43 protein-coding genes are annotated in these 41,997 nt (G+C 39.8%); 25 read left to right on the top strand and 18 right to left on the bottom strand.

Annotated elements, in window-relative coordinates; genetic code table 11:
- Positions 1-133: 133 nt before the first annotated feature.
- The 7 genes from HUN22_RS01990 to rdgB all read left to right on the top strand — a co-directional run bounded on the left by HUN22_RS01990 (position 134) and on the right by rdgB (position 8,592).
- Complete coding sequence (locus tag HUN22_RS01990) at positions 134-2,422, top strand: TonB-dependent receptor (protein WP_174726296.1); 2,289 nt, start codon at positions 134-136, stop codon at positions 2,420-2,422.
- 106 nt (positions 2,423-2,528) lie between these two features.
- Positions 2,529-3,212: a Fe2+-dependent dioxygenase gene (locus HUN22_RS01985; RefSeq protein WP_368074571.1), complete on the top strand. Its 684-nt coding sequence runs from the start codon at positions 2,529-2,531 to the stop codon at positions 3,210-3,212.
- A gap of 458 nt (positions 3,213-3,670) precedes the next feature.
- Positions 3,671-5,368 (top strand): 2-isopropylmalate synthase, encoded by a 1,698-nt coding sequence (gene leuA / locus HUN22_RS01980; protein ID WP_174726294.1) that lies wholly within the window; start codon positions 3,671-3,673, stop codon positions 5,366-5,368.
- A gap of 82 nt (positions 5,369-5,450) precedes the next feature.
- Positions 5,451-6,611, top strand: a complete 1,161-nt coding sequence (gene metX, locus HUN22_RS01975) for a homoserine O-succinyltransferase MetX (RefSeq protein WP_002114709.1) — start codon at positions 5,451-5,453, stop codon at positions 6,609-6,611.
- Entirely contained in the window at positions 6,611-7,204 is a 594-nt protein-coding gene (gene metW, locus HUN22_RS01970; protein WP_001217230.1) for a methionine biosynthesis protein MetW, read from the top strand. Before metX ends, metW begins: the two co-directional genes overlap by 1 nt.
- Positions 7,201-7,788: a tetratricopeptide repeat protein gene (locus HUN22_RS01965; protein WP_017385717.1), complete on the top strand. Its 588-nt coding sequence runs from the start codon at positions 7,201-7,203 to the stop codon at positions 7,786-7,788. Before metW ends, HUN22_RS01965 begins: the two co-directional genes overlap by 4 nt.
- 177 nt (positions 7,789-7,965) lie before the next feature.
- Positions 7,966-8,592: an RdgB/HAM1 family non-canonical purine NTP pyrophosphatase gene (gene rdgB / locus HUN22_RS01960; protein WP_174726293.1), complete on the top strand. Its 627-nt coding sequence runs from the start codon at positions 7,966-7,968 to the stop codon at positions 8,590-8,592.
- A gap of 215 nt (positions 8,593-8,807) precedes the next feature.
- Here rdgB and HUN22_RS01955 read toward each other — a convergent pair whose 3' ends face one another.
- The gene (locus tag HUN22_RS01955; RefSeq protein WP_174726292.1) at positions 8,808-9,683 is read right to left on the bottom strand and encodes an AEC family transporter; all 876 of its coding nucleotides are present in this window, start codon (positions 9,681-9,683) and stop codon (positions 8,808-8,810) included.
- Positions 9,684-9,935: 252 nt separating this feature from the next.
- On the opposite strand from HUN22_RS01955, the gene HUN22_RS01950 reads away from it, so the two are divergent.
- From HUN22_RS01950 to HUN22_RS01930, 5 genes are all read left to right on the top strand, one after another.
- A complete protein-coding gene (locus HUN22_RS01950; RefSeq protein ID WP_174726291.1) occupies positions 9,936-10,154 on the top strand; it encodes a Sec-independent protein translocase subunit TatA in 219 nt (72 codons plus the stop codon).
- A 12-nt stretch (positions 10,155-10,166) separates the two neighbouring features.
- Positions 10,167-10,604, top strand: a complete 438-nt coding sequence (gene tatB, locus HUN22_RS01945) for a Sec-independent protein translocase protein TatB (protein ID WP_174726290.1) — start codon at positions 10,167-10,169, stop codon at positions 10,602-10,604.
- Positions 10,601-11,371, top strand: a complete 771-nt coding sequence (tatC, locus tag HUN22_RS01940) for a twin-arginine translocase subunit TatC (RefSeq protein WP_174726289.1) — start codon at positions 10,601-10,603, stop codon at positions 11,369-11,371. The genes tatB and tatC overlap by 4 nt, the downstream gene beginning before the upstream one ends.
- A gap of 175 nt (positions 11,372-11,546) precedes the next feature.
- Positions 11,547-13,496 carry a PhoX family protein gene (locus HUN22_RS01935; RefSeq protein WP_174726288.1) on the top strand — a complete coding sequence of 650 codons (1,950 nt, stop codon included), beginning with the start codon at positions 11,547-11,549 and terminating at the stop codon, positions 13,494-13,496.
- A gap of 203 nt (positions 13,497-13,699) precedes the next feature.
- Positions 13,700-15,892, top strand: coding sequence for a PhoX family protein (locus HUN22_RS01930; RefSeq protein WP_174726287.1), 2,193 nt, complete (start codon positions 13,700-13,702; stop codon positions 15,890-15,892).
- A gap of 49 nt (positions 15,893-15,941) precedes the next feature.
- Here the strand turns inward: HUN22_RS01930 and HUN22_RS01925 are convergent, their stop codons facing one another.
- Positions 15,942-16,721 carry an NRDE family protein gene (locus HUN22_RS01925; RefSeq protein WP_174726286.1) on the bottom strand — a complete coding sequence of 260 codons (780 nt, stop codon included), beginning with the start codon at positions 16,719-16,721 and terminating at the stop codon, positions 15,942-15,944.
- Between the two features lie 93 nt (positions 16,722-16,814).
- Here HUN22_RS01925 and lgt point away from each other — a divergent pair, with 93 nt between their 5' ends.
- The 7 genes from lgt (at position 16,815) to msrA (ending at position 21,707) form a co-directional block, all read left to right on the top strand.
- Complete coding sequence (lgt, locus tag HUN22_RS01920; RefSeq protein ID WP_005066098.1) at positions 16,815-17,633, top strand: prolipoprotein diacylglyceryl transferase; 819 nt, start codon at positions 16,815-16,817, stop codon at positions 17,631-17,633.
- 79 nt (positions 17,634-17,712) lie between these two features.
- Entirely contained in the window at positions 17,713-18,072 is a 360-nt protein-coding gene (locus HUN22_RS01915) for a hypothetical protein (RefSeq protein WP_174726285.1), read from the top strand.
- Between the two features lie 11 nt (positions 18,073-18,083).
- Positions 18,084-18,449, top strand: coding sequence for a hypothetical protein (locus HUN22_RS01910; RefSeq protein ID WP_174726284.1), 366 nt, complete (start codon positions 18,084-18,086; stop codon positions 18,447-18,449).
- 165 nt (positions 18,450-18,614) lie between these two features.
- On the top strand, positions 18,615-19,457 hold the full coding sequence (gene thyA, locus HUN22_RS01905; protein ID WP_032005162.1) for a thymidylate synthase: 843 nt from the start codon (positions 18,615-18,617) through the stop codon (positions 19,455-19,457).
- A 45-nt stretch (positions 19,458-19,502) separates the two neighbouring features.
- Complete coding sequence (locus HUN22_RS01900) at positions 19,503-20,012, top strand: dihydrofolate reductase (protein WP_174726283.1); 510 nt, start codon at positions 19,503-19,505, stop codon at positions 20,010-20,012.
- A 14-nt stretch (positions 20,013-20,026) separates the two neighbouring features.
- The gene (locus HUN22_RS01895; protein ID WP_174726282.1) at positions 20,027-21,082 is read left to right on the top strand and encodes a DUF4105 domain-containing protein; all 1,056 of its coding nucleotides are present in this window, start codon (positions 20,027-20,029) and stop codon (positions 21,080-21,082) included.
- Between the two features lie 100 nt (positions 21,083-21,182).
- Positions 21,183-21,707 (top strand): peptide-methionine (S)-S-oxide reductase MsrA, encoded by a 525-nt coding sequence (msrA, locus tag HUN22_RS01890; RefSeq protein ID WP_174726281.1) that lies wholly within the window; start codon positions 21,183-21,185, stop codon positions 21,705-21,707.
- 57 nt (positions 21,708-21,764) lie between these two features.
- Here msrA and HUN22_RS01885 read toward each other — a convergent pair whose 3' ends face one another.
- The 5 genes from HUN22_RS01885 to HUN22_RS01865 form a co-directional block, all read right to left on the bottom strand.
- On the bottom strand, positions 21,765-22,169 hold the full coding sequence (locus tag HUN22_RS01885; RefSeq protein WP_000885432.1) for an ExbD/TolR family protein: 405 nt from the start codon (positions 22,167-22,169) through the stop codon (positions 21,765-21,767).
- On the bottom strand, positions 22,169-22,789 hold the full coding sequence (locus HUN22_RS01880; RefSeq protein ID WP_001011664.1) for a MotA/TolQ/ExbB proton channel family protein: 621 nt from the start codon (positions 22,787-22,789) through the stop codon (positions 22,169-22,171). Before HUN22_RS01880 ends, HUN22_RS01885 begins: the two co-directional genes overlap by 1 nt.
- Positions 22,790-22,832: 43 nt before the next feature.
- Positions 22,833-23,588: an energy transducer TonB gene (locus HUN22_RS01875; RefSeq protein ID WP_174726280.1), complete on the bottom strand. Its 756-nt coding sequence runs from the start codon at positions 23,586-23,588 to the stop codon at positions 22,833-22,835.
- 379 nt (positions 23,589-23,967) lie between these two features.
- Positions 23,968-24,831, bottom strand: coding sequence for a formyltetrahydrofolate deformylase (purU, locus tag HUN22_RS01870; protein WP_016144263.1), 864 nt, complete (start codon positions 24,829-24,831; stop codon positions 23,968-23,970).
- A 75-nt stretch (positions 24,832-24,906) separates the two neighbouring features.
- Positions 24,907-25,599 (bottom strand): TetR/AcrR family transcriptional regulator, encoded by a 693-nt coding sequence (locus tag HUN22_RS01865; RefSeq protein ID WP_032054358.1) that lies wholly within the window; start codon positions 25,597-25,599, stop codon positions 24,907-24,909.
- 112 nt (positions 25,600-25,711) lie between these two features.
- On the opposite strand from HUN22_RS01865, the gene HUN22_RS01860 reads away from it, so the two are divergent.
- From HUN22_RS01860 to HUN22_RS01845, 4 genes are all read left to right on the top strand, one after another.
- On the top strand, positions 25,712-27,160 hold the full coding sequence (locus HUN22_RS01860; protein ID WP_174726279.1) for a coniferyl aldehyde dehydrogenase: 1,449 nt from the start codon (positions 25,712-25,714) through the stop codon (positions 27,158-27,160).
- Positions 27,161-27,327: 167 nt separating this feature from the next.
- Positions 27,328-27,564 (top strand): 50S ribosomal protein L28, encoded by a 237-nt coding sequence (gene rpmB, locus HUN22_RS01855; RefSeq protein ID WP_000048256.1) that lies wholly within the window; start codon positions 27,328-27,330, stop codon positions 27,562-27,564.
- A gap of 12 nt (positions 27,565-27,576) precedes the next feature.
- On the top strand, positions 27,577-27,732 hold the full coding sequence (gene rpmG / locus HUN22_RS01850) for a 50S ribosomal protein L33 (protein ID WP_001205031.1): 156 nt from the start codon (positions 27,577-27,579) through the stop codon (positions 27,730-27,732).
- 147 nt (positions 27,733-27,879) lie between these two features.
- The gene (locus tag HUN22_RS01845) at positions 27,880-29,589 is read left to right on the top strand and encodes a cation:proton antiporter (RefSeq protein WP_174726278.1); all 1,710 of its coding nucleotides are present in this window, start codon (positions 27,880-27,882) and stop codon (positions 29,587-29,589) included.
- Between the two features lie 34 nt (positions 29,590-29,623).
- On the opposite strand, the gene HUN22_RS01840 is transcribed toward HUN22_RS01845, so the two are convergent.
- The 10 genes from HUN22_RS01840 to HUN22_RS01795 form a co-directional block, all read right to left on the bottom strand.
- Positions 29,624-29,902, bottom strand: a complete 279-nt coding sequence (locus tag HUN22_RS01840; RefSeq protein ID WP_002114792.1) for a hypothetical protein — start codon at positions 29,900-29,902, stop codon at positions 29,624-29,626.
- 112 nt (positions 29,903-30,014) lie between these two features.
- A complete protein-coding gene (locus tag HUN22_RS01835) occupies positions 30,015-30,518 on the bottom strand; it encodes a DUF6586 family protein (RefSeq protein WP_005066079.1) in 504 nt (167 codons plus the stop codon).
- 80 nt (positions 30,519-30,598) lie between these two features.
- Positions 30,599-30,961 (bottom strand): ASCH domain-containing protein, encoded by a 363-nt coding sequence (locus tag HUN22_RS01830; protein WP_174726277.1) that lies wholly within the window; start codon positions 30,959-30,961, stop codon positions 30,599-30,601.
- A 9-nt stretch (positions 30,962-30,970) separates the two neighbouring features.
- Entirely contained in the window at positions 30,971-31,210 is a 240-nt protein-coding gene (locus tag HUN22_RS01825; RefSeq protein WP_174726276.1) for an RNA recognition motif domain-containing protein, read from the bottom strand.
- A 73-nt stretch (positions 31,211-31,283) separates the two neighbouring features.
- On the bottom strand, positions 31,284-33,263 hold the full coding sequence (locus HUN22_RS01820; protein WP_174726275.1) for an ATP-dependent helicase: 1,980 nt from the start codon (positions 33,261-33,263) through the stop codon (positions 31,284-31,286).
- 114 nt (positions 33,264-33,377) lie between these two features.
- Positions 33,378-33,950 (bottom strand): HdeD family acid-resistance protein, encoded by a 573-nt coding sequence (locus tag HUN22_RS01815; RefSeq protein ID WP_174726297.1) that lies wholly within the window; start codon positions 33,948-33,950, stop codon positions 33,378-33,380.
- A 135-nt stretch (positions 33,951-34,085) separates the two neighbouring features.
- Positions 34,086-34,844 carry a hypothetical protein gene (locus tag HUN22_RS01810; RefSeq protein WP_174726274.1) on the bottom strand — a complete coding sequence of 253 codons (759 nt, stop codon included), beginning with the start codon at positions 34,842-34,844 and terminating at the stop codon, positions 34,086-34,088.
- Between the two features lie 88 nt (positions 34,845-34,932).
- Positions 34,933-37,569 carry a type I DNA topoisomerase gene (gene topA / locus HUN22_RS01805; RefSeq protein WP_016144255.1) on the bottom strand — a complete coding sequence of 879 codons (2,637 nt, stop codon included), beginning with the start codon at positions 37,567-37,569 and terminating at the stop codon, positions 34,933-34,935.
- Positions 37,570-37,604: 35 nt separating this feature from the next.
- Positions 37,605-38,054, bottom strand: a complete 450-nt coding sequence (locus HUN22_RS01800) for a hypothetical protein (RefSeq protein WP_004842579.1) — start codon at positions 38,052-38,054, stop codon at positions 37,605-37,607.
- A 148-nt stretch (positions 38,055-38,202) separates the two neighbouring features.
- Complete coding sequence (locus HUN22_RS01795) at positions 38,203-38,580, bottom strand: winged helix-turn-helix transcriptional regulator (protein WP_016144254.1); 378 nt, start codon at positions 38,578-38,580, stop codon at positions 38,203-38,205.
- Positions 38,581-38,679: 99 nt separating this feature from the next.
- Here HUN22_RS01795 and HUN22_RS01790 point away from each other — a divergent pair, with 99 nt between their 5' ends.
- Positions 38,680-39,690: a zinc-binding alcohol dehydrogenase family protein gene (locus HUN22_RS01790; RefSeq protein WP_174726273.1), complete on the top strand. Its 1,011-nt coding sequence runs from the start codon at positions 38,680-38,682 to the stop codon at positions 39,688-39,690.
- 54 nt (positions 39,691-39,744) lie between these two features.
- Here the strand turns inward: HUN22_RS01790 and HUN22_RS01785 are convergent, their stop codons facing one another.
- Positions 39,745-39,990, bottom strand: coding sequence for a SlyX family protein (locus HUN22_RS01785; RefSeq protein ID WP_002115104.1), 246 nt, complete (start codon positions 39,988-39,990; stop codon positions 39,745-39,747).
- Between the two features lie 32 nt (positions 39,991-40,022).
- On the opposite strand from HUN22_RS01785, the gene HUN22_RS01780 reads away from it, so the two are divergent.
- Positions 40,023-41,933 carry an ATP-binding cassette domain-containing protein gene (locus tag HUN22_RS01780; RefSeq protein ID WP_174726272.1) on the top strand — a complete coding sequence of 637 codons (1,911 nt, stop codon included), beginning with the start codon at positions 40,023-40,025 and terminating at the stop codon, positions 41,931-41,933.
- Positions 41,934-41,997: the final 64 nt, after the last annotated feature.

Genomic DNA, 41,997 nt, shown 5'->3' with positions numbered 1-41,997 from the left:
AGAATGTGTATAAGAGACAGATCATTCACTTTGTCTTCATAATTCAATTGGCAAATCCAATTAACACAAACTGTACATATAAATAAGAATTATTATTATTCGCATAACCTTTTAGTTTTAGAGTTCTGAAGTTATGTCTTTGATTAGAACACGTAAAAAAATTGTTTCTTCTGCAATAGCTTCATCGCTATCAATGATTGCAACAACAGCCATGGCGCAAGAAGCAGTTTCACAATTACCAACAATTCATACTAAAGCGACTCAAGAAGAATCTTTAAAAGTAGATCAGTCTGCAAATTCTAAATTCGTGGCTCCTCTCAAAGATACGCCAAAATCAGTCTCTATTCTTTCTCAAAAATTAATTAAAGATACAAACTCTAATACTCTACTCGAAGCTTTACGTTATGAACCAGGCATTACTTTAGGTGCAGGTGAAGGCGGTACACCGTTTACAGATATGCCTTACATTCGTGGCTATAGCGGCCAATCTTCTATTTATGTGGATGGTGTACGTAATACAACGTCTCAAAACCGCGATATGTTTGCCATTGAACAAGTTGAAGTTATTAAAGGCTCTTCTTCTGCTCTTGGTGGCGGTGGTAGTGTTGGTGGGAGTATTAACTTAATCCCTAAAGTTGCTCATGAAGGTGACGTTTACCAAGGTAGCGTTCAAGGTGGTACTGACAACTATCGTCATATCCAACTTGATGCCAATAAAGACTTTGGTAACGGTATTGCTGGCCGTGTGGTCATTATGGGTCATGAAAACGAAAAAGCTGGTCAGAGTAACGGTGCTGAATATGCTCGTGCTGGTATTGCATCAAGTCTTGCATTTGGCCTAGATACAGCAACTCGTGGGACTCTTAGCTACTACTATTTACGTAGTAATGATGAACCAGATGCAGGTATTCCATTTAACAATGCAAATCCAACAACTCCTCCTCCAGGAGTGACAGTAACACCTGGTGATGGTAAACCTGTTGATGTCAAAGCTGGAACCTACTATGGCTGGAAAGCACGTGATTTCGATAAACGTGAAAACCATATTGGTACATTTAAGTTAGAACATGACTTTAATGAAAATCTTACCTTGTCAAATGTAGCCACTTACAACAAGTCTAAATCTGATTATGTTTATACGAATGCTGATGACTCTAAGGGTAACATTTACAGAGGCACAATTGCTCGCCGCGCTTTAAGTCGCATTTTGGATAGCGATGCTTATAGCGACCAACTTTCTTTAAGAGGTAAATTCAACACAGGTAACTTAAAACATTCTTTTAATGTTGGTACTGAGTGGAGCTTCCAAGAAACTGACCAAGGCGTATATACATTTACTAATGCTGCGGGTGAAACTACATCGACTATTTTAGATAGCAATATTAAAAATTGTACTTCAGATGCTGCTGCTTCAAATGGTTGGTGTACTAGTTTAAATAATCCAGGAAATGGCGCCTTCTATGACACACGTGGAGCAATTAAAGCGCAATCGACTACTCGTAGTCATAATGTAGGAGTCTATGCTTTAGATAGTATTGAATTTAATCCACAATGGTTACTTAACCTAGGTGTTCGTTGGGATAAATTCGAAACTGAGAAAAAATATAATAAGGATGTAGGTGGACGTACCCCTCATAAAACTGGTGATAAACTAGAAAGCGATACAGATTATTTCTCTTATCAAGCTGGCTTAGTTTTTAAACCAACCGAAGATGGTAGTATTTATTTAAGCTATGCTACGTCAGCAAACCCTGTAGGGGTGCTCGCTGAAGGCGATACTGGTTCAGATTCTATTAGTGACTCTGGTAGTGCAAGTGCGAGTGCAAATGCCCTTAAGCCAGAAGAAGCTCGTACTTTCGAGTTAGGTACAAAATGGGATTTATTTAATAATCGTGCGAACTTAACAGCAGCTATTTTCCGTACTGAAAAGCAAAATACTCGTATCCAAATCGACCCGAACACCACTGCCAATGCTGGTAAAAGTAAAGTTGACGGATTTGAAATTAGCTTGAACGGTAAAATTACTGACAAATGGGATGTTTCTACAGGCTATAGCTATTTAGATAGCGAAATCACAGAAGCTGCATACAATGCGGTTGCTCAAGAAGGTAAGCCATTACCATTTGTAGCGAAAAACAGCGCTACACTTTGGTCTACGTACAGAGTAATACCTCAATTAACTTTAGGCGCTGGTGTTGAATATCGTGATCAAGTCTTTGTAAACACAACCGCACCTAAATATTTGCCAACTTATACCATTTACAATGCTATGGCTAAATACGACGTGAACAAGAATGTGAATTTGCAGCTTAATATTAATAATATTTCTGATAAGCGTTATTTCACTAGTGCACATGCAGCTCACTACGCATTTGAAGGCAATGGTCGTAATGCTGTCTTAGCGATTAACTTTAAGTACTAAGATTAAATTCCATAATTTATTTATGGAATTAATTGAAGTTCATATAAAATAGCCTCGTCATGAGGCTATTTTTACAAATGAAGTATCTATTAAAAAGGTGTTTGCCGTGATTCATCATATCCCCAATGTATTAAGCAAAGAGCAAGTTGCCGAGTTTCGTAAACTCATGAAAGAGGCAAATTGGGTAGGTGGTAAAGTGACTGCTGGCACCTTGTCTGCCTCTGTTAAAAGAAATCAACAACTCTCCGAACAAGATCCGCTTACACACCACTTAAGTGATCTTGTCATTAAAGCAATTTGGCAAAATCCAGTGTTTCAGGCCGCTGCGCTGCCTCACAAAATTATTCCACCGCTTTTTAATCGTTATGATGAACATGAAAGCTTTGGTTTCCATGTAGATAATTCAATTCGCCTTATCCGTGGAACTTCTGAACAACTACGTACCGATTTATCTTGTACATTATTTTTAAGTGAACCGGATGAATACGAAGGTGGTGACCTCGTTATTGAAGATACTTATGGTTATCACGAAGTCAAATTACCCGCAGGTGATGTGGTGCTCTACCCGTCTACTAGCCTACATGAAGTCAGTAGCATTACCTCAGGTACTCGATTTGCTTCTTTTTTCTGGGTACAAAGTTTGGTTCGAGACGATAGTAAACGCCATCTGTTATTTAATCTTGATGAGAGCATTCGAGAATTACGTAAATCACACGGCGATAACTATCCAGAAGTCATGAAGCTGACCAATATTTATCATAATTTAATTCGTATGTGGTCAGAACTATAACACTATTTATTTTTGCCTTTTTAAGCCTAAACAGTCTTTTTTATCTTAATAAGGCAAAAATATGAAAATAATTTTCCATAAAAAATAAAACAGCGCAAAATTAGAAAATTATTTTCTAAACAACCTAACTAAAATTATGATAAGAATTTTGCACAAGGTGTAATCATTGTTTAGATGTGATATATCTAAATATCAAGATTACCCGCAAACCATCAAACTTATTATTCTACGGTCTAGAGATGAAAACGAATTACTTGTTTGCCCAGCCTACTCAAGCAAGACATCATCTGCAACTCCTGATGCTGCGCCAAGCGCGCGTATAAAAATTTTGTCTGCTTTTTAAAGCAGCATTTCAAGATTACCTTTAATTTTTCTGAATTAGATACCATATATTAAGTAGAGACGTTGCCTTTTAAATATATCCAGAGCAACCGCGCTACGAGACAAGGAGTTTTCTCATGATGTTGGCTGACCCTAGCAAAAAATACCGCCGTATGTACCAACGTGTGGATTTACCTGATCGCCAATGGCCAAATAACGAAATTACAAAAGCGCCAATCTGGATGAGTACCGATTTACGTGACGGTAACCAAGCAATTTTTGAACCGATGAACATGGAACAAAAATTCAAAATGTTCAAAATGCTTGTGAAAATTGGTTTTAAGCATATTGAAATCGGTTTCCCTTCCGCATCTCAAATTGACTTCGATTTTACCCGCATGTTGATCGAAGAAAATCATATTCCTGATGACGTATACATTGAAGTTTTGGTTCAAGCACGTGACCATTTAATCGAACGTACTTTTGAATCTTTGGCAGGTGCTAAACGCGCAATTGTACATATTTATAACTCAAACTCTCCAACCTTCCGTCAAAAGGTGTTGAATGTAGATGTTGATGGCGCAAAACAATTAGCAATTAATGCTGCTCAAAAAGTTAAAGAGTATGCGGCACAATATCCTCAAACTGACTGGATTTTCCAATATAGTCCAGAATGTTTCTCTGCAACAGAATTAGAAGTCGCTAAAGATGTCTGTGATGCCGTCACAGAAATCTGGGATGCACGTCCAGATCATAAAGTTATTTTAAACTTACCAGCGACTGTAGAAGTTTCTACACCAAATGTTTATGCAGACCAAATTGAATGGATGCATCGTAATTTGGCACGTCGTGATGGTGTGATCATTTCTGTTCACTGCCACAATGACCGCGGCTGTGGTATTGCTGCATCAGAACTTGCCATTATGGCGGGTGCTGACCGTGTTGAAGGCTGTGTGTTCGGTAATGGTGAACGTACAGGTAACGTTGACGTTGCAGCAATTGCATTGAACATGTATACCCAAGGTGTAGCACCAGAGTTAGATTTTTCTAATATTAATGAAGTAATTGCAACGGTTGAAGAATGTACTGGTTTACCTGTACACCCTCGTCATCCATATGCAGGCGACTTGGTATTTACTGCCTTCTCTGGTTCACATCAGGATGCGATCAAAAAAGGTTTCGAATACCAGAAAAATGAAGAAGTCTGGGATATGCCTTACTTACCAATTGACCCGAAAGATTTGGGCCGCGACTATGATGCTGTCATTCGTGTAAACAGTCAGTCTGGTAAAGGTGGTATCGCATACTTATTAGAATCGAATTACAACGTTGTGTTGCCGCGTCGTTTACAAATCGAATTCAGCCAAGTTGTTCAACAATATGCTGATGAGAACGGTACAGAAATTAATGCCAAAGAAATCTGGACATTATTTAAAGATACGTATGTTGATGTAAAAAATCATCATTACACAGTCAAAAACTACAGATTATCTGACATTAATGGCACTCAAATTATCGAACTTGATGTTGATGTTGAAGGCGAAACGCAACAACTTCGCGGTGAAGGTAACGGACCAATCTCTGCATTCTTAAATGCACTTCAATTACCAATTGACGTATTGAACTATGAAGAACGTAGTATTAGTTCAGGTGCAAATGCGAAAGCATTAACCTTAATTGAGCTTCAAGTAAAAGGTACAGGTAAAGGTTCATTTGGTGCTGGTGTTCATGACAACACAGTCACTTCATCAATTGAAGCAATTATCGCATGTACCAACCGTTTGATTGATCAAGGTGTTTTAAGTACAGATCAGGTTGTTGCCGCTGCTGTTTAATTAAAAAAAGACTTTGGAAAGGATACCTAGCTTGGTATCCTTTCTTTTTATTCCTGAAAGATTTAAAAGGCGAAATGTTCCCGTGTCTTTTCCAGCTGATTCAGTGGGGTTAGTCACTCCGCAAAAGTTCCAATTTGAAGAACCATTACACCTTGAATGTGATCGTGTTTTGCCACGTTTTGAACTAATGGTCGAAACTTACGGCACTTTAAATGCTGATAAATCAAATGCAATTTTAATCTGTCATGCTCTTTCCGGACATCATCATGCGGCGGGTTATCACCACGAAGATGATAAAAAAGCTGGATGGTGGGATAGTTGTATTGGCCCGGGTAAGGCAATCGATACAAATAAGTTTTTTGTAGTTTCGCTAAATAATATTGGTGGCTGTAATGGCTCAACTGGCCCGACCTCACCAAATCCTGAAAATGATAACCGCCCTTATGGACCGGATTTTCCCTTAGTAACGGTACGCGACTGGGTTAAAACTCAGGCCATGCTTTCTGATCGTTTAGGTGTAGATGTCTGGTATGCAGTGGTTGGTGGGTCATTAGGTGGCATGCAAGCACTACAATGGTCCGTAGACTACCCTGACCGCCTACAAAAATGTGTGATTATTGCCAGTGCACCAAAGCTTTCAGCTCAAAATATTGCATTTAACGAGGTTGCACGTCAGTCGATCTTGTCTGACCCAGATTTCCATCATGGCCGTTATTTAGAAAATGATAGCTACCCGAAACGCGGACTGATTTTGGCTCGTATGGTCGGCCATATCACCTATCTTTCAGAAGAAGCCATGAAACAAAAATTTGGCCGTGATTTAAAATCTGGCAAATTTATGTATGGTTTTGATGTCGAGTTTCAAGTCGAGAGCTATCTACGTTATCAAGGTGAACAGTTCAGTCGGAACTTTGATGCCAATACCTATCTCATCATGACCAAAGCTTTAGATTATTTTGACCCATCACGTGAGTACGGTCATTCTTTAACTGAAGCGATGGGCAAAACCAAATGCCAGTTCTTGATTGTCTCGTTTACAACTGACTGGCGTTTTGCACCAAGCCGCTCACAAGAAATTGTAGATGCACTTATTACCAATCATAAGCCAGTAAGTTATCTCGATATTGATGCTGAACAAGGTCATGACTCGTTCTTATTCCCTATTCCACTGTATGTCAAAACCATGCGCGCTTTCCTAGGCGGTGAAGAACATTTAAAATCGACATCACTGGAGGCAAGCTAATGCGTATTGATCAACAACTAGCAGAAAAGTGGATTAAACCCGGCTCAAGCGTACTCGATTTAGGGTGTGGAGACGGTGAATTACTCGCTCATATGAGCCAAAAGCATCAAATTCGTGCTTATGGATTAGAAATTGATCAAGAAAAGATTGCAATTGCTGTCAGTCGCGGGTTAAATATTATTCAACAAGATTTGAATCTCGGCTTAAGCCGCTTTGCAGACCAGTCATTTGACTATGTGGTTATGGCACAAGCTTTGCAAGCCGTAGATGCACCCGATGTTTTATTAAGAGACATGGTGCGTGTGGGTAAACAGGCAATTATTACTTTTCCAAACTTTGCGCATTGGAAGACTCGCTCTTTTCTTGCATTAAAAGGAATGATGCCTGTATCGGATGCTTTACCATATATGTGGTATAACACTCCCAACATTCATTTATGTACATTTAAAGATTTCGAAGCACTATGTGCTGAAAATCAGATACAAATTATTAATCGACTCGCCGTCAATGGAAATCAGCAGGGAAGCCTGTTAAGCAAACATGTTCCGAATTTGTTTGGTGAAGTCGCTATTTATCGAGTGAGTGCACTATGAAAAAGACATTATTTAGCACACTATTTGCAGGACTGCTAAGTATGCAGGCTCATGCAGATTATATCGCCCAGCCACAATCGGTTGCGAGTCAGGCTGCACGTTTTTCAACAATGGGGATTAACGATCTTCAGAAAGCAGCAAAAGCCGGGCAAGCAGGCGCACAATTTTATCTTGGTACACATTATCAATATGGTAAAGATGTAGCAAAAGACGAGAAACAAGCTTTCGCATGGTTTAAAGCTGCAGCTGACCAAGGTTTATCACCAGCACAACTCAACGTAGGCCGTATGTATGCCGACGGCATTGGTGTTAAGAAAGATGAGTCTATGGCTCGTAAATACTTTGAAAAAGCAGCAAGCAATGGTGATAATCGTGCAAGCTATAACCTCGCGATGATGGAAGAGCAAAAGAAAAACTACGTTGGTGCTTACCAGTGGTATGAACTTTCAACTCGTGATGGCATGCTCGACAATAAAGTGATTAGCCTATCTGAAGGTAAGAAAACTGCTCTTGCAGCAAACTTGACTCAAGAACAAATCCGTACAGCACGTGACCGTGCGGACAAATGGATTCAAGCACAATAATAACGGTTCATCCGTAAAAAACCTTACTCGACTAAAACCACCTTGTATGCTCTACAAGGTGGTTTTAGTTTATTAGGATATTCTCATTTATATTGTATTTGTTTACCTCTATATCCCCTCTTAAAAAACACGTAACATAACTGATGTTCGATATTAGCTATAACGTTTGGTTTTATTATGTCTACCCCACATTGGTTTGATCAGGGCAGTTTAGTTCTTGCCAGCAATAACAAAGGTAAAGTCGCAGAGTTTGAAAAACTTTTTGAACAGCTGAAGTTACCTGTAGAAATTATTCCTCAAGGTCGCATTAATATTCCTGATGCAATCGAAGATGGCTTAAGCTTTATTGAAAATGCCATTATTAAAGCTCGTCATGCCTCTAAAATTTCAGGTAAGCCTGCTATGGCTGATGACTCTGGTATTTGTGTTCCTATCTTAGGTGGCGCGCCTGGTATTTATTCAGCGCGTTATGCTGGAGAACATGGTGACGATGCAGCCAACAATGCAAAATTATTAAATGATCTTCTGCCATATCGTAAAAATGGTGAAGTGATTGAAGGTATGTTTGTTTGTGTACTTGCTTTAGTCACTCATGCTGAAGACCCTTTACCCCAAATTTTCCAAGGCATCTGGCACGGCGAAATTTTAGAAGCGCCACGTGGCGAAAATGGCTTTGGCTATGACCCACTGTTCTGGTTGCCTGAGCTACAAGTTTCTAGCGCTGAATTGTCTAAAGAAGACAAAAACAAGATTAGCCATCGTGGACAAGCGATGCAGTTGTTTAGAGAGAGCTTGCAGAAGTAAAACTTTATATGGCATTTATTTAGTTTAACTTTAAAGCCATTTGCTATCGTGCTAGGCGACATGGATGTCGCCCGTCGAACTGCGACATCAAGGATGTGTCGTCAGTTCGACAAATGGTTTTGTTACTTTTGACGAAACAAAAGTAAAGTATTGCTTACATACACAAAATAAGCATATAACCATTATTCTAAGGCCGTATGATCTAACTGGCTTCCCTAGAAATAAAGATGCAAAAAAACTGCATAAATCGCAATACACACACAACTCACAATCGTCCCAGAGGCGATATAAGCTGCAGATCTTCCCGTTCCTTGATAATGTGTTTCTAGCGCTACAATATTGGCTGCTGGTGGCAGACAGAACATTAAAAACATCACTCCAATTTGCTGACTTATATTTGGTATCGGTAAAAATTTATAAGTTAAGCCACAAAGAATAAACCCACACACCACCTTAAAAGCTTGAGCTTTGGTACTGTAGATTAAGTCTTTTAAATGCACTCGGGTACGGCGTAGCCACATTCCCAAAACACACATGCCAGCAAAAGTCATTGCGAACTTGGCAATTTCATATATCCAATGTATAGCGGGATGTTCTATATGCTGAGCACCTAGCAACCTGAGCAGAAGCGCACAAAAAATTGAAATACACGGTGGAGAAGTTAAAATCTTTTTTAATATGTGAAGCTTACTTTGTGGTGCAGTGGTGACTGCCGTAACAGCCCATGCATTTCCAAAAAGAGACATACCAATATATAGCGCAACAATAGGAGCCGTAGCATCAGGACCAAATAAAGCCATGGCAAAAGGAAAGCCAAGCCAGCCCATGTTGGTATAACTCACGCATAGCGCTAATAATCTGTCTTTAAATAGAGCTAAATAAGCGAAGAAAATAAGAAATGCTGAACCGAAGCTAAAGAGCATTAAGCTCAAACTACCTGGCTGATAAAATACCATGTTGTAAATAATCACAACTGGAATCAGTAAGCGGGCAAGCCAAGCCGAAAGAATAGGTTTTATGGTTTCTGAAATAGAAGTCTGAGCTAGTAAAAGTCCAGTGATAAACGCCAATATGGGCAGTAATAATGTCACGTTTTCTCCACTATTCCATTAAAACCAGCCTGTTATGCTACACTTTTTTAAACCGAAATGTACTCTCCATTTCAAGTAATTTAAGCATCTCTTATTCCGGTTAATACTAAAGAAAAAAAACGAAGTAAATTTTATAGTTATAGTTTTTTATGTCTCCACTGATTGCCAGTGTCTTAAAAATGACATATAAGTGTCATATTCCTGTCACAGCAACCTGTTGATATAAAAAAAACTGAAAAGAGGTATCAGATCATGGCCGGTTTATCTATTTGGCATGTCGTTATTTTTGCAATTGTCGTTATTTTATTATTCGGTACATCTAAATTAAAAAATATTGGTAAAGACGTAGGCGGTGCAGTAAAAGATTTTAAGAAATCAGTTCGTGAAGACGATGAAACTGCAGCTCTTAATACTCCACGTACAATTGATGCCCAAGTCAAAACCCATGACAACACATCAGTAAAAAGCTAAAGGTTTTCGACCATGCTTGATGTAGGAATGACAGAGCTACTCTGTTTTGCAATTATTGCAATTTTAGTTTTAGGCCCAGATAAACTACCGGAAGCTGCACGCTTTGCTGGTCGCTGGTATGTTCGCCTAAAACGTTATATTACCAATTTGCAAAATGAGATTGATCAAGAGTTGCGTCTTTCTGAGTTTCGAAAGGAAATGCAAGAAGAACTCAACCGCATTGAAGCATTAGAACGTAAAGTACAACAACAACTTGAAGAAATTCAAAAGCAGAATATCTCTGAAAATATAGATCAGGCTGAGGCAGTCAAAACAATGCCCCAACCTATTCGAATATGTATTCCTATATCAGGCCATTATAAAGTCCCGTACATTAGAAAATTTATTCCTTTAGCATCATCAACTGATATTTCAGAGACATCAGCTGTTAAATTGAAGATTGCCGTATGAACCAACTGCCTTCAACGACTGTAAATACGCAAGAAAATTTAGACCAAATGCCAATCATGAACCATTTGGTCGTTTTAAGACGTCATTTATTTAGGATTGTCGGGGTAACATTATTTTTATTTTTTTGCTTATTACCTTTCAGAAATAATACTTACCAATTATTATCCGAACCTTTAAGGCTCCAACTTCCGACCTCCTCTTCAATGATTGCAACTGATGTCACTGCAACATTTATGGCGCCTTTTAAACTCAATTTATTTGTCGCGCTTGTGTTGGCAATGCCATTTATTCTTTATGAAATATGGTCTTTTGTTCGTCCCGCGCTATATCAAAAAGAACGTCATTTAGCGCTCCCATTACTCATTGGTAGTATTGTCTTATTTTATGCAGGGGTTGCTTTTGCATATTACATTACCCTTCCTGCAATTTTGCATTTCTTTATTAGTGTATCGCCTGAAACTGTCGCCCCCATGACGGATATTAATAGCTACCTAAGCTTTTGCTTAAAGCTATTTTTAGTTTTTGGACTGACTTTTGAGATTCCAATTGCGACTCTCCTGCTGATTTTAATAGGCGTGGTAAATACAAAGAGTCTGGCTGAAAAAAGACGTTTTATTATTGTAGGATGCTTTTTCGTTGCAATGTTCATTACACCGCCAGATGCAATTTCAATGATAATGTTGGCAATTCCAATGTGGTTGCTTTTTGAACTTGGCCTGCTCTTCGGTAAAATTCTTGAGAAAAGAAAAACTCATTCTGCCGAATAAAATAGTTTTTAAGAAAAGGCCTGAACCTCGAAGTTCAGGCTTTTTTATATAGAACACTTTTTAATCTACAAAGTAATAAACTGTCTTCAAAGTGACTTAAAAATGTAAGAAAAGTGTCATTTACAGTCCATAAAATCAACTCAACAAATATACCCACAAAATTTACGGATTTATTATGACAACTGCTTCTAACCACCCAACACGTCGCGAAGTTTTAAAATGGTTTTCGGGGATCCCTTTTCTACCATTAGGTGCGATGGCTACGGCAGCAACGTTAGCAGGTTGTAATGATAGTGATGATAGTTCTGTAGTCACTCCAACACCACAGCCAAGCAAATTAAAAAACGCAAAATTCACGGCAATGACGGCTCCAACAGCGGCAGCAGATCGCGCAACAACTTTAGTGAATTCTAAATTAAAAATTGATTGGGAAAACTCAACCAGTACTGAATATCAACTTGCTTATAAATCATTCTTTAAAACAGGTGACAGCGTACCAAAACTTGGTGGCGGAACTATTATCGCGGGTGGTTATTTTGATGTTAATGGTAATCCAATTATGGATAAGTCAGTTGCTGGTAAAGAACGCCAATTCTTTTCGGACTGTCCAGATGGTTCATCTTTAATTCATTTAGAAGGTGCCAAAGTTGATGGTGTAGCAAACCCAGTGTTCCATGTGGTTCAATTTGAATATAACTCTAAAGACCAAGCAGGCGGCGACACTTACGGTCAACTACCTTCTCCAATCGCAATTTTGACTTTAGACCAAGATCAAAAAACAGGTCACTTAGAACTTAAAAAATACTTCAACGTTGATACTGCCCCTGTGCATGGTTTATGGATTACTTGCGGTGCGAGCTTATCACCTTGGAACACTCACTTATCGAGTGAAGAATATGAACCAGATGCATTCAATCAAGGCATTGGTGGTACAGATCCCAAATATCTTGGTAAATATTTCTTTGGTGATGAAACTAAAGCAAATCCATATAACTACGGTCATTTGCCAGAAGTAACAGTTAACCTTGATGGTACAGGCAGCATTAAAAAGCACTATTGTTTAGGTCGTATTTCTCACGAACTTATTCATGTAATGCCAGACAACCGTACAGCACTCATGGGCGATGACTACACAAATGGTGGTTTCTTCATGTTCGTTGCTGATAAAGAAAAAGATTTATCAGCAGGTACACTTTATGTCGCTAAATACATCAATACGTTAACTGAAACTTCAACTGCTAGCATTCAATGGATCAAACTTGGTCACGCAACAAGTAAAGAAATTGAAGATTTAGTTGCAGGTGGAATTAAATCAACTGACATTATGGAAAGTTTAACAACCAATCCAAATGATGCTAGCTATACTGAAATCACTTTGGCGAAGAAAAAGCTTTGGGTCAAACTTAAACCGGGCATGGAAAAAGCAGCAGCTTTCTTGGAAACCCATCGTTATGCAGCACTAAAAGGTGCAAGCATGGCGTTCACCAAGATGGAAGGTACTAACGTAAATATTAAAGATAAAATTGCGTACTCGGCTTTAGCTAATATCCAAGATTCAATGATTGTTGGTGGTAATGGTTATGTTGCGGAACATAATGTAGGGTTCTCTAAAAAAATTACTGCTGGCGGTGTTCTTGCGCACAAATTAGGTAATAGCTTTACAGACAATGAAGGCGGCTCAATCAATAGTGAGTGGGTTCCCCTTTACTCATATATGTTATTGATGGGCGAAGATATTACTAAGGATAGCTTAGGTAATACAGCTCACCCAGACAAAATTGCTAGCCCAGACAATTTAAAATTCTCTGAAACTCTACGCACATTATTCATTGGTGAAGATTCAGGTAATCACGTGAACAACTTCTTGTGGGCATACAATGTAGATACTAAAGAGTTAACACGACTACTTTCTACACCAGCAGGTGCAGAGTCAACAGGTTTACATGCTGTAGATTCAATCAATGGTTGGACTTACATCATGAGTAACTTCCAGCACCCTGGTGATAGCAGCAGTGTACCTGATGATGTAAAAGCATTAATTAACCAAAATTATAACAATGGTTATAGTGCTAACGTAGGCTATATCACTGCCGATCCAATTGCTCCATCGGTCACAACCAAATAATTTTTTATATACTCCAAACATTAAAGCTGGCTAAGGTCAGCTTTAATGTTTTTACATTCAACTTTCACTTTTTATGAAAATTAAATGAAAAATTACAGAACTTTTCATTAACTTATCATCAAAACGTCAACGCCTCGTCACATTCACAAACTAAGCTCATGAAGAATTTTAGAACAATCTCTTTATTTACTTAGGAATTTCCCATGACAGAGCTGACGCCATATCATGAAGATCAAGAGCTGGACAATAATACTTCTGACAATATCCACTTCCGCGACATTTTAGAACAACACATTAGTCGCCGTAGTCTAATTACTAAAGCAGCAAGTGGTGCTGTAGCGCTAACTTTAGCCTCTACGTTAACAGGCTGTAATGATAGTGATGATGACTCAGGTTCAAACAACGGTGGAACCACGCCTGTAGATCCAAATAAAAAACCAGAAAAATTAACTTTTACCGCAGTTGCGAAAAATCATAACGATATTGTGACTGTACCTGAAGGCTATGAAGCAAATGTCATTTTTGCTTTAGGTGATTCAATCAACCCTAATTTTGGCGAATGGGATGACAATAATATTCCATCTGGCCCAAGCTTTCAGTTCCGTTCTGGTGACTGTCATGACGGCATGCATTTCTTTGGTTTAAATACTTCAACAAACCGCTTTGACGAGAGTGTTTCAGCGCAAGGTTTGTTGGTGATGAATCACGAATATATCAACCAAACCTTCCTTCACCCAAAAGGTCCAACAAAAGTTGATGGACGCCGCCCTGAAGATGAGGTCATTCGTGAAACCAATGCACATGGCGTATCTGTAGTCCATATCAAAAAAGATGCAGCAACTCAAAAAGTAGAAATTGATAAAACCTCTATTTTTAACCGCCGTATTACAGCATCAACTGAAATGGATTTTGCAGGTGCAGCAGCTGGTTCTGGCTTGCTTGCAACACGCTTCTCTCCTACTGCCCGTAAAACACGTGGTACCCATAATAACTGCGGTAACGGTTATACGCCTTGGGGCACATACTTAACCACCGAAGAAAACTTTATTGGTTACTTCGCTCGTAGTACGACTGATGATGCGCTACGTACTCCAGAAGAAATTATTGCACTGAAACGCTATGGCTTAAAAGCAGGGTCTAGTTCACGTTACGGTTGGGAAACAGCAATTGGTCAAGTGGAATCACAAGACTTATATGACCGCTGGAATGCTGATGTAAAAGCTGCACAAGCTACCCAAGACTATCGTAACGGACCAAATACATTCGGTTGGATGGTCGAGATTGATCCTTTCGATAACCGCCTTAATCCAGTTAAAAGAACATCGCTAGGTCGTTTTGCACATGAAGACAGTGCTTGCCGTGCAGTTGCAGGTCAACCACTTGCGTTTTATATGGGCGATGACTCCCGTGGTGAATACATCTATAAATTTGTCTCTACCGCAGTGTGGGACACTAAAGATGTAAATCGTGGCTATGCAGCTGGCGACAAATATATGAACGCAGGTAAGTTGTATGTTGCCAAGTTTAATAATGATGGTACAGGCCAATGGATTGAACTTGCTTATGGCAAAAATGGCTTAAATGAAGGAAACACAACTTACCCATTTAAATCTCAAGCGGATGTTGTCACATTTGCACGCTTAGCGGGTGATGCAGTCGGCGCTACAAAAATGGACCGCCCAGAATGGTGTACGGTTAACCCAGTGAACGGCGAAGTCTATGTCACCCTAACCAACAACTCAAACCGTGGTAAAGATTACGCGACCGATGCTGCAAACCCGCGTAACTACACAGACCTCTACAACGGCACTAAAGAGCAAAAAGGTAACGTTAACGGTCATATCATTCGTTTTAAAGAAACTGATGACAAAACGACTGCTGAAACCTTTAAGTGGGATATTTACCTATTTGGTGCAGAAGCATCAATGGCTTCAAACATCAACTTATCTGGTCTGACAGACAACAATGATTTGTCATCTCCAGACGGTATGTGGTTTGACCCACGTGGTGTACTTTGGATTCAAACGGATGATGGTGCTTACACTGATGTCACTAACTGTATGATGCTTGCAGCGTTACCAGGCCAGATTGGGGATGGTACTACCGCAACTACGTCAAATGGTCAGCAAACTTTAGTGGGTGCTAAAGTTACAGATTCAACTTTGCGCCGTTTCTTGGTGGGGCCTAAGCAATGTGAGATTACAGGTATCGCGATGACACCTGACTACAAAGCAATTTTCATTAATGTTCAACACCCTGGCGAAGATTCTGCAAGTTACGCAACCCCAGAAAGTAGCTGGCCAGCAACCCAGAAAGATCCAAACAACAAAACTGCGCGCCCACGCTCAGCAACTGTTGTGATTACCCGTAAAGATGGCGGTGTGATCGCGGGCTAATTCTTTTATAGCTATGAAAATGCCGGTCAATTGATCGGCATTTTTATTATCATCGATTTAAGAGAACCTGCTGCTGTACAATTTGACCGCTGTGCTCACCTTGCTGAGTTTTTTCCAACCAAAGCCATTCATTATTGGTCATTCTTAGAAAATTTGAACAACGTGTGCCATACACAGGGCTTTGAATAAAAGTCGATGATAATAACTCTTCCATTTCTGGCTGAATGCCCGTATTGGGTAATAATGCCGTCGTAACCTTACGCTCATCTTCTAGAATATCCCAAGCCGCTTTCTGTAAAGTTAACTCTTCCGTTTGGTGCTGGAGCATAGGCAAAAATTCTTGCGTAAAACGTGTTCGCAAATGTCTGGTCTTTTCCCAATGTTCAGACATTAAGCCATTCGAAACCACATAAACACCATTCGCCAATACTTGCGGGGCTTCACCACGGTTACTCATATAAACCGCTTGATCAGCATTTCCCATAAACAAATTAAAGCCAGCAAAATTTTGTTGCTGCTGCTCTAATTGTTGCGCAAATCGAATCGGCAATAAATCAGATTCTAAAAAAGCCTGAACCAAATGACCACGAGAAGTTTCATATGACTTTTGATCTCGTCCATCACGAAAATTGGTCAATACAGCCCATCGGCCTTGAGGTGTTACTCCCATCCAAGTCCCACCCGACTGTAAATCTTGTCCAGCAATAATCGGTGTGTGTTGCCACTGATGTAATAAAGCTGTTGGTCGATGATAGAACTCATCCCGATTTGACATAAGACACAAGGGCATCTCATCCAGAACATGCCATGCTAAAGCAACAATACACATCTTTTCTTATTCCCTATCTTTACACATTGAATGTACAACATTTTTCACATCATTCCGCTACAATCTGTCAAAACGTAAGATCAAGGAGCAGCAATGCTGACCTATCCTAATATCGATCCGGTCGCAATACATCTAGGACCTCTTCAAGTCCATTGGTATGGACTCATGTATCTATTGGCATTTTTATGTGCTTGGGGGCTTGCTTCCTACCGTGCCAAACAGCGTGATGGCTGGACATCAGAAATGGTTTCAGATCTGGTGTTTTACGGTGCTTTAGGTGTCGTTCTGGGCGGTCGTGTCGGCTATGTCCTTTTCTATGAGTTTGACAAATTTCTTGAAAACCCGATTTGGCTATTTCAAGTCTGGACAGGCGGTATGAGTTTCCACGGCGGCTTTTTAGGCGTCATGATTGCGATGTTATTTTGGTGTAAAAAATACCAAAAAACATGGTTCCAAACGCTCGATTTTATTGCCCCATGTGTACCAACTGGCTTAATGTTTGGACGTTTTGGTAACTTCATTGGTGGAGAGTTATATGGTCGTGCGGTAACTGACCCTAATTACCCCTTCGGTATGATCTTCCCTACTGATCCATTACAACTAGTACGCCATCCATCACAAATTTATCAAGCGATTTGTGAAGGCTTAATCCTATTTATTGTCTTGTGGTGGTTTAGTTCAAAACCACGTCCACGCATGGCGGTTTCTGCCCTATTTTTAATGGGCTATGGCGTTGCACGTTTCGTGATGGAATTCTTCCGTCAACCCGATGCAGACCAAGGTTTTATTTTGTTTGGTTGGATGACTAAAGGACAGATCCTCACCGTTCCAATGTTGCTAATTGGCCTTTGGATGATGTGGTATGCCTACCAAAAGAAAATTTATGACTGGGGCCCACAAAAGAACAGTTAATATGATAAATCAGAGGAGTTTCGGCTCCTCTTTTCTTTTTTATGCTACAGTTTTACTCTCCCAAAAATGAAGATATGCCATGCTGGAATTCTGGTTTAACACTCAAGTCCCGATATTTAAAAAATTAGTAATTTTAATTATTACACTATTGATCTGTATTGGATTATATCAATACCAACCATTGCCTTTAGATACGATTCTAATGTTTACTGGCACGGGTGTTATCTTTTTAATCTGCCGCTATTTTAAATTGCATTTTGCTCAGAAAAATCCGACCGGCTTGCTTTATCGCCTGTTGACTTGGATACCTATCGCACTGTTATTTGCCCTTATTTTTGTTAAAACAATGCCGAACTTGCTGATCTGGGGTGTTCAAGGAATTGCTTTTATGGCGCTTGCTGCTTTTATTTTTTCACCTCAATCGCTTTTTAAGAAATAGGTTTGGTTTTCATGTTGGCTTATTGGTACAACGCACCACGTCACATCAAACTTATCTTCATTATTGTTGTTTGTGTTGCAGTTTATGCTGCTAATCAAGTTCAGCCTTTATCGCCGTCTTATACTATTCTTAGCCTTGTGTTAGGTTTTGGGCTTCACTTCATAGAATATTTAAAAACAAAAATTCCAGCTCGTAGTTCATATAAATCTAACTTCCAGTTTCTGCTGAGAATTTACCCTTTCATTATTATTGCTCTGGTGGTGTGGATGCTACAGCCTCAGTACGATTGGATCGTCACGATACAAGCTTTAGGCTTTGTACTGGTTGGATTTTTTCTTGTTTCGATTTATCAAAATCGTGCCAAGCGATTTGACTAATTACATCCATTGAAATGCTATAGAACCATTTTTAGATTTTCATCTTGAGCTACAACAGGTATCATCTTCAGTGGTTCATGATGAAGCTGCACTATTGCGTAATTATTTATCATTGAGCTATCTCCCCCTTCTATTTTATGGAATTAATCCGAACTCGAGAGTGTTATGCGTGCATATTTAGACCTACTACAACATATCCTTGATAATGGCGGTGACAAAGGCGACCGTACAGGCACAGGAACCCGTTCTGTATTTGGTCATCAAATGCGTTTTGATCTCTCTAAAGGTTTTCCTTTACTCACCACCAAAAAAGTTCATTTTCGTTCTATCGTGATTGAGTTACTTTGGTTTTTAAAAGGCGACACCAACGTCCAATATCTAAAAGATAATAAAGTTTCAATTTGGGATGAATGGGCAACAGCAGAACAAACTGCTCGTTTTGGCCGCCCAGAACATGAACTTGGACCAGTCTATGGTCATCAATGGCGTAATTTTGGCGCAACTAAAAATGCTGACGGTACTTATAACCAAGATGGCTTTGACCAGATTAAATGGTTAATTAATGAAATTAAAACTAATCCAAATTCACGCCGTTTAATTATTTCTGGCTGGAACCCAAATGAAGCTGGACAAGTTGCATTGCCACCTTGCCACACACTCTTCCAATTTTTCGTACAAGACAACAAGTTGTCATGCCAGCTTTATCAACGTAGTGCCGACGTGTTCTTAGGCGTACCTTTTAACATTGCAAGTTACGCTCTACTCACCCATATGATTGCTCAAGTATGTGGTTTAGGTGTAGGTGATTTTGTCTGGACTGGTGGCGATACACATCTTTATGCCAACCATTTCGAACAAGCTAAACTTCAATTGACACGTGAACCATTACCACTATGCCAATTGAAACTAAATCCAGAAATAACTGACTTATTTGATTTTAAATTTGAAGATATTGAAATTGTAGGTTATGAATCACATCCTGCAATTAAAGCACCAGTTGCAGTATAACGACGGCTTAAATTTCATTAGATTACGGTTTAGAGAATAAAGATTATGGCATGGCAAAATGTAGAAGTTGTCCACGTTGTGGCAATGGACAGGAATCACTGTATTGGTAAAGGCAATGCGTTGCCATGGCATATTTCTGCCGACTTAAAACATTTTAAAGAAATCACTCAAGGCGGTGTGGTCGTGATGGGCCGTAAAACCCTTGAGTCGATGGGCCGTGCTCTACCAAACCGTGTAAACTGGGTAATTACCCGTGACATTAACTGGCAATTTGACGGTGTTAAAGTTGCGTATTCAATTGAAGATGCTTTAAATGCAGCTTTAGAAGATGTAAAAAATACCGAAAAACAAGCATTGTTCATCATTGGTGGCGGTGAGATATTCAAGCAAACCCTATCAATTGCAGATCGCCTTGAACTTACTCATGTTGACTTAGATGTGCAAGGTGATGCACATTATCCAACAATACCAAGCGAATTTCATAAAACTGCAAGTGAACAGCAAGTGGATGAAAAATCAGGAACTTCATTCGAGTTTGCCACTTATAAAAAATAATTCTATGGATACTTATGCACAATATCGGAACACGTGAATTTATTATCGGTCTACTTTTTTGGCTGTTACATAGTCTATTCACGTTGTTTATTGTGTTCTCTAGTATTTGGGTATGCGTAGCGCTCTGGGTTCAACAACCTTTTGGCTGGTTAGGCAGCCGCATACTCATTGGCATCTGGATTGCTTTTGCACTGAGTATGGTTGGCTTATATGTTGAAGGTCATATTATTAGCCGCCGTACCGATATCCTGATTTATCTTTTAGCATTTGCCTGCTCTCTTGTTTGGTATTTTTCGATTACTGCACGTCAAGATCGAGACTGGAACCCTGAAGTTGCCAATATGCTGAGCTATGAAAAGCACGGCGATGTAGTCACTTTACACAATGTTCGTAACTTCAACTGGCATCCTGATGGAACCTATGATGTGCGATGGGAAACCCGAACATTTGATCTTAAGCAGCTGAATGGCATAAATATCATTGCCTCTTACTGGATGGGACCACAAATTGCTCATACACTGGTAAGCTTCGAATTTAAGAATCAGCAACCTTTGGTCTTCTCAATCGAGATTCGTAAAGAAAAGACTGAAGAGTTTTCGGCAATTGGCGGTTTTTTTAGAAAATATGAACTGAGCCTCATTGCTTCTGATGAGAAAGATATTGTCTATACGCGTAGCAACATCCGTAAAGAGCAGGTTTATAATTTCCCAGTCAATATGCCGCGTAGCGAGCAAAAAGCGCTATTTTTAGAATATCTTAAAAAATCGGATGAGCTACGTGCAGAACCGAAGTGGTACAATACTCTTACCAGTAACTGTACAACTTTAATTTTTGATATGGTTCAAGCAATTAACCCATATCAGCTTCCCAAAGATTATCGTCTAATCGCTTCAGGTTACTTACCTAATTATTTATATGACCTTAAAGCACTTAATCAAAATATCAGTTTAAAACAGTGGTATCAAATTGCGCATATCAACCCAAGAACTGAAAATTTTGAACAGCTATCAGATCAGAGTAGTGAACACTTCTCTCAAATCGTTCGACAAGGTTTACCTAAAGCTAAATGAAATAAGTAATGCACTTTTCTTTACTTTTTTATACATGCTTTACTTTGTATTTTAAATACATAAACCCTATTGTAATAGGCAGGAAATAGAGGGAAAAACAATGCAACAGGCATTATTTGGCGGCGGCTGTTTTTGGTGCGTCGAAGCTGTATTTTTACAAATACGCGGTGTAGAAAAAGTAACGAGTGGGTATGCAGGTGGGCACACGATTAATCCTACCTACGAGCAAGTATGTCAAGGAGACACCCAGCACGCTGAGGTGATCTTAGTCGACTTTGATGAAGAGCAAGTAACTTACTCCCAGTTACTCGACGTGTTCTTCGCAACTCATGATCCAACGACTTTAAATCGCCAAGGTAATGATATCGGCACACAATACCGCTCTGTTATTTACTATTATAATGAAGAGCAAAAGCAGGCAGCAGAACATACGATTCAAACGCTAAAAGATGATGATCTTGATATTGTGACTGAGTTGTCTCCTGTTCCGACGTTCTATCCGGCAGAAGAATATCATCAGAATTACTATGCAAAGAATCCTTCACAAGGTTATTGCAACTTTGCGATTCCACCTAAGCTGCTCAAGCTATATAGTAAATTCCAGCACCTGATGAAAGATCAATAAATCAGAGCAATAAAAAAGCAACCAAATTGGTTGCTTTTTTATTGAGTAAACTAAATTTTAGTTTTCACTTACAAAGGCAATATCGCTCAGTCCGGCTTCACTGGCGCGAGACATTACCTGAGCAACAGTATCGTACTTCGACTCTTTATCAGCACGAAGTTGGACTGTTGGTTTCACATCACCTTGACCTGCTTCTTGAAAACGTTTTTGAAGCTCATCTAGGCTAATCACTTGAGTATCCCAAGCCACTTCACCATTTGCATTGATACTAATCGTAATTGCTTTTGGTGGTGGATCAATAATTTCAGCAGTTGTTTTAGGAAGCGTTAATGGAATCGATGGGTTGGCAACTGTTGCTGTGACCAAAAAGATGATCATTAACACCAACATAATGTCGATTAGCGGAATGAGGTTCATCTCATTCATGCCACTATCGTGGTCTTCACCCAATTGAAAAGCCATTAAGCTTGACCTCCAACGTAACTTTGCTGTGCAGTTTTAACGTCAGACTTTACAGTTGAGTCTTGCTGCAACATCGTGTCAATTAACAAGCTATGCGCTTGATCTTGTAAGTCGTGAGCAAGACCACGGTTAGCGCGTACACAGATGTTGTAAGCCAATACCGCAGGAATCGCAACTGCAAGACCAAGACCCGTCATAATAAGTGCTTCACCTACTGGTGTAGCCACTTGAGCCAAACCTGCTTGTCCGCTTTTACCTACGGCAACAAGCGCATGGAAAATACCCCAAACAGTACCAAACAAACCAACGAATGGTGCAATTGAAGCAATCGTTCCTAAAACCGAAATACCTTTATCAGCATTGGCTTTTTCAGCAGAAATCTGACGAAGTAATGCCTGCTCTGCAACCGCTTTACGTTGTTCAAAACTCAAAGGTTGTAACTTTGCTTTTAGCGAAGTGATAGCCTGAGAAAGTTGAGCATAAGCTTGTTGTTTTAGTTGGCGAGTCCCCATCAAACGTAAGATGAAAACTGTCCAGGTAGCAATCGACATTGCCAATAAGATGAAATACAGGGTTTTACTCACTGCATCTGCATGTTGCCAATAGATTGAAAAGTTCATATTGAACTCCTGATTAAGGTTAGCCGTTGGGACTCAAATTCATTTAAGGGGTTAAATCAAAGGGTTGCTCTGCTTTAATTGGATAAGCAACACCATTTTCCATATAAGGTTTAAATTTCGCACCGCGAACAGCACGGACAACTTTGTCATCTAGACTTGAAATACCACTACTTCTCGTCACTCGTACATTAATAATCTTGCCTTTCTCATCGGCTTCAATCAGTACCATGACAGAGCGTGCTTCGCCTTGTAAATCTTTTGAAGAAACTGTTAAACGTGGTGAACGGCTCCACTGTACACCCGAACCACCAATTGAAACTCTTTTCGGTGATGGATCTGGAGTAGGTTGAGCTTTAGGCGCTTCTTGTACCACTGGCTTCGGTTTTTCAACGACTTTTTCAGTAACAGTTGTCGTTGTTGTTACCACTTTAGTTTCAACTTTAGGTTCTGTCTTTACTGTTTCTTTTGGTGTTTCAGCCTTTTTCACCTGTTGAATTTTTTCCACTTTTTTAGGTGGTGTCACAGGTTTTTCAATAACTTTAACTTCTTTTACCTCTTTCTTAGGTTCCGGCTTTTTAGGCGGTTCCTTTGGCTTCGGAGGCAATGGTTTTGGTTGCTCTTGAATTTTTACAAAACGTACCTGTAAAGGCTTCTTCTCGATTGGCTTTAATTCAGCAGGCTTAATATGGCTGACCGCCCATAAGACCCCGATATGACCAATTACAACCGCAATTAGTGCTGTGATGACTTTCTTTTTCATCGGATTGGGAGAGTTTAAGGTTGCGGAAGATTGACTCATAAGAATCTAATTACCTAATGGATGATGATCTCAAATTTCTATTTAGAGAAACGATTTCAAACATCGGATAGAACAATAAAGTGCCACAATAATAAATGAGAAGTGTTTTCATTTGCAACTATTTTTTGAGAAAAACATTTGCTCTAAATCACTCCTTTGTATCAGTTGAGTGTCTTTGCTTTTGTTTTCCCATAGTTACATGAACTGGTATCTCTTGTTCACAATGTATTTACTCTAACTTGGATAGTTAGACTAATTTCACGGTGAATAGCTCTAATCCTACCATAAACTCATCAAAATTTGTTACGTTATATCATTTCAATAATATTTTTGATATAAAAAAACACGCAAGAAGCGTGCTTTTTAAGATAAGCATTATTTAAAAAACAACGGTCTTATTGCCATCAACAATAATACGGTCTTCTAAATGCCATTTTACTGCTCGAGCCAATACATTACGCTCTACGTCTTCACCTAGTTCACGTAATTGCTCAACATTATAATCATGGCTTACACGCTCAACGTCTTGCTCAATAATTGGGCCTTGATCTAGATCAGCAGTCACATAGTGGGCTGTCGCACCAATCAACTTCACACCTTTTTCATAAGCTTGCTTATATGGGTTAGCACCCACGAAAGCTGGCAAGAAAGAATGGTGGATATTGATGATTTTCATTTCCCATTTCGCAACAAAATCTTCGCTTAGAATTTGCATGTAACGTGCGAGAACCAATAAATCATTGCCCTGCATCATTTCATCAATTTGTGCATAAGCTTCAGCTTTATTGTCTTTAGTTACTTTGATTACTGTAAATGGAATACCGAAGTTCTCAACAGATTCACGTAAATCTTCATGGTTAGAAATCACATGTGTAATTTCGCAAGGCAACGACCCACGTGCATGACGCCACAATAATTCAAGTAAAGCATGGTCAACTTTAGAAACTAAAATACCCACCTTTTTAATATCATTTACGAAAGCAAGACGCCATTGCATGCCATAACGCTCAGCAACATTCGCAGCAAATGTTTGAATTAATGCATCTTTACGTGACTGTAAATGATCAAGTTCAAATTCAACACGCATGAAATAACGTCCGCCCTGAGCTTCCGTCGCATACTGATCAAGCGCGGTAATGTTTGCACCTTGATGGTACAAAAAGCTCGATACAGCCTGTACGATCCCAGGCTTGTCTTCACAAGTAATCAGTAAACGGGCTGTATTGGCAGTGGTCATATTCATTTGGTTAATATCACTTAATTGAGTCAAATTTTTTAATAAGCCGAGTATTCTAGCGCTCTAAATAGGCAAGCACAACTATTCATCTTTTAGGGACGACAAGCTGGCGAATAGATCAGAAGGCCCCAGTGATTCAAGCAACTGCTCGTAAGTTGCTCGGCTTTCACCCATAAGATAAGGACCTTCAAGGAAAACCATTTGACGTAATGCCTGCCAAACCCATTTTTCTTCTAAATGGTTATTGTCACTGATATGGCCAGACATATATAAAAAGTTTGTCCAGTTGGTTAATACAATCCACAAGTTAATAATGAGCGCTTCAATTTCAGATGGCGTCATTTTCATAAGACCAGCATCAACAAAGGCTTGATAAATCTTTTGCCCTTGCTGCATTACCTGCCCCGCAAAACGCGGATAAATCTTTTTAAAGTCTTCGTTACTTTCAACTAAATGATAGACATCACGATGAATAAAACGGTAACTCCAAAGTTGACCACTTAATACCTGAAAATAGTTGATTTTGTCATTGGTCGTTAATGGTCTGTCTTCAGGTAAAGAGAGCATATCTAGAGTCTCAACCTGATATTGGTACATTAATTCCTTAATGATTTCATGCTTGTTTCGAAAGTGGTAGTACAAGTTTCCAGGGCTAATCCCCAACTCCGCAGCAATATGATTGGTTGTAACTGACCGTTCACCTCGCTCATTAAAAAGCTGCAAACTGATTTGTAAAATCCGGTCTTTTGTCTTCAGAGCTTTAGGTTGAGACATTTTAATAACCTTTAATAATTCACATGGTTAAGACTTGAACACATAAACTGACTTGACTATTTAGAGTATTTACTCTAAAAAATAAGTATATCAATATATTTGGTAAGTACCGATGAACAGTCAAACAAAAACAAATCCAGAGACTCAGCTTCCTTATGATGTTAAGCATTTACATGATTTGCTTGAACAACAAAAGCTGGCTTACCTACGCCATCCGGTACCCACTGCTAAAGAGCGTATTGATCGTTTAGCTCGTCTTAAAAGAGTCTTGGTAAAATATCAAGATCAGATTGCCGAAGCAATTAACCTTGATTATGGCAATCGTGCAGTTATGGAAACAAAAATTGGTGAGCTACTCACCAGTTTGGAACAAATTAAATATTACAGTAAGCATCTAACTGCATGGATGAAACCATCAAAACGCCATATTAGTGTATTACATCAACCTGCAAAAGGTTGGGTACAATACCAACCTATGGGTGTCATTGGTATTATTACCCCGTGGAATTACCCATTATTGCTTTCAGTGGGGCCTTTAATATGTGCGCTCGCTGCAGGCAACCATGCCATGATCAAAATCTCTAGCGCTTCTCCAAACTTTGGACGAGTGCTTGAAAGTGCATTGGCAGAAGCATTCCCACAAGAATTAGTTGCTGTAGTAAATGGTGGTGGCGTTATTTCAGATGCGTTTAGTCATTTGCCTTTTGACAAAATGATTTTCACAGGCTCAACCTCTGTTGGTAAAACAGTAATGGCAGCCGCAGCCCAAAACCTAGTTCCCGTGATTCTTGAGTTAGGCGGAAAATCTCCTGCCCTCGTGCATGCATCAATGGATATGAAAGATGTAGCTCAACGTATTGCGGTAGGAAAATTATGGAATGCGGGACAAACTTGTGTTGCACCGGATCATATTTTCTTACCAAGAGGCAAAACTGCCGAGTTCATTGAAAACTTTAAATTGATTGTGGCTGGAATGTACCCTCATTTCCGTAACAACAATGACTATACTTCTATTATTAATGATAAACAGTACAACCGTATTCAGGGCTATCTCGAAAATGCTCGTGATCAAGGTGCACGTATTGTTGAAATTAACCCGCAAAATGAAATTTTAGATGATGTCCGTAAAATTGCGCCGACTTTAGTTACTGGTGTAACAACTGCAATGGATATTATGCAAAATGAAATCTTCGGGCCTATTCTACCAATCTTAGAATATGATCAGATAGAAGAAGTGATCGAGTTTATTAATAGCCGCCCTCGTCCTTTAGCGATGTATTATTTTGACTATGATCAAGCGCGAGCTGACTATATTGCACAGCACACCCATTCAGGGCATTTCGGGATTAACATGGTGATTACCCATGTTGCACAAGATGATTTACCTTTTGGCGGAATTGGCGCATCAGGTATGGGTAAATATCACGGACCAGAGGGCTTTTTTAGCCTTTCTCATGAGCGTTCGGTGATGTCGAATCCAAAACTCTATAGCCTTAAATACATTCTTCCACCGTTCAATAAGCCTATTCATCGTTTCATTTCGAAAACCTTGTTGCGCTAACTGATCAAGGCATGATCTGTTATACTAAATCATGCCTCGTTTTTACCAATTTCGCTTGTCTTTTAATCGTATTTTTGGTATAAAACGCCCCTTGAATGAATTCATCCGTTTACATTTAGTATGACTGGCCACAGATTTGCTGTTGGCTGAATCAATGGAGTTACACCATGTCTAAGGTTTGCCAAGTTACCGGCAAGCGTCCAGTCGTTGGTAACAACGTCTCACACGCCAACAACAAAACCAAGCGCCGGTTCGAGCCGAACCTGCACCACCACCGTTTCTGGTTAGAAAGCGAAAAACGTTTTGTACGTCTTCGTTTAACCACTAAAGGTATGCGTATTATTGACAAATTGGGTATCGAAAAGGTTGTTGCAGACCTTCGTGCTCAAGGTCAAAAGATCTAAGGAGTCTGAGCAATGCGTGATAAGATTCGCCTCGTTTCTTCAGCTGGTACAGGTTACTTCTATACCACGACTAAAAACAAACGTACTATGCCGGAAAAAATGGAAATCAAAAAATTTGATCCAAAAATCCGTCAACACGTGATTTTCAAAGAAGCTAAAATCAAATAATTTTAGCCTCGAAAAAAACGACTTCTCTATGAAGTCGTTTTTTTTTGCATTTTTTTTATACCTACCTTTTTGTTAAACTTTCTCTACATTCCGCCTTGGCATTTTTTATGCTTGTCTTTAGCCTAACTCACGTAAAAGGAGTTTTTAGTGCCGCATGACGTAGATTTAATTATTTTACTTGCTGTTGGTTTCGGCGTTGCTCTCATTTTTGGCTATCTTGCAGCCCGATTACGCCTTCCTCCTCTTATCGGCTATTTAATTGCCGGAATTATTATTAGTCCAAATACACCGGGTATCGTTGCAGATATTCATCTGGCCAACCAACTCGCAGAACTCGGGGTCATGTTCCTGATGTTTGGTGTAGGGATGCACTTTTCATTAAAAGATTTATTACTCGTTCGGCGTATTGCCTTACCAGGTGCAATTTTACAGATCGCTGTTGCAACCTTACTTGGTATTGGCGTTTCAATGCTATGGGGCTGGAGTTTTGGTTCAGCACTCGTTTTTGGCTTAAGTCTATCGTGTGCGAGTACAGTTGTACTATTAAAAGCCTTAGGAGACAGAGGTCTTTTAGATTCAGTTAACGGCAAAATTGCTGTGGGTTGGCTATTAGTCGAAGATTTGGTGATGGTACTTGTGTTAGTACTCCTTCCGGCTACAGCAGTTTTAATCGGTGGAAAAGCACCAGCAGGTGCAGACGGCAATATCTGGTTAACTCTTGGGATAACCTTATTAAAAGTGATTGGCTTTATTGCCTTTATGCTCATTGTAGGCAAGCGCGTTGTGCCTATTATTATGCAGTTCGTTGCACGTTTAGGTTCAAGAGAGCTATTTACGCTGACTGTCGTCGCTGCTGCCGTTTCGATTGCCTATGGTTCATATGCCATCTTTGGGGTTTCAATGGCTTTAGGAGCATTCTTTGCGGGTATGGTCGTTAAAGAATCAGACTTTAGTCATCGTGCTGAAGAAGAGACTCTCCCACTACGTGAAATTTTCTCGATTTTATTTTTCGTTTCTGTGGGCATGCTGTTTGATCCACATATTCTGGTGGAGAGTCCGCTCCATATTTTAGCTGTTATCGCGATTATTATGGTAGGTAAGACACTTGCTGCAATGGCATTGGTTTTATTCTTCCGCTATCCAATCAATACGGCTTTAACAGTCGGGGCAAGCCTTGCACAAATTGGTGAGTTTTCATTTATTTTGGCGACCCTTGGTGTTTCTTTAGAACTATTAAGCTTAGAAGCTCAAAACTTGATTCTAGCAGGCGCTTTATTTTCAATTACGCTGAACTCTTTCATTTTCTCAGCGATTGAGCCTGTACAACGCTGGATTCGTGAACGTTCTCACTTAGCGCGTCTTCTTGAACGTAGCGGTGACCCATTAGCAATGTTACCCGATGAAGTTGATCAAGCTTACTTACGTGATCAGGTTGTAATTGTCGGATATGGCGGTGTAGGACGACGCATCACTGAAAATTTAATTAATGAAAATATCAAGGTCGTCATTGCAGAAGAGAATCGCGAAATCGTAGAAAAATTGCGTAACGCAAATATTGCTGCTGTGAGCGGTGTTGCTACTGAACCGAGTGTTTTAATCCAAGCACATATCATGCATGCACGCTTGTTGGTGATCTCACCTATGGATATTTTAGATATTCACCGCATTGTGGCGATTGCAAAGCAATTAAACCCTCGAATTCAGGTATTAATTTGTGCAGAAAGCAAAGAAGAAGCTGCTGTTATCCGTGACGAAAATATTGGCGAAGTGTTCTATGCAAAAGAAGAAATGGCAAAGAATATGAGCCACCATATATTAAATCAGATCGAGATTGCTCATCAGTCAACGACTCATTAACACATAAAAAAGCGTACTCAAGAGTACGCTTTTTTTAACTCAAGAATTTAGGCTGTTCGTCTAATACCTCAGCCTGCCACTCGTTTACCTGCTTTTCCAGCAGTCCAAACAATGCAGCCTGAATCATGTGCTGAGCAACAACTGGAGTCTGCTCACCCAAGATTGCTTTAACTTCATCGCTAAATTGAATTTTAACCAAGGGTTCATTCTCAGAACCTGCATTACGCAAGGCGAGTTCACCACCTTCGAGTTGAACTAATTCCAACACTGCTTCTTGATTTCCAAATAACTCTTTCAATTGCTGTATAGACATATACTTCCTCCATGTTTCAACATGGTGGCAAAGCACCCTTGCACTTTGCATCTCTTGTCTTATTTATATAGGCACACCTAGTCTAAATTTCAAGCACCTAGGCAGTTTAATTTTAGAACTCGACCATTTCGTTACGAAAACCATCAATTAAATGACTTAATTCTCGGTGCCATTCACGCAAAATTTTAACATCTGGCAACCAAGATTGCGGCCCTTGTGTCACTTTAATAATCAGATTAGAAGAAGTTTCTTCTTCTGGCGTCGGTTCTTTTGGTTCCGGAGCGTATTGGCACATACGATAAGCTCGTTTTAACTCTGCAACAAAACCATCTTTTGCTAATTGCTGCAAAACGGACACTTCAGGAGAAACTTGTCCTTTTGCCGCCATATGTTCCTCAATAGATTTTAAAGTGGGTTGCAAATCATTTAAACGGTAATAACGTACCAATTCTTGCAAGAAGGCTAACATTGCGCCATGTAAATGAAATACAGCTGCTTCACGGTAAGCTTGTACCTGTTGCACATGATCGGTCTGCTCTGCCTGTTGACACGCTAGACGTGCAAAATAGAGCTTCTGATTGGTACGATCGGCATGATAACGAGCAACACGTGACATAAATAAACTTTCCTGTTTTAAAATCGCCATTGCAACAGCTATTCTTAGCTTAACGACTCCATTGATAAAATCAACGTTATTTATGGTAAATCCAGCTCAACTTGATAAATTTTACGTTTAGCTAAAATTTTTACTGGCTGTTTTATAGGGCGCACATTACTTAAAATCCAAGCAAAATACCCTTCACTCCAAGCAGATGCACAGGCTAAATTGACCTCGTCATTTCGCCAAGCATGAACAGAGTCGACATCAACTAAAGCAACAGCAACTCCTTCCTCTTCATCAGTCTCTTTGTCCAGAAAGTTCTGGTTTTCGACAATTAATAGATCTTTCACTGGTAACTGGGTAGGTACCCATGAACGCACTTCAAGTGTTTTTATACCTTCAGCGATACGAAGACCATTTGGCGTTACAATCGAGAGAGCTAAAAATTGTCTTTTCATCAGGAAAACTTATTCTTCGGCTGCTTTAACTCGAATTCCATAGCCTTTAACTTTAAGCGTATTTAAGCCTTTAATTGCCTTAATCGCTTCACGGGGATTAGGCATTTCAACAAAACCAAAGCCTTTCGATTTACCCGTATCTTTATCAGTCACCAGAACACATGTATCAACTTTACCATATGCCTTAAACAACTCTAAAACTTCAGTTTCACTTACAGCACGATCTAAATTACGAACTAATATCTTCATTTTCTAACCTTAATTGGCAATAAAAGGGAGGGCCAATATACATTTAAGTAATCACAGCGTCTTATACAGTAGTTTAGTCCAGATCGATACCAAAACCTAAATTTACTGCAGGAGATCTGTTCCATTGTTTTTTAGTAAATTGCTGAGGTACTTGTCTATGTATCTTTGCTTGAACTAAATGTGTAGGCAAATCATTTAAGAAATAACTCTCGACTTTACGACCTTGCTCGTCATACGTGTCTTGTGACCACGTATTAAGATTTTGCTTCGTCAAGATTAATTCATTTTCAGCACGCGTTAAGGCGACATACAGTACACGGCGTTCTTCCTCAACATCGTCAAAATCACCCTGTGCTCTTGCATAAGGGTATTGATTTGGCGATACATGAGGTACATAACAAACTTTCTGTTCGGCACCCTTAGCTGAATGAATCGTAATTAAAGTTACCAAATCTTGATCAGCTGCTTTTTCAATTTCAGAAACTGAAATAGGTTCAAGCACGTACTCCTCAAGAAACTCACCTAACGAGGCATGCTTACGCGCAAGTTGCTTAACCAAATCAAAGTCTTTTAAACGGCGTGACCAGTCTTTAGTTTTATAATTTTGCTCTAGCTGTTCACCTAAAGCATCTAGAGCCAAGCCAATACTTGCTTCAACATGCTGCTGTAATACATCTAGCTGTTTTAAAATTAAAATCGCTTGTAAAGGGACCTTACCATGGCGTTCAAGTCGTTGACAGCGTTCTTCAACATCAGCGATTCCCATTAGCTCTTGGGCTAACTTACTCGCGCCAACATCGCCAATACCGTCCCACAAGGTTAAAAACCGCATCCAGGCCAAATCATCGTGAGGGTTACTCACAATACGTAGCAAGCTCAGTACATCCTTTACATGGGCCGACTCAAGAAGTTTTACTCCACCAATAAAGCGATAAGGTATTTCAGCAGCAATAAAAGCCCCTTCTAGGTATCGGGCACTATAGCCAGAACGGACTAACACCATATGATCATACCAGTTTGCACCTTGCTGATGACGCGTTATTAAATCTTGTGCAATCCAGTTTGCTTCTTCAAACTCATTACCAAACAAATGTAGCTGTGGCTTTTGCCCTTGACCACGATGCGCTTGTAGCTGTTTTTGATAATCAATTGGGCTATGTGCCAACAGCCAGTTCGATAAATCTAAGATTTCTTGGGTCGAACGATAATTTAAAGCGAGTGTAAGAACTTCTGCATCAGGTATTCGTTCTTTAAAAGAGTGAATATTTTCAAAATCTGCACCGCGAAAACCATAAATTGACTGGGCATCATCACCCACGCAAAACAACTCTACTTTACCAATTAAAGGCTGCAATAAAGCCCATTGCAAAGGGTTTGTATCTTGCATTTCATCAACTAGCAATGCCTGACAGAAGCCTGCCACCCAATTAGTCAACGCTTCTGAGTTTTGTAAATGAACAGCCACAATCGACAAAATATCGTCGTAATCTAAAAAATTACGCTCTCTTTTACGATGTTCATAAGTTTTCATCAACTCAGCAATTTGAGTTTTATGCTCATATGCATCTGGAAGCTGTTTGATTAATGCTTCAGAAAGCTTAGTTTGAGTATTTCGAGCATAGGAATATAGATCGCACAGCTCTGCTGCTTTAGGTAAAACATTATCTTTGTCTTTACCACGTAATAGCCGAAACATGAGCAACTGGTCATCACGATCAATAATACTAAATTGATTTAAGCCAAAAGCTTGTGGATTACGGCGCAGTAAATACATACAAAAAGTATGAAAAGTTGAAGCTCTTAGGCCCTTTGCCTGTGCTCCTACATGCTGCTCTACTCTTGCAACAATTTCACTCGCAGCACGTCGAGTAAACGTTAAAATCTGGATTTGATTCGCTGGTAAGCCTTGGTCAATTAAATAGGCGGCACGAGCAACAATTGTCTTAGTCTTGCCACAACCAGCGCCCGCCAAAACTAAACAGTTCTGTGCAGACGTGGTGGCTGCTTTTTTTTGCTGAGCATTTAGTTCATTAATTAATTTTGCAAGACTCATAACACATATCGCTAAAACACCAAGACATAGTTTAACAGACCCAACCACAGATGCGTCTGCCCGTCCTAAAAACAAAAAGAGCACCTAAAGTGCTCTTTGATTAAATATTGTTATTTAAGATACTGTTTTTGAACTAGATGGCAGATGCTTAATCGCAGAAGCCAAACCTAGAAAATTAATTCCTTGAAATAAAATATCAATTGCGAGGAACATACCTAACACCCAAAAAGGCGAATCTTTGGAAACTAAAATTAAAATACCTGTAATGAGGGTTAATAACCCTGAAAATAAGGTCCAGCCCCATCCAGTAATTGGTTTAAGTAAAATCGCGTTTACCGAACGTATAGCTCCAGCAATAATCAGTGCTATAGATAATAAGCTTGTCAGTACTACTGCTGTAGTGACTGGAGTAGAAAAAGCGTAATAGCCAGCCATTAGATAAAGTATGCCAAAAAGTGCCCATAACCATCTGCTAGCACCTTTAAAGACACTTATAGCCGCGACAAGATGTAAAACACCTCCGACCATCATCAGTATTCCAAATAAAAAAACCACAGAAAAGGTTGCAAACGGTAATGAACTAAACAAAATTAGACCAAAGCCAATAAGCACAAAGCCTAATATCAAATACCACTTACGATCAGCATGTAACTGATTACGTACCAAATCATTACCGACAGTTTTCATCATGGCTACTCTTATTATTAAGTATTAGAATTTCATCTACTTAACAATAGTGATGCACTTCACATTTTTTGTCTGTATAAAATCTGCATCGTTTCTTATCAATTAATGTGGATAAAGCAGTATTTATCCACAATTTTATTTCACCCAGCCAATTTCTTGGGCTGTAGGTAAACCTATTATTGTTTCATGTAAACCATTCGGCATTTTACTGCTCTGCTCAGATAACGGTGTTCGACCACCCATGATTTCAGCGTCAGTTTGTGGGTATAAAGGCACTTTTTCAGCTTGCGCATAACCTAAAGGATAAAGTGGTTGTCCTGTTTGTAAATCATATTTGTCTTGTGCCCCAAAGCCATGTAATAGCTCATGAACAATTACGACCTGATTTTGTGAAGCTTGTGTTTTGGTCGCAAATAAATTCACACTACCGATACGACCTTTTTCCAAAGCAGTCGAATGAATCAAAACTTTTTGATAGTTGGGATCATAGTAATTTAAATAAAGTTTAAGTGATGCTCCACTGTCTTCAGGTTGTTGGTGTCGCCATGCATAGAAACGAAACTTTAAACTCCACCACATCACATGAAAGATATTGGCATTTTGAGGAACCTCAGGAGGTCGTTGCTGTAACGGCTGCCCTAAACGTATTACAAAGTTTCCTGATTGACCACGATAATGTTGTGACCACTCCGCTAAATAGTTTTTTATTCTCTCAAAATCAGAGTATTGCAACTGATGAATATAGCTCTGTGTTGTCTGTAAACCATCGGCATTAATAGGATGTAAAACGACAACAATAGGTTGATTCCAATCTTGGTTTTGATCTCGCCATGCCTGAACAGCAACAATCAATAAAATAATTAACAAACATAAAACCCGAATGTTTTTCCACATTCTTTTTCCCCATAAAACTAAAATTTTCTTTTATTGTTTTAGATATAAAAAATGCTAGCTGAGCTAGCATTTTTTATTATGGACTTAATTAGCCCTCAACCCATTTACCATCTTGGTAAACTAGGCTCCATTTGGTTTGTTTGCCTTCTGGAGTTTCCGAACCTACATATTGTGATTGATTCTTACGGCTGAATTTCACAACTGTCGGATTACCTTCAGGATCTACATCTGGTGCTTGTAAAATAAATTGATATTTAGGATCAAGCTGAGCGGCAACGCTCCGTAATTCTGCAACTTTTGGCGCACGTGTTTCACGAATTTTCGGGAATTTACTTGCGGCCAAAAACAGACCAGCAGCACCGTCACGCAATACGAAATAGTCATCATGCTTTGTTGAGCGCAAATGTTCCATCTTGATCGGTTCTACACGTGGAGGCGCAGGTTGACCACTTTTCAAGACTTTACGAGTGTTGTCACAGCTTGTACAAGCGAAATACGGGCCAAAACGACCAGTCTTAAGCTGCATCTCACCATCGCATTTATCACACGGAATAGTTGGTCCATCATAGCCTTTAATCTTGAACTCACCTTCTTCAAGCTCAAAACCGTCGCAGTCAGGGTTGTTACCACATACGTGTAGTTTACGACCACCATCAATGACATAGCTGTCCATGGCTGTGCCACATTTCGCACAGCGATGTTTTGACATCAAGTCTGCAGTTTCAGCGCCATCATCATCAGACAGGGCTGCTAAGGATTCAACAGGCGTTAAGTTCAAAGTACCTTTGCAACGCTCTTTAGGTGGTAAATTATATCCAGAACAACCTAAGAATACGCCTGTTGTACCTGTACGAATCTGCATTGGACGTGAACATTCAGGACAATGTACCGCTGGCACTTCAACCGGTTGATTACGGCGCATTCCGTGCTCGCCTTGAGCATTGGTAAGACGCTTTTTGAAGTCACCATAGAAAGTATCTAGTAACTCTTTCCAGTTACGCTCGCCTGTAGCAACTTTATCGAGTTGTCCTTCGAGGTCTGCTGTAAAGGCATAGTTCATCAAGTTATTAAAACTTTCATCAAGACGATCCGTGACAATTTCACCCATTTTTTCGGCGAAAAGACGACGGTTTTCTAACTTAACGTAACCACGTTCTTGAATCGTAGAAATAATCGCTGCATAAGTCGAAGGACGACCAATACTTCGTTTTTCGAGTTCTTTAACCAAAGAAGCTTCTGTAAAACGTGCAGGTGGCTTAGTAAAGTGCTGACTTGGGTCTAACTTTTCTAATTTTAAGATTTCACCTACTTTAATAGCAGGCAAAATAATATCGTCATCAGACTTGTTGGCACCACGAACTCGTGTAAACCCATCAAATACAAGCGTACGGCCTTTTGCTTTTAATTCAACATTTGCAGCTTCAACCGTTAAAGTTGAAGATAAATATTCTGCTGGAGTCATTTGACATGCAACAAACTGACGCCAAATCAAATCATACAAACGCTGAGCATCACGCTCTACGCCCGCAAGTTGGTCACCTGTAAGCGCAACATTTGACGGACGAATGGCTTCATGGGCTTCTTGAGCACCCGCTTTGTTACCATAGCGGTTTGGCTTTGCCGGTAAATACTTCTCACCAAATTGACTTTCAATATGAGCACGTACCATGCTTACTGCGTCATCACTCAAGAACGTTGAGTCAGTACGCATATAGGTAATAAAACCTGCTTCATATAAACGCTGTGCCAGCATCATGGTTTTCTTTACAGAAAAACCTAAACGAGTACTTGCAGCCTGTTGCAACGTTGAAGTGATATAAGGAGCACTTGGATTCACCTTAGTCGGTTTATCTTCACGTTGTGCAACTTTATATTCAGCACCTTTTAAAACATCTAATAGAGCATCGGTTTCAGCTTTATTTTTCAGTTTAAGGGTTTTACCAGCTTGCTTAACTGCTTCAAGACGAATGTCATCTTTCTTGGCTTGCGTGTCTGCAAAAACTTGCCAGTATTCTTCTGGAATAAAAGCACGAATTTCTCTTTCACGCTCTACAACCAGTTTCACTGCTACAGACTGTACACGACCTGCCGATAAACCACGGGCAATCTTTTCCCAAAGTAATGGTGAAACCATAAAACCAACAACACGGTCCAAGAAACGGCGTGCTTGCTGAGCATTAACTCTGTTTAAATCTAGACGCGTAGGTTGCTTAAATGCTTCTTGAATGGCATTTTTAGTAATTTCGTTAAATACCACGCGATGATAACGGCTGTCATCACCACCAATAACTTCTCTTAGGTGCCAAGCAATGGCTTCCCCTTCTCTATCCAAGTCCGTTGCGAGATAGATTGCATCGGCATCTTTGGCGAGTTTTTTTAGTTCAGCAACAACATTTTCCTTACCTGGCAGAACTTCGTAATGAGCTTCCCAACCATGCTCAGGATCAACCCCCATACGATTAACTAAAGCCTGACTGGCCTTTTGTTCTTTTTCTGCTTCAGTGAGTTTAGTCCGTGCAGCTGGCTTTTTCTCAGTTGATTTACTGCCACCTGTTGGCAAATCACGCACGTGACCTACAGAAGACTTTACAATGTATTGCGAACCCAGATATTTATTAATGGTTTTCGCTTTGGCAGGCGACTCCACAATCACTAAGGCACGTTTATGTGCAGCAGGTGCAGTAGATGCTGTGCTTTGAGATGCAGAGCGCGAGGTATTCGCCATATAAAATGTTATTCCTATACCAATAAATTTAAAAATCAGGCTTTAGCCAAGTTCAACAGATAAGCCTTCATCTCATCTAATTGTGTTGCTCTCAGGTCTGATTCCTCATCCCAATAAAGCCCTACACAGTTTGCCTGCATATCAATAGCATAAATCCCTTTTAATGCAATGGGAGAATCATTAAATTTCTCATCGCCCTGAACCACTTTTAATTTGCCGTCTATAACGCGAGCACGCATTAAAGATAAACGAGCATCGGGAATCAATACACTATAATAAGCAACCATGCTGGCACGCTTTTCAGTCGCCATTGGGACATGTGTCCATTCAGGTGCAACGATTACACGTGGGTGTAAACCCATTTTACGAGCTTTATCACGCATAATACCAAGTGCCTTTTCACGTGGGCTCACTCTTAAACCAAAAATGGAGCCTAGTACGAAAAGAACAATGATAACGGTAACCCAAATTCCCATATTGTCCATAGCAAAACCTATTAATCTCTTTTATTAGAGTTGCATAAGCTGACCAGAAAACGCAAGTTTCATCATAAAAATAATGCCCGATAAGATCGCAAGGCCCAAAATATTGAGATTTCACAGTGCAAATTGCGATGAGCTGACTCAAATATCATTAAGGATTCGGATGGCTATCAACAAGTGTCAGCTTTCCAAATTGATCAATGTGAGCATCCCCCCACTGTTTTAAAGCAAACAGAATTTTCTCAAGACTTTGTCCCAAATCAGTCAGGCAGTATTCCACTTTAGGTGGTACCTGAGGATAGACTTCTCTATGAATAATACCGTCTTGTTCCAATTCACGTAGCTGATTGGTCAGCATTCTTTGGGTAATGCTCGGAACGCGCTTTCGAATTTCGTTAAACCTTAAGGTGCCTTCATTAAATAAATGCCAAAGAATGACGCATTTCCATTTTCCATCAATCAAACTAATCGCCGCCTCAACGGAACATCCCGGAGAACAATCAAAACTTGAATGTCTTGCTTTTGCCATTTTACAGTATCCTTTTTGACACTATGAGCGTTATTTGTCTGTAGTCACTCATTTTAAGCTTACGTTATGATCAAACTATCAACAAGAGGAATCATCATTATGAAAGCTGTGGCATATCAAAAAGCTGGCTCTATTACATCGCCAGAAGCACTCGTGGATATTGAACTCGACAGTCCCGTTGCAGAAGGTCATGATCTGCTTGTTCGTATTCAAGCTGTTTCAGTAAACCCGGTAGATACTAAAATCCGCAAGAATGTAAGTCCTGAGAATAATCAGTGGAAAACGCTTGGCTGGGACGCAGTAGGTATTGTTGAAGCGATTGGAGATAAAGTTACTCAATTTAAGATTGGCGATGTTGTTTGGTATGCAGGTGCTTTAAATCGCCAAGGTAGTAATAGCGAATTACAGCTTGTTGATGAACGTATTGTGGGTCATAAACCAAAAACTTTAGAAGCAACCGAGGCGGCAGCTCTTCCTTTAACTGCAATCACAGCGTGGGAAATGCTTTTTGATCGCCTGCAAGTTCCAAAGAATGCGCCAGAAAACACAACCATATTAGTGATTGGTGGAGCTGGCGGTGTAGGTTCAATCACCATTCAGCTTCTTAAACAATTAACTAACTTAACGATTATTGCAACAGCTTCACGAGCAGAAACTCAAGAATGGGTTAAGCAACTTGGAGCAGATTATGTGTTAGACCACCGTCAACCTTTAGCAGCCCAAATCAAGCAATTAGGTTTAACTACACCTTTATATGTGTTCTCAACCACTCAAACAAATCAGCATTTACCAGATATTGTAGAGTTGATTGCACCGCAAGGCCGTTTTGGACTTATTGATGATCCTGAACAGTTAGATATCAAACCGTTTAAGTCAAAGTCTGTGTCTGTGCATTGGGAATTTATGTTTACACGTTCAATGTTCCAGACCGAAGATATGGCAAAACAAAGTGAACTATTAAATGAAGTCAGCAAGCTGGTTGATGAAGGAAAAATCAAAACAACTGTGACTGAAGTTATAAGTCCAATTAATGCTGAAAATTTAAAACGAGTTCATCAGCAAATTGAAAGTGGCACAACAAAAGGTAAGATCGTCTTACAAGGTTTTTAAACAAAATTGAAAATATTCCCAAATAAAAAGGCAAGTATCGAACTTGCCTTTTTATTAATAGTGGGGAGGTTTATTTGTTAATGGGTCAAAAGGTGCAATGCCTTCTGATAAATCCGACGATTCCACACGTTGATAAAGAAATTGCATTTGTTTTTTCAAATCAGCTATTTCTTGAGTTTGAATAGCGAGTTGTTGATTTAATTGTTCAACTAAATCATCCAAAAATGTAATTCGCACTTGCAAATCTTCAATGGGTGCGGAAAATGACGCTTGATCATCATGATATGGTGGTTTAGTCATTTAAATCCTCATTTGAGATTCTGGAAAACATTATGGCCTATATTACCCTAAGGGATGTCCAACTTGCTTTTGGCGGACCTGCCCTGCTCGATGGCGCGAACTTTAATCTAGAACGTGGCGAACGAGTCTGTTTAATTGGTCGTAATGGTGAAGGTAAGTCTACTTTACTTAAACTGATCGAGGGAAGCCTATTACCAGATTCTGGTGAAGTTTCCATTCAAAATGGTTTAACAGTTTCCATGTTAGCCCAAGACGTTCCAATGGATTCTGGCAAAGTTGCTGACATTGTGGCTGATGGTGCAGGAGAAGCTGCCGAAGTACTCAGAGCTTATCATGAAGCAACTGATGCTTGTATGCTTGGCGACATGGAAGCGTGTGACCGTATGGGGAACCTACAGCACAAGCTCGACCAACTAGACGGCTGGGCACTCGAAAACAAGGTCAATGCCCTATTAAGTAAAATGGGACTCGATCCAAATGCGGATTTGGCAGATCTTTCAGGTGGACGTAAACGCCGTGTTTTACTCGCTCGTGCTCTCTTAACGCAGCCAGACGTATTACTTCTAGACGAACCGACCAACCATTTAGATGTTGAAAGTATTGAGTGGCTAGAAAAATTTCTACTCGATCAAAATAATTTAACGCTACTATTTATTTCGCATGACCGTTCTTTTGTAGACAGTATTGCAACTCGAATTGTTGAACTTGACCGTGGCATCCTACGTGGCTACGAAGGCAACTATTCACGCTATTTAGAGCTTAAAGCTCAGCAAATGGAAGCAGAAGAGAAACAAAATGCTTTATTTGATAAAAAGTTAGCGGAAGAAGAAGCTTGGATTCGTCAAGGGATTAAAGCACGTCGTACGCGTAATGAAGGTCGTGTTCGTGCCTTAAAAGCTTTACGTGAAGAATCGAAAGCTCGCCGTTCACAACAAGGCAAAGTGAGCATGGCGACTCAAGAAGCAAATCGCTCTGGTAAATTAGTATTTGATATTGAGCACTTAAGCGTATCTTATGATGATAAGCCACTGATTAAAGATTTCTCTACACTAGTCATGCGTGGCGATCGTATTGGCCTAGTAGGTGATAATGGTGTCGGTAAAACGACATTAATTAAAGCCATTTTAGGTGAAATCGAACATGGCGGTTCAGTTAAAACAGGTACACAGTTAGAAGTAGCCTATTTTGATCAATTACGTAATGCCTTAGACCTTGAAAAAACAGTGATGGCAAACGTTTCAGAAGGTTCTGATTTTGTTGACGTGAATGGTAACCGCCGTCATATCTACAGCTATTTACAAGATTTCTTGTTCTCACCTGAACGCGCACGTACACCCGTAAAAGCCCTGTCTGGTGGTGAGCGTAACCGTATCTTGCTTGCTAAATTATTACTTAAACCATCGAACCTGATTGTGATGGACGAACCAACCAATGACTTGGATATGGTGACTCTTGAGCTTCTTGAAGAGATGCTTTCTGAATATAAAGGCACTTTGTTGCTCATTTCGCATGACCGTGCATTTATGGACAACGTCGTAACATCGACTTGGGTCTTTGATGGCAAAGGCAATATTGCAGAGTACATCGGTGGCTACCAAGACTATTTACAACAACGTCCAGATGACAAAGTCGTAGACCAAAAGTCTGACGTTAAAAAAGCTCAGGCAAAAGCCGAAGCTGAAAAAGCTGCAGCCCAAAATAACGTTAAAAAGGTCAAACTGAGCTATAAAGACCAACGTGAGCTAGAGCAACTTCCTGCAGAAATCGAGAAGCTAGAAGTTGAACAAGCAGAGCTTTCTGACAAACTTGCAGATGGTTCATGGTTTGTCAGTAATGCCGATGAAGCAACTAAAGCAAGTCAACGCCTCGCAGAAATTGAAGAGGTCTTACTTGAAAAATTAGAACGTTGGGATGAACTTGAACAAATGAGCAAAGGAAATTAATTTGCCTTTCTTCCCTACAATTTAAATAACAAAAAAGCCTCCTTAAATTAAGGGGGCTTTTCAC

The organism is Acinetobacter lactucae (assembly GCF_013344765.1).
In the GTDB taxonomy this organism is placed as follows: Bacteria; Pseudomonadota; Gammaproteobacteria; order Pseudomonadales; family Moraxellaceae; genus Acinetobacter; species Acinetobacter lactucae_A.
Note: the sequence above shows the minus strand (reverse complement) of the source record. Positions and strands in the feature narration are given on the sequence as shown.

Coding starts and splice junctions, on each gene's coding strand:
- topA (WP_016144255.1), bottom strand. CDS start 37,569: ATGGCGAATACCTCGCGCTCTGCATCTCAAAGCACAGCATCTACTGCA.
- HUN22_RS01910 (WP_174726284.1), top strand. CDS start 18,084: ATGTTGGCTTATTGGTACAACGCACCACGTCACATCAAACTTATCTTC.
- metW (WP_001217230.1), top strand. CDS start 6,611: ATGCGTATTGATCAACAACTAGCAGAAAAGTGGATTAAACCCGGCTCA.
- HUN22_RS01875 (WP_174726280.1), bottom strand. CDS start 23,588: ATGAGTCAATCTTCCGCAACCTTAAACTCTCCCAATCCGATGAAAAAG.
- HUN22_RS01785 (WP_002115104.1), bottom strand. CDS start 39,990: ATGACTAAACCACCATATCATGATGATCAAGCGTCATTTTCCGCACCC.
- HUN22_RS01880 (WP_001011664.1), bottom strand. CDS start 22,789: ATGAACTTTTCAATCTATTGGCAACATGCAGATGCAGTGAGTAAAACC.
- HUN22_RS01950 (WP_174726291.1), top strand. CDS start 9,936: ATGGCCGGTTTATCTATTTGGCATGTCGTTATTTTTGCAATTGTCGTT.
- rpmG (WP_001205031.1), top strand. CDS start 27,577: ATGCGTGATAAGATTCGCCTCGTTTCTTCAGCTGGTACAGGTTACTTC.
- tatC (WP_174726289.1), top strand. CDS start 10,601: ATGAACCAACTGCCTTCAACGACTGTAAATACGCAAGAAAATTTAGAC.
- purU (WP_016144263.1), bottom strand. CDS start 24,831: ATGAATATGACCACTGCCAATACAGCCCGTTTACTGATTACTTGTGAA.
- HUN22_RS01790 (WP_174726273.1), top strand. CDS start 38,680: ATGAAAGCTGTGGCATATCAAAAAGCTGGCTCTATTACATCGCCAGAA.
- HUN22_RS01885 (WP_000885432.1), bottom strand. CDS start 22,169: ATGGCTTTTCAATTGGGTGAAGACCACGATAGTGGCATGAATGAGATG.
- rpmB (WP_000048256.1), top strand. CDS start 27,328: ATGTCTAAGGTTTGCCAAGTTACCGGCAAGCGTCCAGTCGTTGGTAAC.
- HUN22_RS01965 (WP_017385717.1), top strand. CDS start 7,201: ATGAAAAAGACATTATTTAGCACACTATTTGCAGGACTGCTAAGTATG.
- HUN22_RS01840 (WP_002114792.1), bottom strand. CDS start 29,902: ATGTCTATACAGCAATTGAAAGAGTTATTTGGAAATCAAGAAGCAGTG.
- msrA (WP_174726281.1), top strand. CDS start 21,183: ATGCAACAGGCATTATTTGGCGGCGGCTGTTTTTGGTGCGTCGAAGCT.
- HUN22_RS01925 (WP_174726286.1), bottom strand. CDS start 16,721: ATGTGTATTGTTGCTTTAGCATGGCATGTTCTGGATGAGATGCCCTTG.
- HUN22_RS01815 (WP_174726297.1), bottom strand. CDS start 33,950: ATGAAAACTGTCGGTAATGATTTGGTACGTAATCAGTTACATGCTGAT.
- HUN22_RS01835 (WP_005066079.1), bottom strand. CDS start 30,518: ATGTCACGTGTTGCTCGTTATCATGCCGATCGTACCAATCAGAAGCTC.
- HUN22_RS01810 (WP_174726274.1), bottom strand. CDS start 34,844: ATGTGGAAAAACATTCGGGTTTTATGTTTGTTAATTATTTTATTGATT.
- HUN22_RS01930 (WP_174726287.1), top strand. CDS start 13,700: ATGACAGAGCTGACGCCATATCATGAAGATCAAGAGCTGGACAATAAT.
- lgt (WP_005066098.1), top strand. CDS start 16,815: ATGCTGACCTATCCTAATATCGATCCGGTCGCAATACATCTAGGACCT.
- HUN22_RS01990 (WP_174726296.1), top strand. CDS start 134: ATGTCTTTGATTAGAACACGTAAAAAAATTGTTTCTTCTGCAATAGCT.
- HUN22_RS01800 (WP_004842579.1), bottom strand. CDS start 38,054: ATGGACAATATGGGAATTTGGGTTACCGTTATCATTGTTCTTTTCGTA.
- HUN22_RS01830 (WP_174726277.1), bottom strand. CDS start 30,961: ATGAAAAGACAATTTTTAGCTCTCTCGATTGTAACGCCAAATGGTCTT.
- HUN22_RS01820 (WP_174726275.1), bottom strand. CDS start 33,263: ATGAGTCTTGCAAAATTAATTAATGAACTAAATGCTCAGCAAAAAAAA.
- tatB (WP_174726290.1), top strand. CDS start 10,167: ATGCTTGATGTAGGAATGACAGAGCTACTCTGTTTTGCAATTATTGCA.
- HUN22_RS01780 (WP_174726272.1), top strand. CDS start 40,023: ATGGCCTATATTACCCTAAGGGATGTCCAACTTGCTTTTGGCGGACCT.
- HUN22_RS01865 (WP_032054358.1), bottom strand. CDS start 25,599: ATGTCTCAACCTAAAGCTCTGAAGACAAAAGACCGGATTTTACAAATC.
- leuA (WP_174726294.1), top strand. CDS start 3,671: ATGATGTTGGCTGACCCTAGCAAAAAATACCGCCGTATGTACCAACGT.
- HUN22_RS01825 (WP_174726276.1), bottom strand. CDS start 31,210: ATGAAGATATTAGTTCGTAATTTAGATCGTGCTGTAAGTGAAACTGAA.
- HUN22_RS01795 (WP_016144254.1), bottom strand. CDS start 38,580: ATGGCAAAAGCAAGACATTCAAGTTTTGATTGTTCTCCGGGATGTTCC.
- HUN22_RS01895 (WP_174726282.1), top strand. CDS start 20,027: ATGCACAATATCGGAACACGTGAATTTATTATCGGTCTACTTTTTTGG.
- HUN22_RS01935 (WP_174726288.1), top strand. CDS start 11,547: ATGACAACTGCTTCTAACCACCCAACACGTCGCGAAGTTTTAAAATGG.
- thyA (WP_032005162.1), top strand. CDS start 18,615: ATGCGTGCATATTTAGACCTACTACAACATATCCTTGATAATGGCGGT.
- HUN22_RS01900 (WP_174726283.1), top strand. CDS start 19,503: ATGGCATGGCAAAATGTAGAAGTTGTCCACGTTGTGGCAATGGACAGG.
- HUN22_RS01915 (WP_174726285.1), top strand. CDS start 17,713: ATGCTGGAATTCTGGTTTAACACTCAAGTCCCGATATTTAAAAAATTA.
- HUN22_RS01860 (WP_174726279.1), top strand. CDS start 25,712: ATGAACAGTCAAACAAAAACAAATCCAGAGACTCAGCTTCCTTATGAT.
- rdgB (WP_174726293.1), top strand. CDS start 7,966: ATGTCTACCCCACATTGGTTTGATCAGGGCAGTTTAGTTCTTGCCAGC.